Here is a 54885-nt window from a genome sequence, read left to right as displayed (position 1 = left end):
GGCGCGTTGAAACTCGCGGGCTCGGTGAATGTCTCGGTGTTGTCTGGCACGCACATGATCCTATTGCTCACTGCTGAAAGATTTGTGCAGTGGCACGCGCTTGGTAGGCAACTTCGTCGAGGTCGTCGCCGCCTGCCGTGACATGGCCCACCTTGCGGCCGGGCCGCGAGGCCTTGCCATAGTTGTGCACTTTCACGAGCGGATGCTGCGCCAGGCCCGCCCCATAACGGTCAGTCAGCGAGCCTGACGCGGGCCCACCGAAGATGTTCACCATGACCGTCCACGGGTCCCTGGCACCGGTCGCACCGAGCGGCAGGTCAAGCACCGCCCGCAGGTGCTGCTCGAACTGGCTCGTCGTGGAGCCATCAATCGACCAGTGACCGCTGTTGTGCGGGCGCATCGCCAATTCGTTGATGAGGAGGCGCTCATCCGTTGTTTGAAACAGCTCTACAGCGAGCACCCCGGTGACGCCGATGCCCTCGGCCACGGCCACCGCGATGTCGGTGGCCACGTCGGCAATCCGGCCCGCGGACTGGGGGGCCGGCGCGATGACCTCGGCGCAGACGCCGTCGCGTTGCACGGTCTCCACGACCGGCCAGACCGCGATTTCTCCTCCCGGGCGGCGGGCAACCACCTGGGCCAGCTCACGGCTGAAGTGCACGAGCTCTTCGACCAGCAGGGCGCCGCCGTTGCCGTCTTCGGCGAGCGCCTGAAACCAGTCATCGACGTCGTTTTCGTGGCTGACCACGCGCACGCCCTTGCCGTCGTAGCCGCCGCGGGCGGTCTTGACGACGGCGCGGCCGCCGTGGTTGGAGAGAAATTCGGCGAGCCCGGCGACGTCAACGATGCGCGCCCAATCCGGCACCGGAAGCCCCAGCTCGGCGAGCTTTTCGCGCATCAGTAGTTTGTCCTGCGCGTAGAGCAGTGCGTCGGGGCCTGGGTGCACCGTGACGCCCGCTCGCACGAGTTCGCGCAGAATCTCCTGAGGCACGTGTTCGTGGTCGAAGGTGATCACATCGACCGTCTTCGCGAAGGCGAGAACCGTGGCCAGGTCGCGGTAGTCACCGACGCTCACGGCAGCGAGCTCGGCGGACATACCATCCGCTTCGGCGAGAACTTTCAGCTCGATGCCGAGGTTTACGGCCGCGGGAATCATCATGCGGGCCAGCTGGCCCGCTCCAATCACGCCGACGGTCAAAGCCATCTGTTCACCATTTTCTCTGCAAGCGTTCAGCTAAACGCATGTCAAACTCAGCCCGTAAATTTCAGCACGCCGTAGACTTCGAGACTTGAGCGCTTTTCAGCCCAGTTTACCGAACGTCGGACGGACGCATGACGATCACTCTGAAGCAGCGCCTGCTCAGCTTTCTGAGTCAGGGTCTCAAGTTCGGTGCCGTCGGTGCGCTGGGCTTCGTGGTGGACTTCACGGTGTTCAACCTGCTTCTCACCACCGTGCTGGACTCCACCGAGGTACACGCCGGCCCTATCTACGCCAAGGTCATTTCAACGGTGCTGGCCATTCTGGTGAATTGGCTCGGCAACCGGTACTGGACCTTCAGCGAGAACCGCCAAAATCACACGGCCCGGGAGGGCCTGGAGTTTCTCGCGGTGAGCCTCGTGGGCATGGGCATTGGCATCGCCTGCCTGTGGTTCAGCCACTACGTGCTCGGCTACACCAGCCTTCTTGCCGACAACATCTCGGGTAACGTCGTCGGACTGCTGCTCGGGGCGATGTTTCGTTTCACGCTCTACCGCTACTGGGTGTTTGCACCGAGCCGGAGCGGGGCGCCGGCATCCGCTGGTATCGGTTCTGTCAGCACGCGCACCGGGGCTATTCGGTTAGCGGCGGCCCCAGAACGCTGACTCGTCGGCGTGGGCTGACTGCTCCTGCCGCCGGGATCCCATGACGGTGCTCGCCTTTTCCATGAGGTCGTGCAGCGCGCTCTGCACGAGGTCGACGTTGGGAACGTCTTTCAAGACCAGCGGATGCTCCAGCCCCGAATTGATCAGCACCGTACCCGAACGAAAACCGGCCTGCACCCAGTTCTGTCGCACACTCACGTCGTAGCCGCGGCTGTGCAGCAGCTCCTGGCGGGTGCGCACGAAGAATCCGTAGCGAAAGATGATGCGGCGGGTGGTGATCGTGTAGCGCTTGGTGAGCCAGGCGCCAAGCGGCAGCAGCCAGCCGAGTGCGGCGAGCGCGATGGAGCCGCCGAGCACAAGGGCGTCCTGCCACGGCTGCGCCATGTTGCCGAAGAAGTAGCCGGTGCCACCGGCCAGGACGAACAGGAGCAGTGTCGGCCAGACCAGCACGCGGGCGTGGGGGCGCAGGCGAGCCACAACCTTTTCAGGCCGGCTCTCGCGGGCATAGCCGGAGGATTCGGTCTCGTTGGTCTCGCCCTGCGTTTTCTTCTTCATTACCTCTATTAATACCTCAGGTGGGTGACATCGCCGGCGGCGACAGACCGTTCCTCGCCATCGACCTGGTTGACGACGGTCAGCCGGCCGTCAGCGTCAATGCCGGTGGCGGTGCCGACCAGGTCGGTGCCGCCGGGCAGTTCCACACGCACATCGCTGCCGAGCGTGCCGCAGAGCGCAGAGACGGCGGCGTGCAGGCCGCTCGCCTGCGCGTCACCGTGTGCTTTCACGAAGGCGTCATAGAGCGTGACGAGCTCGTGCAGGTAGGCGGCGAGCACCTGGTCGGGGTCGGGCGTTGTGCGGGTGACCAGCAGCAGCGAGGTGGATGTGAGGGTAGGCAGATCGTGTTCGTCGAAGGAGAGGTTGAGACCGGCGCCAATGATGATGCCCTTCGTATCGGGCAAGAGCTCGCACAGGATGCCGCACACCTTATAGCCGTCGATCAGTACGTCGTTTGGCCACTTCAGGGTTGTATCGTGGCGGGGCTCCTCGGCTTCCTTGACCCCTTCGACCGGCTTCATGCTCGCCTCGACGACTGTTTTCACGGCGCGGGTCATGGCGGCGCCGGCCAGCAGGGGGAACCAGCCGAGGGCGTGCGGCGGCACCTCCGGGCGCACGAGCACGGAGATGGCCAGAGCCTTGCCGGTCGGGGCCAACCAGACGCGGCCGAGCCGGCCACGCCCCTGGGTCTGGTTGTCGGTGACGATGACCGAGAGATTGGGCCAGGCTGCGGCATCCGCTGTGGCAAGTTCTTTGAGCATATCGTTGGTCGAGGTGGCCTCGGAACGATACTCGAACCGGCTCACCTCGGTGCGGCTGAGCGAAAACTCCATGGTGGCGACCCTCTCGTCGGCATAACTCCTGCAATTCTGTCGAATATGGCCTCAAAACACCTATTTCGAGGTGTTTCTGACCAAATTGCAGGATTTATGAGCCGGGCCGAAAGGTTTTGACCGGCCAATGAACCCCCGAAGGGGGAAACGTGCAGGGTTGCGGGCCAAAGTTGTAGAACATCGTCAACGGGGAGCGTGCGGGGGGTGCCGGTAGAGTGAAAAGGTGACTGATAAGACGCCCGCCGCGGCACCCGACCTGTATACGACGGCGGGAAAACTCGCCGACCTCAAGCTGCGTTATCACGAAGCCGTGACGGCCAGCGGGGCGACCGCCATCGAAAAGCAGCACGCCAAGGGCAAGATGACCGCCCGCGAGCGCGTCGACCTGCTGCTCGACCAGGGCTCTTTCGTGGAGCTCGACGAGTTTGTGCGGCACCGCACCGTGGCTTTCGGCATGGAGAAGAAGCGGCCGTACGGCGACGCTGTCGTCACCGGAACCGGCACCATCCACGGCCGACAGGTGGCCGTCTACTCGCAGGACTTCACTATCTTCGGCGGCTCACTCGGTGAGGTCGCCGGCGAGAAGATCATCAAGGTGATGGACCTCGCCCTGAAGACCGGCGTGCCGATCATCGGCATTCTCGACTCCGGCGGAGCACGCATTCAGGAGGGCGTCGTGGCCCTCGGCAAGTACGGCGAGATCTTTCGCCGCAACACGGCCGCGTCCGGTGTCATTCCGCAGATCTCGATCATCTGCGGTCCGGCCGCCGGCGGCGCGGTCTACTCCCCCGCTCTGACCGACTTTGTGATCATGGTCGACAAGACCAGCCAGATGTTCGTCACCGGCCCCGACGTCATCAAGACCGTCACCGGCGAAGACGTCGGCATGGAAGAGCTCGGCGGAGCCCTCACCCACAACAAAATCTCGGGTGTCTCGCACTACCTCGCCAGCGATGAACCCGACGCGCTCGACTTTGCTCGTGCGCTGCTGAGCTACCTGCCAGACAACAATCTGGCCGAGCTGCCGGTGTTCGACAGCGAGGTGGAGCTTGAAACAACGGATGCCGACCGTCGCCTCAACACGATCATCCCCGATTCGCCCAACCAGCCCTACGACGTGAAGACCGTCATCGAGCACATCGTGGACAACGGCGACTTTCTCGAAACGCAGCCGCTGTACGCGCCGAACATCGTCGTGGGGTTCGCCCGGGTCGAGGGCCGCTCCATCGGAATTGTCGCCAACCAGCCCAACGCCATGGCCGGCACCCTGAACATCGAGGCCGGCGAAAAGGCTTCACGCTTCGTGCGGTTCTGCGATGCGTTCTCCATCCCCATCCTCACCCTCGTCGACGTGCCCGGCTTTCTGCCGGGTACCGACCAGGAATGGACCGGCATCATCCGCCGCGGCGCGAAACTGCTGTACGCCTACGCCGAGGCCACCGTGCCGCTGGTCACAGTGATCCTGCGCAAGGCCTACGGCGGCGCGTACATCGTGATGGGATCCAAGCAGCTCGGCGCCGACACCAACCTGGCCTGGCCGACCGCGGAAATCGCTGTCATGGGCGGCCAGGGCGCCGTGAACATTCTCTACCGCGCCGAAATCAAGGCGGCCGAAGAAGCCGGCGAAGACGTCGCAGCGGTGCGCACCCGCCTGGCCAACGAGTACACCTACAACGTGGCGAGCCCGTTTCTCGCGGCGGAACGCGGCGAGCTCGACGGCATCATCGAGCCGGCAGCTACTCGGGTTTCGGTCATCAAGGCGTTGCGCGCTCTTCGCACCAAGCGGGCGACCCTGCCCGCCAAGAAGCACGGAAACATTCCGCTGTAATGCCTGTTTCCAAGCCTTCAGAGTTCGACCCGTCGGAGCTGGTTTTCGTGACCACGCCGGTGAGTGATGTCGAGGTGTCGGCGGTGACCGCCATCATCCGGGGTCTGTTGCGGGAAGAGTCCGACGAACGCCGGGCTGCGCCGGAACGCGGTCAGAGTGCCTGGCAGCAAAACCAGCGCCCCATGCGGGTGCCGGTGCACCCCGGCGCCAACCGCTGGCGCGGCTTCACCGGCTAGCTCCCCGCTTTCGCCATGCATGTACGGGGCCCGGGCCCCGTCCATGTGAGACCTGTCCACCTACCGGTACGTCTGTCCCCCTAAATGCCGACTGTGCAGACGAGTTTGGTAGTGCAGACTGAAGGTGCTCGGTGATGCTCCTTGAGTTTCACCACCAATCATTCGCTGACTAGGGTAAGCGAGCGAATGTGTTGGGGGCGAGAACGGATGGCATTCGGGTTGTCGTCCTTTCTCGAATAGTCGCTAGGGGATCAGCTTCGGCTGATCCCCTTTCGCGTTCGTCCCGGCACGCACCGCTAAGCGCACGCACCGCCGGGCACACGCACCGCTAAGCGGAGGTTCGGGGCTCGACCTTTCGGGGAATTTCTATCCACAGGTCCACTTCTTCTTCACCGGACGAGTCCGGTCCGAGAGCGCTTACGGCCGGGTCAGGGCTACTCAGGCCCACCACGGTAACCGCGATGGTCGCGTAGTCGGCCGATGTTCGAGCAATAATCCGGTCGGCCTTGGTGCGGCTGATGGCAGTCGCGAGGGTGTTGAGCACGATCTCCAGGGCGGATCCGTTGAGATCGTCTATCCCGCCTTCATCGAGCAGGGTGACGCTCGCGCCGCGTCGACGGGCGGCCATGACCTGTTCGCGCACGGCGTGGTTCAGCAGACGTCGGCCACGGATTTCGTCGCGAATTGCGGCTTCGAGCAGTCGGCACTCCTGGCGGTCGGCCTCGCTGAGGTCGCCATCGCTCTCGCTGATGCGCCGCAGCATGGGCATGGCCAGACGCATGGTCTGGGTCAGCCGCACCTGGCGCTCGTAGAGGTGGGCCTCCTGAGCGGCGTGCCATCCGCTCGCTTCCCGCTCAGCCCTTCCATACTGGCGGGCATCCCGGTTCGCTTTCACGAGTGCTCTCGTCAGCAGCGCGGCCGCGACCACCCAGACCACGCTGCCGATGACGCCCATGTGCCCCAGCTCGCCGACGCCCGCCCAGACGATCGTGTGCAACACGAGCGTGCCGACACCCAGCAGGGCCAGCTGCGGGCGCTTGCGGGCAGCAGTGATCGTCATGAGGGTGCCGATCGCAGCCACGTACCAGGTGGCATAGCCGAGCTTGGCGGAGGATCCGTCGAGCTGGCTGCCCACGATCAGCGGAATCGCCACCGCGACGCCCACGTTGAACAGTGCCAGCGGCAGCGCCATGCGCATGGGGCTGCTAATCCAGAGGCTCGCGATCGTCGCCACGACATACAGGCCCATGGCCGCCACAATCGGCGCTACGGACGCCGGCTGGTCGAGCGAATATACGCCGAGCAATACATGATAGCCCGAGAAGAAAGCGGCCACGATGAGAGCCAGGGTGCGAGAAACGACCACGACGCCGGGCATCACCGGGGACCCGCGCCTCGCCTGGACGGCGCGCCCGCCTCGGCCGATTGGTCACCGCTGGCATCGTTTGGCTCGTCGGGACGCGGCCAGGTGAGGGTGATGGTCGTACCGTGGCCCAGGCTCGTGCGCAGAACGGCCACGCCGCCCGCGGTGGCCACCCGGTCATGGATCGACACGCGCAGGCCCAGACGGGCGCTGGCAACGCTGGAAACGTCGAAACCGCGGCCGGTGTCGCTGATGCAGATGACGCATCCGCTCTGGTCGTCACCGCCCACCGTGACGCTGCGCGATTGTGCGGGGCCCGCGTGCTGCACGCTGTTGACCATGGCCTGCACGCTGGCCGAGTAGAGAGCCTCCGCGGCGTGCTCGGGAAGGGTGAGGCCGGCCACGCACAGCTCGGTCACGGTGAACTGTCCGGCCGCCGTCGCGGCGGAGCGAAGGCGCGCCGTCAGCTGGCTGACGGTGACCGCGGCATCATCGAGGTTTCGCTCTCCGCTGGCCGCCTGCAAGCGGATGATGGCACTGCGGGCCATCGCAGCGGCAAGCTCGGCCCCCTTGGCATTGCGCACGCCAGCCGCGGAGAGCAGTGTCGCGAGCACGCTGTCGTGCACGATGGAGTCGACCTCGACGCGTTCAACCTCGGTCGCGTGATGCCGCACCGCTACGGCGTATTTGGCGAGCGCGTTGGACTGGGCAGTATCGACGCGCGTGGTGGCCTGGCGCAGCACATAAATGATGATGAGTACCGTTCCGCCGAGCAGCATGGCGTAGAAGGTATCGAGCATGGCGAGCAGGTTCTCGGCTTCGCCGCCGGAGGGCAGCACCCGCAAGAGCCCAAAGGCGACCGGGGTTACAACGGTGTACACGACGGCCCATCCCAAGGGCAGGGCAATTGCCGCGCACGAGGTGGCGACTCCACAGAGATACCAGAGCCAGGGCTTGCTCTCGAGTACCATCGCGGGATCGAGCATGAGCAACGGCCACACAAAAAGGGCGGCAAGATACACGGCCGACACCGCGCCCGCCGAGGTACGGATGCCCTGCCGCAGCAGCGTCGCAGTGACGAAGATCACAATCACCAGTGCCAGGACGATCGCAATCGGCACTGCTGCCGAAGCTTTACGGCTGTCGAGTTGCTCGAGCATGACCGGCAGGGTCTGCAGGGCGAAGATCACGGCGACGGCGGCCACCGAACGCGACAGCACGATTTCGATCTGGGCGTGGCTGAGCGGGTTGCGCGGCTGTCGCGCGCGGCCAAATAGGCTTCCATCGGCTTGGAATCCGTCGTCACCGCCCGCGGTGAACGGCTCGGTTGTCGCGGAGACCAAATCACCCTGATTGTTGTGGTCGCCCTGGCGGGCGGCCCGTTTAGACACCGCGGTCGGCTTCAGTGACGTCGAGCCCTGGCAGGATTCCGTCTTCGACGGCGCGACGCAGCAGGTCGACCTTGGTCGGAGCGGGACGCCCGACCTCGACGTACTTCACCCGAATGCGGTCGAGGTATTCGCGGGCGGTGGAGTGTGCAATCCCCAGCTGCATGGCGACCATCTTGAGCGGCAGTCCCGAAGCGTACAGGTGGAGCACGTCGCGTTCGCGGCGACCGAGCTGCGCCTTGGCGAAGTCGCGGTCGGCGTCGATGGCGGTGGCCCACTCGAGGTTGTTGAGCACATCACCTCGGGCAACGGATGCAACGGCCGCCATGACGGTGGTGGTCGGGGACGACTTGGGAATGACTCCGGCAGCGCCGGCAGCGAGGGCTTCGCGCACCGAAGCGACCCGGTCGGCGATGCTGTGGACGAGCACAGCGGAGCCGGTGCTCGCCGCCAGGTGCACGTTGTCGGTGACGAGCGACCCGTCGCCGAGCGAGAGGTCGAGCACGATCACGTCGCAGGTGCGGCCGGCGAGGCCGTCGACGAGCGCCTGAGCGGTGGCTGCCGCGAACAAGACTTCGTAGCCGGCGTTCTCGCAGGCGGCCTGCAAGCCCAGTCGCACCGACTCATGATCGTCGACAATCCCGACCCGAACGGTGGCATCAGTAGGGATGGATGGTGCGGGATCAGTAGCTGCGTGGCTCACGGTAGGGCTGCCTTCGGGTTGTCTGGTCTCAACGATAGCTATTTGCAGAGTAGTGCGACGGCTTCGACGTGGTGGGTATTGGGAAATAGGTCGAAAGCACGCAGCTTCTTCAGGTCATAACCCTGCTTTTGAAACAGCGCCACGTCACGGGCCAGAGCCACGGGATCACAGGCCACATAGACGATTTGTTGCGGTGCGAGGGCGACCAGCTGGTCAACGACGGCCTTGCCGGCGCCGGAGCGCGGCGGGTCGAGCACCACCGTCGCGGCGGTGAGACGGGCCCGTTCGGCGGCATCTGCTTCGCGCAGCAGTCGCTGCAGAAAACGGTCGACACGGTCGGCTTCGGCAGTCGCGCCGGCCCATTCCTTGAGGTTGCGAGCGGCGAAAGCGACCGCTTCAGGGTCGCTCTCCACCGAGGTGATGCGGGTCGTCGGACCGAATTCATCGCCGACGGCCGCGGCGAGCAGACCGACGCCGCCGTACAGGTCGAGGTTGGACGCGCGCGGGTCGAAAATGCTCGGATCGATGATGTCCTGCACCGCGTGGTACAGGGTGTCGGCGGCCATCGAGTGCACCTGCCAGAAGCCCGAGCGGTCCAGCTCGAACTCACGGTCGGCGACGATCTCGTGAATCAGACCGTGCGGCACCCGCTTGGGCTTGCCATTGATATCTTTGGCCGAGACGAGCACCTGCACGTCGCCCTTGCTCGGCGCAACCAGGTCGATTTTCGCCGCGTTGTGAAACAGGGTGTCGAGCGGGGCGCGAAGTTCGAGCTCGTGCTCGGCGAGCGGCAGGTCATCGACCGGAATGACCCGGTGGCTGCGGGCTGCGTACGGACCGATGGTTCCGTCGGCTGCCACGTGCAGGCTCACCCTGGTGCGCCATCCGGTGCCGTCCATCGCGTCGCCGGGGCTGGCTTTCGCACTGACTGCAACCGGCTCGACGACAACGTCAGTATCGAGGCCAGCCATGCGCTGCAACGCATCGGCGAGCACCTGGCGCTTGAGTTCGCGTTGAAAACCGAGCTCGATGTGGCCGAATTCGGCGCCGCCGGCGCGGTCTTCGGGGGCGCGATCAACGGATGCCGCACTCCAGATGTGCGGCTGACGTTCAGGGGCTTCGTCGAGCACGGTGACCGTTTCGGCGCGCCAGAAGCTCTTATGGTTGGCCTCGGTGAGGCGGGCGCGCACCCGTTCACCGGGGAGGGTGTCGCTGACGAAAATCACGCGACCCTCGTGGCGGGCGATGAAGATTCCGCCGTGGGCGACGTTCGTGATGTTCAGTTCAAGCTCGTCGCCGACGCTCGCCGAGGATGTCGGCTCAAAGGCCTGGGGCTGGTGACTCGTGTTGCTCATCTAATGATGATCCCACACGCCCTCGCCGGCTGCCCCTTCCGGCCTGCTTGAATGGATGCTCACCCTCTCGTTGATAGGACCGCATGCGCCTCTACCTGGCTTCCACGTCTCCGGCTCGCCTCGCCCTGTTGCGCGCGGCCGGCATCGAACCCGTCCTGATCAACCCCGACGTCGATGAGGCTCGGGTCGTCGCCGAGACCGAGGCTGCGGTGGGCTCGGCTCTGGAGCCGCGGGTACTCGTGGAACTACTGGCGCGCGCGAAAGCGGAAACGGCGGTATCCGCTTCGCTGAAGGAACCGCTCACCGGGCTGCTGCTGGGCGGCGACTCCGTGTTCGTGCTGGACGGTGTCATCTACGGCAAGCCGCACACCGCGCAGGCCGCGCGAGAACGTTGGGAGCGCCAACGCGGGCGAACGGGAACGCTGTATTCAGGACACTGGCTGATCGAGGTCGCCGACGGCGTCCCTGGCCGGGCGATCGGCGCGGTCGCTGAGGCCGAGGTGACCTTTGCCGACGATCTCGACGATGCCGAACTCGCTGCCTATATCGCCACCGGGGAGCCTTTGTTCGTGGCAGGCGCGTTCACCATCGACAGCCTTGGCGCTCCCTTTATAACGAGCATCGTCGGTGATCCGTCGACCGTAGTGGGGCTGTCGCTTCCCACGCTGCGACGGCTGGTGCGCGCTCTGGGGCACGAGTGGCCGACCCTGTGGAATCGCCCCGGAGCGCTGTAATTGTAGGCATCCACAAGAATCTGCCGGGTCTTTTTGTGGGACAGAACCAAAAGGGATGTGACGGCGGGCAATAGGCTAAGTGATTGTGTCACTCATAACGAAGGTCCTCATCGCCAACCGAGGCGAGATCGCCGTTCGGGTCATCCGTGCCGCGAAAGACAGTGGAATTCTCTCTGTCGCCGTCTACGCCGACCAGGATCGCGACTCCCTGCACGCCCGCCTGGCCGATGAGGCGTACGGTCTCGACGGCACCACCAGCGCGGAAACGTACCTGGTCATCGACAAGATTCTCTCGATCGCCAGGCGAAGCGGCGCCGACGCCGTGCACCCCGGCTATGGCTTTCTGGCCGAGAACGCCGACTTTGCCCGCGCTGTGATCGGCGCCGGCCTGACCTGGATCGGGCCGTCGCCCGAAGCCATCGAGCAGCTCGGCGACAAGGTCTCGGCCCGCAAAATTGCCGAAAAGGTCAACGCCCCCATGGCGCCCGGCACGCTCAATCCCTGCAGCGACGCCGCCGAGGTGCTCGCCTTCGTTGACGTGCACGGCCTGCCCGTAGCGATCAAAGCCGCCTTCGGTGGTGGCGGACGCGGCCTCAAGGTGGCCCGCACCCGCGACGAGGTCGCCGAAATGTTTGATTCGGCCACGCGGGAGGCCATCACAGCTTTCGGTCGCGGCGAATGCTTTGTCGAGAAGTACCTCGATTCCCCCCGCCACGTCGAGACCCAGTGCCTCGCTGACATGCACGGCAACGTCGTCGTCGTGTCGACCCGCGACTGCTCACTGCAACGCCGGCACCAGAAACTCGTCGAAGAAGCGCCAGCGCCGTTTCTCACCGACGCGCAGCGCGACGAAATGTACCGCGCCTCCAAAGCCATACTCAAGGAGGTCGGCTACCTCGGCGCCGGCACCTGCGAGTTTCTCATCGGCCAGGACGGAACGGTGTCGTTCCTCGAGGTCAACACACGACTGCAGGTTGAACACACGGTCTCCGAAGAGGTCACCGGCATTGACCTGGTGCGTGAGCAGTTTCGCCTGGCCGAGGGTGGCGAGCTCACCTATGGTGACCCCGTCGCATCCGCTCACTCGTTTGAGTTTCGTATCAACGGAGAGGATGCCGGCCGCGGCTTTCTGCCAGCGCCCGGCCCGGTCCACGTGTTCAAACCTGCTGGCGGTCCCGGCGTGCGCGTCGACACCGGCGTGCAGTCTGGTGACGTGATCAGCGGATCATTCGACTCACTCCTGGCCAAGCTCATTGTGACCGGCGCGACCCGCGAAGAAGCCCTCGACCGTTCGCGCCGGGCCCTCGACGAGTTCGAAGTGGCCGGACTGCCCACCGTGCTGCCCTTTCACCGCAAGGTTGTGCGTGATCCTGCCTTCGCGCCGACCGACGGCAAACCATTCACCGTCTTCACCCGCTGGATCGAGACCGAGTTCGACAACGACATCGAACCGTGGAGCGGCAGCATGGAAGACGCCGTCGGCCAGCAGAAACGCCACAGCATCGTTGTTGAGGTAGAAGGGCGGCGCATCGAGGTCACCCTACCCACCCGGCTGTTACCCGGCGGCGCAAGCGCCCGCTCGGTCGGCCCGGCCCCGAAGCGTCGCGGCGGCCTGCACTCCGTCGACACCGCCACCGGAGACGCCGTCAAGGCGCCGATGCAGGCGACCATCATCAAGCTGCTCGTCGCCGAAGGCGACCACGTCGTCAAGGGCGACCTGCTGCTCGTCCTCGAGGCCATGAAGATGGAGCAACCCCTCACCGCCCACCGCGACGGCATCGTGGGCAGCGTCGCCGCTGTCGTCGGCGAAACGGTCTCCTCCGGGTCGGTTCTGCTGACCGTCTCAGACGCCGCCTAGCTTTCGCACCGGCTGCTCGTTTCTCGGGGTGGGCCGTGGACACCGGGTCATCCGCTCCTCGCTCAACCATTGCGATGGTGCGGGGCCCGGCGCGAAAAGCGTGCGCAGAACCCCGCGACAACGCAAAACTCACAACCCCGCCTACGAAAGCACACGGCCCTTCTCGAAAACTAACCGATGAAATCCAGAGCTAGAGGACGACGTGCATGGCGCGCGCGGCATCCGTTAAGGAGCCGGTGAGCGAGGGATAGACGGGGAAGGTGCGGGCTACCTCGTCGACGGTGAGTCGGTGTTCGACGGCGAGGGCGAGCGGAAAGATGAGTTCGCTGGCCTTGGGCGCCACGATGACGCCGCCGATGACCGTGCCGCTGCCGGTGCGGGCGAACAGCTTCACGAAGCCATCCTTGATTCCCATCATCTTGGCCCGTGGGTTTTGCGAGAGCGGCAGCTTGTAAATCTCGCCCTGGGCGAGTCCGTCTTCGATCTGTTTCTGGGTGTAGCCGACGGTGGCAATTTCGGGCTGGGTGAAGATGTTTGCGGCCACGTTGCGAATCTCGATCGGGTTGACGGTATCCCCCATGGCGTGGAACACCGCGGTGCGGCCCATCATCGACGCAACGGATGCCAGCGGAATCTCGGTCGTGCAGTCGCCGGCCGCGTAGATGTTCGGAATCGAGGTGCGTGCCACCCGGTTGACCTGGATATGTCCGGAGTCGGTAACCTGCACGCCGGCCTGCTCGAGGCCAATGTTAGCGGTGTTTGGAATGGAGCCGACGGCTATAAGGCAGTGGCTGCCCTCGACCGTGCGTCCGTCTTCGAGCACCGCTACGACGCCGGTCTTGGTGCGCTCGACCGAGGAGGCCCTCGACTTGGAGAGCACGATCATGCCGTTGCGCTTGAAGACGTTCTCGATAACGTTGGCAGCGTCAGCGTCTTCACCGGGCAAAACCTGATCCCGGCTGGAGATGAGAGTGACTTTCGCGCCGAGGGCGCGGTAGGCCGAGGCAAACTCGGCGCCGGTGACGCCGGAGCCGACCACGATGAGGTGTTCGGGAATGGCCTTGAGGTTGTAGAGCTGGGTCCAGGTGAGGATGCGCTCACCGTCTGGCAGCGCTGATGACAGCACGCGCGGGCTGGCGCCCACGGAGACGACGAGGGTGTCGGCGTCGATGCGATCGAAGTCGGTGGCGGTCGAGTCGCCGGAGGTGGCGACGATGATGCCGGTGGTGCCATCGAGGCGGCCGTGGCCCTGCACGTAGCGCACACCGGCGCGTATAAGAGTAGCCTTCATGTCTTCGGACTGCTGGCGGGCAAGGGCGAGCAGTCGTTTGTTCACGGCGGCCAGGTTGATAGCCACCTCGGGGCGCAGGGGCTTACCGGTTTCACCGCGCACGAAGAACTGCACGCCGAGGTCGGTCGCCTCGCCGATCGAGTTCGAGGCCTCGGCCGTGGCAATGAGGGACTTGGAGGGAACAACATCCGTTATGACGGCGGAACCGCCGACACCGACGCTTTCGATGAGGGTGACATCGGCACCCTGCTGTGCTCCGGCGATGGCCGCTTCGTATCCGCCGGGCCCACCGCCTAATACTGCAATGCGCTGCTTGCGTTCGAACTCATAGGCCATGTACTCCATTCTCTCAAGGCGCGCAGTCCCCGCCAAACCGGTTCATCGCCCGCGCGGCCGCTTGTCGCCCAAAAACAGCTAAATCGAGCCGAATGGCCATCTTGGTGCCCGTTCAGCGCGCCGATGAGCAGAATTCGCTCAGAATCTCCGTGCCCACGGCGGGGGTTCTAGAGTAGTGAAATGTTCACGAACGAGATCAACCCGTTAGACCTGCCCGAAACAGATCCGTTTGAGGCAGCACGGTCGGCCGCCGCGGAGATCGCCGGCATCACGGGTGTTCCCCGGCACGACATCGCTCTAACGCTCGGCAGCGGCTGGGCCAGGGCCGCCGATCTGATCGGCGAGACCACCCACACCGTGGCCGCCGCCGACATCACCGGGTTCAGCGCCCCCGCCCTCGCCGGCCATGCCGGCACCCTGCGCTCCATCCTGCTTCCCGGCGGCAAGCGCGCGCTCGTGATCGGCGCGCGCACGCACTACTACGAGGGCCACGGCGTACGCCGGGTCGTCCACAGCGTACGCACGGCGGCGGCGACCGGAGCAACGACGATGATCCTGACCAACGGGGCCGGCGGAATCCGTGAATCATGGACGCCGGGCACCCCGGTGCTCATCAGCGACCACATCAACCTCACCGGTGATTCTCCGGTCGAGGGCGCGAACTTCGTCGACTTGACCGACCTGTACTCGACTCGGCTGCGCGATCTTGCGCGCAGCATCGACCCAACGCTCGACGAGGGCGTGTACTGCCAGTTTCGCGGGCCCCATTACGAGACACCCGCCGAAGTACAGATGGCCAAGGTGATCGGCGGCCAGATGGTGGGGATGTCGACCGCGCTCGAGGCCATCGCGGCCCGGCAAGCCGGAATGGAAGTGCTTGGCTTCTCCCTCATCACCAACCTCGCCGCCGGCATTCAGAAGACCCCGCTCAGCCATAGCGAAGTCATCGAGGCCGGCGCACTGGCCGAACCGGTGATCAGCGCCCTGCTCGCTCGGATCGTAGCCGCGCTGTGACCGGCCCCGACACGGCTCATCCCGATAACAACGACGAGCGGCCGACCGAGCGCACGGGCGGTCGCCATTCCGGCCCACCCGCAAATCCCGCGCCGCAGGTCCCGCCGCCAGCCACCCCGGATGCCGCGCCCGCCCCCGACGCAGACACGGCGGACGAGATTCACACTCCGACCCGCGCCCTGCCGATCATGCACACCCCGGGCGACGCCTCCGAACCCACTGTCGCCATTTCGACGATCACGAACACCAGCGACGATGCCGGCTTCGAACCGACCGTTGCCATTTCGACGATCACGTCCGACGGCCCGTCAAGCGAGGACGTCGACGATCTCGCGACTGCGCCCGTCGTACACGAGAAACCGGAAACTTCGACCGATCGCACCACGGCTTTGCTGCAGGCAGCTCGGGCCTGGCTGAATCAGGATCCCGACCCGGAAACGCAGGCGCAACTTCGCGTTTTGATCAACGCCGTCGACGACGGCGATACCGCGGCCCTGTCCAATCTGCACTCGCGGTTCGACACCCGGCTCGCATTCGGCACGGCCGGGCTGCGCGGCGAGATCTCCGCCGGGCCGAACCGCATGAACCGCGTGCTGGTCTCGCAGGCTGCGGCGGGCCTTGCGACCTACCTGCGCCGGCATGCTGCCGCCGGCGTCACACCGTCGGTGGTGATCGGCTACGACGGACGCAAGAACTCACAGGTCTTCGCGACCGACACGGCGGCGATCATGGCGGGAGCCGGGGTGCGCGCCATCCTCTTGCCGCGTCTGCTCCCGACACCCGTGCTTGCCTTCGCGGTCCGGCACCTGGACGCGAGCTGCGGCGTGATGGTCACTGCCTCGCATAATCCTCCAAACGACAACGGCTACAAGGTGTACCTGGGCGGCGCGAACCATGGCGCGCAGATCGTCTCCCCCGACGACAAGGCCATCTCGACCGAGATTCTGCGCGTTGCTGCCGACGAACACGTTCTGCACCTGCCGCGCGGCAGCTATGAAACCGCCGAGGAAGACGTCGTGCACGCCTACATCGCGGCGACGGCTGGCATCGCCCACACGCCCCGCGCGCAGGTGAACGCGGTGTACACGGCGATGCACGGCGTGGGTTGGGACACCACCCGTCGGGTGTTGGAGAAGGCCGGATTCGACCTGCCGACCCTCGTCGACGCGCAGATCGCGCCGGACGCTGCTTTTCCGACCGTCGCTTTTCCGAATCCGGAAGAACCCGGGGCGCTGGACCTGGCCTACGAGAGCGCCCGCGAGGTGGGCGCTGAGCTCATCATCGCCAACGATCCGGATGCCGACCGCCTCGCCGTGGCCATTCCGGACCTGTCCAGTGCGAGTGGGTACCGCCGACTCAGCGGCAACGAGGTCGGCGCGATTCTCGGCTGGCGGGCGGCCGCCATGGCTCCGGCGAGCGATCCCGACGCTCTACCCCCCGTCGAGGCCGGCACCCTGGCCTGCTCGATCGTGTCGTCGCCGGCGCTGCATGCCGTCGCGGATGCCTACGGCCTGCGCTTCACAGAAACCCTCACCGGCTTCAAATGGGTGTCCCGAGTGCCCAACCTGGTTTACGGGTTCGAAGAGGCGCTCGGCTATCTGGTCAACCCGGGTACCGTGCGCGATAAGGATGGCATCTCGGCCGCAGTGGCGCTGCTCTCGCTGGTGAGCGACCTCAAGTCGGAGGGAACGACCCTCGCCGGCTATCTCGACCTGTTCAGCGAGAAGTTCGGACACTTCGCCTCCGGGCAGATCTCCGTGCGGGTTTCTGAACTCTCGACGATCGCCCTGGTAATGACGCGCCTGAGGGAATCCCCGCCCACCCACGTCGGACGCATTCGCGTCGACGAAATCGATGACTTTCGGTGGGGGCTCGGCGAACTGCCGCCGAGCGATGTGTTGCGCATCCGCTTGACCGACGGATCACGCGTGATGGTGCGCCCGAGCGGTACCGAGCCGAAGCTCAAGGTGTACATCGACACTCGTTGCACGGTCGGCACACTGGTGGAGCGTCGTTCCGCCGCGCAGGCCGCCCTCGACGAGCTCGACCGGGGCATGCGCACACTGATCGCCTAGGTTTGCTGGCCGTCCGGCTAGGTGCTGCCCGTCCCCTTCGCCGAGTCGTGAGTTTCGTTTGCCGAGCCGTGAGTTTACGGTCATTTTTCGGGAAAAAAGCGTCAAGACTCACGGCTCGGCAACTGCGAAGACCGCAAACTCACGGGTCGAGCGGATGCCGCGGCTCGGCTAGCTCTCGCGAGTGGGCGCATCCACTCGCAGAGTTGGAGCTGATCGCGCTGGCGAGGCATCAGGTTGAGTCGCTGACGGGGTTCAGTCGACCACAGGGGCACAACCGCTCGCTTGGGCCCACCCTTCAACCATGGGCCCCGGTTATAAACCGGGCCCACGGACGGGGCCCGGGCCCCGTCCCCGCCCGCGGCAGCGGCAGCGGTGGAGCTGGCCCTGGCGCAGCTAGCCGAGCAGGGAGACCGCCCGGGCAATGACCAGGGCCAGCAGTACGAAGCCTCCGAACGATTCGAGCGCCATGAGGCCCTTAGCGCGCAGCGAGAGCGGCATCGCATCGGTCGGGCTGAACGCCATGGAGTTGGACAGCGAAAAGTACAGGTAGTCGAAGTACGACGCAACCCAGCCGATGCGCAGCGATGAGCGGGCCGCGACCTCCTCAATGGCGTCGTGGTCTTCGTCTTGCGGAAAGCGAAAGTCGGCCGGGGGAAAGTCCGCGCGGTCGGCGTGCCGCCTTGAGACCGGGCCGCCGCGGTCGAGTTCCCAGTAGACCAGGGCGAACGCGATGACGTTGGTCACCCACACTTGCAGGGCAGCGAGCAGCAGGGTTGGGCCGTCATTTTTGCCGCCCGAGGTGAGCTGAATCACGAGCTGCACGAGCGCGACCTCGTTGGCCACGACCAGCAGGAACGCTTGGCCGGTGGCGATAGATCTCGACCAGCGGGTCTCGCGGTGCAACCGGTGCGGGTTTAGAGCGATGAGGGGGATCAGCATGGCGAGTCCGACGGCGACGACCGTGTAGCGCAGGCCGGGCAGAAACGTACTCGGCAGCGTGGCGTACAGCGTGAGCGCAATGAGCAGCCCGAGTACGGCCGGCCAGCGATGTTCGGCCCTCGCGCCCTGCTTCACGCTGTCGCTCATGCCGCCGAGCATAGGCCCGTTGTGCTCGGGTCGGCGCCGCGCAGGTGGGTGACCACTCGCACTTCGGAAGGTGTGGCATCTGTTTGGCCGGCCCAGCTGAGGAACGTGGGCCCAGGCCGCGGGCGGGCTCGGAACCCAGGCCGCGGGCAGGGTCGGAACTTAGATCGCGGGCGGGCTAGGACCCCAGCGCGATGTCGAGCTTGACTACCAGTTCGTCGACATCGAAGTAGTTGTTGATGACGATGACGTCGGCGTTGGTTTTACCGATCGCGTTGACAAGCTCAGACGACGTCAGAATGACCTGGGCGTCGGCCGCGGCGGCGCGCACGCCGGCGACATCCGTAGCCTGCACACTCGCATCGATGTCGAGGCGTTGGAGCGCGCGCTCGGCATTGACTTTGAGAATGGCCGAGGTGCCGAGGCCTATACCGCACATCACGACGATCTTCATGAGGCAGTCCTTTCGAACACGCTCTGCACGAACTCGGCGGTGGTCGCGCCGGCGAGGGCCGGAATCACCGTCGGATCGTTGAACACGTTGGCGAGCTCGGCGACGAAGTGCAGGTGGTCGTCGGCACCGGTAACGGCCAGGCCGACGATCACGCTGACCGGGTCATTGTGAGGGTGCCCGAAGGTGACCGGCTCGGCGAGGGTGACGACGCAGAGTCCGTCGGTGAGAACATCCGCTCCCGGGCGGGCATGCGCGAGCGCCAGGCCGGGCGCGATCACGATGTAGGCGCCGAATTCGCGTATCACCTCGATCATGCGCTCGGTATAAGCGGATGTGGCGGCGCCGGAACGCACGAGGGCGTCACCGGCCGCCGTGATGGCGGCCGGCCAGTCGTCGGCGTGCGCGCCGATCGTGATGGCGTCGAGCGGGAGGTGCGGCAGTGGCATGATTTCTTTCGGTTCTGCGGGGTGGTGCGTGGTGCGCTGGCGCTCTGGGCCGGCCGACGTCAGGCGTCGCCGAAGCCGGCTTCGATGGCCTCGACCAGCTCTTCGCGGTCTTCGAGCGGCAGGAACGCCGCGTGGGCTGCGTTGAGCTGGAAGATCTCCAGGTCGTCGAGGTCGTAGCCGAAGGCGTCGGAGAGCAGGGCGAGCTCCTGGCTCAGGGTGGTGTCGCTCATCAGGCGGTTGTCGGTGTTGACGGTGACCTTGAAGCCAAGCTGGTAGAGCAGATCGAACGGGTGGTCGAAGAGTTCCTCACCCCAGGCGGCGACCGCTCCGGTCTGCAGGTTCGACGAGGGGCTCAGTTCGAGCGTGATCTCGCGGTCGCGCACCCACTGGGCCACTGGGCCGAGGGTGACGAAGGTGTTGTCGTCGTCCTGGCGTTCGATGGTGACGTCTTCGGCGAGTCGCACGCCGTGGCCGAGGCGCAACGCTCGGCCATCGAACAGTGCGCCGCGAATGCTGTCGAGGCCGTCGGCCTCGCCTGCGTGCACGGTGACCGGCATGAATTCGCGAGCCAGCAAATCGAAGGCTGCGCGGTGGTTGCCGGCCGGGAAGCCGGCTTCCGCGCCGGCGATGTCGAAGCCGACGACGCCGTCGAAGCGATAGCGCACGGCGAGTTCGGCGATTTCGAGGCCGCGGTTTGCGTGGCGCATGGCGGTGATGAGCTGGCCGATGCGGATGCTGCGGCCCGACTCTTCGACGTTCTCAATGCCGGCTTCGATGCCGTCCTGCACGGCTTCGACGACCTCGTTGAGGGTGAGGCCGCGGGCCAGGTGCTGCTCGGGAGCCCAGCGAATCTCACCGTAGATGACGCCGTCGTCGGCGAGATCCTCGACAAATTCGCGGGCGACCCGACTGAGGCCCTCGCGGGTCTGCATGACAGCGGTCGTAACGTCGAAGGTTTTGAGATATTCCACGAGCGAACCCGCATTGGACTGGTCGGAGAACCATTCACCGAGCGCTTCGGCATCCGTTGTGGGAAGCACGAATCCGATCGAGTCGGCCAGTTCGATGATGGACTGCGGGCGCAAGCCGCCGTCGAGGTGGTCGTGCAGCGAAACCTTGGGCAGGGTGTTGATGCTCGTGCCGCCGCCGGGCATGAGGAATTCCTCGATCACAGTCATACGAACAAGCTCCTCGATACGGGGGCGGCTGTGAACTACAACCGCGCGCCCAGCTTATCGGAGCGGCTCTGGGCGGACCATGAGAAATGCGGCCAGCGGATGCCGCCCCTCCGTCAAGCCCGGCCCCGTAACCACGAGTGGCACGCGTGGATCTACCCTGAACTGTGCCCACCAAAATCATTCTCGACTGCGACCCCGGCCACGACGACGCGATCGCGCTGTTGCTCGCCCACGGCAACCCGAACATCGACCTTGTCGCCGTGACCACCGTGGTGGGCAACCAGACCCTCGCCAAGGTCACCCGCAAAGCCCTCTCCGTCGCCCGGGTAGCCGGCATCACCGGGGTTCCGTTCGCAGCAGGATGCCCGCGACCGCTGGTGCGGCAGATCGAGACGGCGCCGTCGATCCACGGCGAAACGGGCCTCGACGGCCCGGTGCTGCCCGAACCGACGCTCCAGCTCGATGGTCGGCACGCGGTCGACCTCATCATCGACACGATCATGGCGCACGAGCCGGGTGAGATCACGCTCGTGCCGACCGGCGCCCTGACCAATATCGCCCTCGCCGTCCGCAAGGAGCCGCGCATCGTCGAGCGGGTCAGGCAGGTCGTGCTGATGGGCGGCGGCTATCACGTGGGCAACTGGTCAGCCACGGCGGAGTTCAACATCGTCATCGATCCCGAAGCCGCCCATATCGTCTTCAACGAGAAGTGGCCCCTGACCATGATCGGCCTGGATCTGACCCACCAGGCCCTCGCCACCCCCGACATCGCCCGGCGCATCGCAGCCGTCGGCACCGCCCCCGCCCGGTTCGTCGGCGAGCTGCTCACGTTCTTCGCCAAAACCTATAAGGATGCCCAGGGTTTCGACTATCCGCCGGTGCACGACCCGTGCGCGGTCGCCTATGTGATCGATCCGAGCGTGATCACCGTGCGCAAGGCTCCCCTCGATGTGGAGCTGGCCGGCACCCTCACCCTCGGCATGACCGTCGCCGACTTTCGCGCGCCGGCCCCGGCAGACTGCAGTACGCAGGTGGCCGTCGACCTCGACCACGAGAAGTTCTGGGCGCTCATCGTCGATGCCCTCGAGCGCATCGGTGACCCGCCGCAGCACTAGGCCGCCTGACCGCGCAGCCGTGAATCCGCCGCAGGCCCCCGGCCGTCGCGTGACTTCCACCCTCCAAACGGGGTTGGATGGAGCTCTACGACAAACGGGAGACCCATGACCACGCGCGCCAAACACCTCCCCGACATCCAGGTTCCCGACCTGCACGGCAAGCTTGCCGTCGTCACCGGCGCCAACAGCGGCCTCGGATTCGGCCTCACCGGCCGCCTCGCCCGCGCGGGCGCCGAGGTCATCCTTGCCGTGCGCAACGAAGACAAGGGTGCCGCAGCCGTGAGACGCATTCGTGAGCAGGCCCCGGAGGCGAGCGCCAACATCCGTCATCTCGATCTGGCCTCGCTGTCGAGCATCGCCGGATTCGGTGAGGAGCTCACGAAGGAAGGGCGCCCGATCGATATTCTGCTCAACAACGCCGGCCTCATGATGCCGCCGGTGCGCGACGAGACCGAAGACGGCTTCGAGCTGCAATTCGGCACCAACCACCTCGGCCATTTCGCGCTCACCGCCCACCTGCTGCCGCTGCTGCGCGCCGCCACAACGAGCCGGGTCGTGAGCCTCTCAAGCCTGATCGCCCGCACCGGACGCCTCGATTTCGACGACCTGCAGGGCTTGCGCTACCGGCCGCACCGCGCTTACGCGCTCTCCAAGCTCGCCACGCTCATGTTCGCGCGCGAACTCAACCGGCGCAGCGTCGTCGGCGGCTGGGGCCTGCGCAGCATCGCCGCTCACCCGGGCGCAACCGTCACCAACCTGCAGATCACCGGCCCCACCCACAAGGGAGCTTCGGCCCGGGTCTTCCTCGCCGTCAACGAGGCCAGCCACCACATCGGCTGGATCTGGCAGCAGATCGACCAGGGCATCCTGCCGGCGCTCTACGCGGCGACGAGCCCGGCAGCGGCCGGCGGCGGCTACTACGGGCCCGGTGGATTCGGCGAACTCACCGGCGCCCCCGCTCCCGCCAGGCTGCCCCCGCGCTCGCTCGACGAAGCTGATGCCCGCCGTCTCTGGTCGCTGTCCGAGGAACTCACCGGCGCCACCTTCCCAGCCGTGTAGTTCAGCTGTCGATGACTTTCACGAGCACCCGGGCCAGACGCTTCCGAATGATGTGGTCGTTGGCCTCGACGCGGTGCATGGTGACGTGCCGCATCCGCTCGATAACGGTCATGCTGCCGTGCGCGATGAACGCGTCAAACGCTCCGTAGATCACGTCGACCGGCACCGTGAGGCTCGCGATGTCGCTCACCACTGTCTGCGATTCGATACAGTGCTCCATCGATTTGATGAAGGGTGTCCAGGTCTTCTCGGTGAGTTCGAAGATGCCCTTGGGCAGCAGGCGCGACATGATCGCGGCGTTGGCCAGCGTGAATTCCTTGTTGGCGCGCAGAAAATCATAGGCGCGCAGGTACGCACTGACCCGGGCCTTGACCCGCGGATCGCCGATGTCACGCGGCGAGACGTAGACCGGCGGCCCCACGAGCACCATGCGCGACACCGAGCCGCGACCGGTTAGACGCCGCCGGAATGTCGCGACACGGCCGTGTCGCTCCATCGCCGCGTAGCGCGTACTGATCAGGCTGCCGAGCGAGTGGCCGACGAGTACGAACGGCTCGCGTAGCTTCAACGAGCGGATGGTCGCGGCCAGGGCCCCGACGTGATCCTCCAGCCGGTACTCACACCCCTCCGGTGCGGGGGATTGCCCGAACCCCAGGATGTCGACGGCGATCACCCGGTGATTCGGGGTTAACAGCGGGATCACCTCGTAGAACGTGACCGAGGACGACGCGATGCCGTGCACGAGGATCACGACCGGGCCGGTCCCGGCATCCGTTGCCACGTGCAACAGCGGCGGGCGACGCCGACGCGTCCTGCGCATCCGCTTCGCCCACCAAGTCATGCGCTAATTATCGTTGCGCAGGGTGGCCTTGAAGTCGTTCTTGGCCGCGGTGGCATTGCGCTCGGCTTCGGCGTGCTTGACCTCACCCTCAGCCTTCTTCACCTTGGCGTCGGCCTTCGCCTCGTCGGCCTTGTCTTCGATGCGGTCCTTGGCGTCATCCACCGCGCGGCCGATCTTCTTGCCCGTGGCGTCGAGTGCATCCTTGGCGTCGTCTACGAATCCCATGTCGTCCTCCTGGTCATTACGAGTCGAGCTGTTCCGCCGACCCCATGACCTTACTTCGGGGAGGCAGGCATCGAGTCCCAATTGTAATCCGACTCCCAGACTGCCTCCAGCGCGCGACGCCGACACGCTCGTACAGTGAAGCATGAGACGAACCTGGGGTGTGATCGCGGTGCTCATGACGGCCGCAATGTTGGCGGGGTGCACGGCGAACAGCGGTTCTGTGAGCACCGATTCGTCCGGCAGCGTGTCGGGCGGGGTCGTCCCGGCCGAGGACGCCCGCGACATCACCGGAACCACGAGCGATCTGAACACCGCCAATCGCGACGTCATCACCACCGGGTCTCTCTCGATCACCGCGACCGACCCGGTCAAAGCGAGCGAATCGGCCGTAACCATCACCGAACAGGCCGGCGGCCGGATCGACAGCCGCAGCGAAAACCCGGCGACCGATATCCAGCCGGCGAGCGCGAACCTGACCCTGCGCATCCCGTCCGACGAACTCGACCGCACGCTGACCGAGCTGAAGAAGCTCGGCCGGCTCAACTTCGTCTCACTCACCGCAAAGGACGTCACCCAGCAGAGCCAGGACCTCGACGCCCGTATCACCGCCCTGACCACCTCGGTCGACCGGCTCCTCGCGCTGATGGTCTCCGCCACCACCACGACAGACCTGATCAGCATCGAAAGCGCCCTGTCGAGCCGGCAGGGTGAGCTGGAAAGCCTGCAGTCCCAGCGCGACTTCCTCGCTGACCAGATCGACTACTCGACCGTGCAACTGGAGCTGGTTGCGGAGGGCACCGTCGCCGCGGGCGGGCCCGATACTTTCTGGACCGGCGTCATCGCCGGTTGGACTGCCCTCGTCACAGCCCTCGGCGGCCTGTTAATCGGCCTTGGAGTGGCCCTGCCGTGGCTCATCGTGCTAGCGATTTTCACAGCAATTGTGTTGCTTATCGTGCGGTTGTTCGCACGCCGGCGCAAGCCTGCATAGGCTTGTCTATGTGACCGAGTTTCTCCCTGTTCTCGCCCTGCCCGAAACGCCTCCGGCAGTGCCCGTTTCCGTGCCCTCAAGCGACCCAAATGAGCCGCTGCTTTCCGACCAAATCCTGGCCGGCATCCGCTCGCGGGCTGCCGGTTATGACCAGGCCAACACGTTTTTTACCGACGACCTCGAGGACCTCGTCGCCGCCGGCTATCTGCGTGCCCTCGTGCCGACCCGGTTCGGCGGACTCGGCCGCACCCTGGCGCAGACCGCGCGCGAGCAGACCCGGCTCGCCGCACACGCCCCGGCCACCGCTCTCGGGGTGAACATGCACCTGATCTGGACGGGAGTAGCTGCGAGCCTCTACGCCCAGGGCGATCACTCGCTCGATTTTCTGCTCGAGGAGGCCGGCCGCGGCGAAATCTTCGCCTTCGGCGTGAGCGAACCCGGCAACGACCTCGTTCTGTTCGGCTCGACAACGGATGCCCTCCCCCAGGCAGATGGCGGCTATCGGTTCACCGGCACCAAGGTTTTCACCTCACTCTCCCCGGTCTGGACCCGGCTCGGCACCCTGGGCCTTGATTCTTCAGCCTCGGACGACCCTCGGATCGTCTGGGCGTTTATCGATCGAGCGGATGCCGGCATCCGCTCAAAAGACGACTGGAATACCCTCGGCATGCGCGCCAGCCAAAGCCAGAGCACCGTGCTGGAGGGTGCCCTGGCCCGCCCTGACCGGGTCGTGCGCAAGCTGCCGGTCGGCCCGAACGGCGACCCGCTCGTCGCCGGCATTTTCGCTAACTTTGAGATTCTGCTCAGTGCGGTGTACACCGGTATCGGCCAGCGCGCGCTTGAACTCGCAGTTGCTGGCGCGCAGCGACGTACATCGCGGAGGAACGACGGGCGCACACACGCGCAGGATCCGGTGGCACGCTGGCGGGTGGGCGACCTCGTCATTGCGATGGACGGCATCTACCCGCAGATCGACGCCCTCGCTCGCGCGGTCGACGAGCAAACCTGGCAGGTCGGTCCGGCCTGGTTCGCCCAGCTGTCCGGGCTCAAGTATCGGGCCACCCAGAACGCCAAGTTTGTCGTCGATACCGCCGTGCAGGTCGCGGGCGGCTCCGCCTTCAACGCAAGCTCCGAACTCGCGCGGCTCTACCGCGACGTGCTCGCGGGCTTCTTCCACCCCTCCGACGCGGACTCCGCGCACGCGACCGCCGCAGCATCCGCCCTCGGCCCAATCGATCCGGGACCCCTCGATGTGCGCACCTCATGAGTTTTAGCAAAACCACCGCCATCTCGCTCGACCACGCCGGCTACACCCGGGCAGTGCTCGACCTCACCATGCGTCTGGCCGAGGTCATCTTCACCGCCGGTGCCGGTGCCGAAGATGCGACCGCCGCCATGATCGCGCTCACCAGGGCCTACGGGCTCAAGGGTACTGACGCCAATATCACGCACACGACCATCACGCTCACGCAGGAAGATGCGTTGACGCACGAGTCGATCATTCGCAGCCGCAACGTCAAGTACCGCACGCTCGACTACTCCAAGCTCACCGCCACGTCGGAACTGATCGCGGACATCATCGAGAAGCCGATCGAACTGGCCGAGGCGCGGAAGATTCTCGCGACCATCGTCAGCTCCAAGCCGCAGGTGCCCAAGCAGTGGCGGCGCATCGGCTGGAGCCTGGTCGGCGCGGGCGCCGCCGTGCTCATCGGCGCCGGACCCACCGTGATCATCGCCGCGTTCGTGGCCACCTGGATCATCGACTGGATCACCTCGGTGCTGGACCACCGCCAGGTCCCGCTGTTCTATCAGACCGTCGTCGGCGGCGCGATCGGCCCGATCGTCGCCGCGATCGTCGGGCTCATCGACCCCACAGCGAACCCCTCGCTCGTGGTCGTCGCGACCATCATCATGCTCCTCGCCGGCGTGACCACGTTCGGCGCCGTGCATGACACACTGTCGGGGTTCTACCTCACCGGCACCGCCCGAATGGTGGAGGCCCTGCTCATCACGGCTGGTCTGGTCACCGGGGTGTCCGGCTCCGCGCTCTTCCTGGCCCGGTTCGGGCTGCTGCTCGAAATCGATTCAAACCCGATCGTGACGCTCGGCGTTCTGCCGGTGCTGCTCGTGGCAGCGATCGTGATCGTGATCGGGTTTGCGCTGGCCGTGCAGGTGCCGTGGCGCGCGGTCTGGGTGGTCTGCGTGCTCGGTGCCCTCGCCGAATTTCTGTTCGTCGCGGCCCTGGCCGCGGGGTTTGGAATGGTCTGGGCCTCGGCGGCGAGCGCTCTCGGCGTCGGGCTGCTGGCCGCCGTCACCGCCCGCTTCGTGCGCACCCCGCCGCTGGTCATCATGGTGACGGCTCTGGTGCCGCTGGTGCCTGGACTCACCCTGTTTCGCGGGCTGCTCATGCTGTCAGAAGGCGACATCAACGGGCTGCTGTCCCTGCTCACTGCCGCGGGTATCGCCATGGCCTTGGCGGCCGGCGCCCTACTGTCGCAGTACATCGTGCAAATCGTGTGGGGCCCGGCCCGCCGGCTGCAGCGCCGCTTCGTCGGGCCGCTCATGGCCCTGCCGGTGCGGCTCGGCCGGGACTCCACCAAGCGCATCTAGCGCGCTGCGGCATCCGCTTTCAGAGCGGATGCCGCGACGCCACCGATCAGTTGGGAACGTCGGCCTCGCCGTAGGCTTCGGCGACGTCTTCCTCGACGAAGCGATATGGGATGGGCTCATCGGTCTCACGTCCGCGCTTGTAGGTGCGCGTGATCGTTTCGGTATCTTCGACCGCCTCGAGCACGATCACGTCCTGGTATTCACCGTCGATGTATTCCAGCTCCACCTCGGTTCCGGCGGCGATCGGGTTGGGTCCAAAGAGTACTGCCCGGTAGGTGGCGCTATGGCTCATGACGGTGACCTTTCAACGAGATAAGGGTTCAGTAGAGCGTCAGCATACGACACACCGGCAGTGGGTGCACAGGTCTCCTGCCCAGTTGACCGGTCCGAAGGCGACGGTCGGCGGCCAGAGATGACGTTTGCGGCAAATCCGCGTATTCTCAAGTTGACGGGGCCCCACGGCTCGGCGCGAAGGAGTACACAATGGCTGATAAATCACCGAAAAAGGATGCGACCAAGAAGGTTGCCGACAAGTCCCTCAAGGAAAAGAGGGCCGACAAGAAGGCGAAGTCTGAAGAGACCGCTTCTCGGGCCCGCAAGAGCTAGGTTCCAACCAGCGTACGGGGTGCCGCCACGATCGTGGTGGCACCCTCTTTCTTTTTCATCAGCATCCGCTCAAGAAGGAACAGTCATGACCCTGCCTACCGAAGACACCCGCGTACTGTACCCGAGCGGCGCCGTCGACACGCAGGCGACCGTGGTGCATTCCGAGCCGCTGGGCGACGGACGCTTTGCCGTGCTGCTCGACGCGACCTGCGTGCATCCGGTCGATGCGGGCTGGCCCGACCAGGGTCCCGATCTGGCCCTGCTGCACCACGGCGCGGCCTTCTGGCCGGTCGACGACTGCATCGTGGGAGCCACCGACGGATCGGCACTCTACATCGGCGCCGACATTCCGGTGGCTAAGGGAACGCCCGGCTGGGCCTTCGTCGTGGTACACGTGGTCGACGCGGCCGGATTGAACACCGGCGACACCGTCACCGTTGAGGTCGACGAGGGCCTGCGCGATTCCACGAGCGCCGGACACACCAGCTGCCACCTGGCCTCCCTCGCCCTCAACGCCGCCCTCGCTGACCGCTGGAAGAAGGAAGTGCGCCCCGATGCGCTCGGCACCCCCGACTTCGACGGGCTCGCCATCGACGAATCCCTCATCGGTCAGAACGCTTCCGTCGACACGTACCGGCTTGGCAAGTCGCTGCGCAAGAAGGGATTCTCGATTGACGGCCTCAATGAAGCGCTTGCCTCGATCGAAGCGACCGTCAACGCGACCCTCGCCGGGTGGATCAAAACGGATGCCGCGGTACGCATCGACCGCGACGGCGATCTGTTGACCGATCGCCGCTATTGGGTTTGCGAGCTGCCCGGCGCGAGCGTGCGCATCCCGTGCGGCGGAACCCACGTCACCTCGTTCGGCACGCTCGGCGAAGTGACCGTGACGCTCACCCTGCATGATTTGGATGGCACCGACGTGCTCACCATGAACACCTCTGCCACGCGCTAGCTTCGCGCATTGGGGGCAATCTGCGGGGCTATTCGCGCCTCAGAAGCAGCACTATGCACGGTGTTAGGGCGAGAGATTGCGCAATTCCTCTCATTGGCGCACAATTCAGGGGTACCAGGTCAGAGAGGACCCGCCATGAGCACCGTCATTGACAGCCCGCAAATCGGCAGCACCGCAGCGGATGCGGCCAACCCCGAGTTCTTCACCGGTTCCACGACCGACTTCTTCTCTTACGAAGACCTGCTCACACCCGAGGAGCGCCAGCTCGTGGCCCAGGCCCGCGCGGTGTTCGAACGCGACGTGCGCCCGGTCGTAGCGGAGCACTGGAACAACGCGACCTTCCCGTTCGAAATCGTCCCCGCGCTAACGGCCTTGAACCTGGTTGAACTCTGCGCGCGCGGCAACAATTTTCTGCTGCACGGGTTCATGACCCTTGAACTTTCACGAGTGGATGCCTCGATTTCCACGTTCGTCGGGGTGCACAGCGGCTTGTTCGCAGCGGCCATCGCCCAGTTAGGCACCGATGACCAGCGCGAACGGTACCTGGACGACGCCATCTCCCTGCGCAAGATCGGTGCATTCGCGCTCACCGAACCGGAGCACGGCTCCGACGTTTCCCGCAATATGGAAACGACCGCGACCCGCTCCGGCGACTCGTGGACGCTGAACGGCGTCAAACGCTGGATCGGCAGCGGAACCTTCGCCGCCAACGTCCTGGTCTGGGCGCGGGACACCGCCGACGACCAGATCAAGGGTTTCATCGTCAGCGCGGCCCTGGACGGGTTCACGGCCGAAAAGATCGAGAACAAGATCGCGTTGCGCATCGTGCAGAACGCCACGATCACCCTGGAGAACGTCGTGGTCGCTGAACGTGACCGCCTGCCCGGAGCCACCAGCTTTCGCGACACCAACCGACTGCTCACCAATTCCCGAGTCTGGGTCGGCTGGCAGACCGTGGGGCTGCAGTTCGCTGCCTACGACTGTGCTTTACGCTATGCCCTCGACCGCCAGCAGTTCGGCAAGCCGATCGCTTCGTTCCAGCTGGTGCAGGAAAAGCTCGTGCGCATGCTGGAAAACGCGACGACCTCCCTCGGTACGATGGTGCGCATCGCCCAGCTGCAACAGACTGGCACGCTGCGGCCCGAGCACGCGGCCATGGCCAAGGCCTCCGCCAGCACCCGCATGCGGGAATCCGTGGCGCTTGGTCGCTCGGTGCTCGGCGGCAACGGTATCTCCACCTCCTGGGGCATGGCCCGCATCTTCGCCGACGCCGAGGCGCTCTACACCTACGAGGGTAGCTACGAAATCAATACCCTCGTCGTCGGCCGTGCCATCACGGGCATCTCCGCGTTCCAGTAGCGTTGGTCGTCCGCCATCTGCTCACCGAGCCGTGAGTTTTCGGTCGTTGCCTTCATCGAGCCGTGACTTTCGCACGTGGCTTTTCGGGCTGATACTCACGGGTCGGCAAGTGATACTCACGGGTCGGCAAGTGATACTCACGGGTCGGCGAGCGACGCGTAGCGCGTTGCGCCGAGGTGCGGGCCGCGGTATCCGCTCACGCAGTTTCGGGTTGCCTGTGGATAACACATATGCACGAGGGCGATTCCCGTCATGATCGCTGCATGCCCAGCACGCCTGAACGCGCAGCCCTGTCGTTTCGTCGATTGCGAACGAACCGAGAGCATCCGGCGTCCAGTCTCGAGCTGGCCAGGGCCTATTCCAAACGGATGCCGTCCACCCACGTCTTCAGTCACGCGACGGCGGCCATGATTCATGGGATCTGGCTACCTCGTCGTCTGGAATCGGATCGTCGGTTGCACATCTCGGTGCCAGCGGGCACGAGGGCACCGCAGATGGTGGGCATCATCGGACATGAGGGTGTGGCGGGCGGTATCACGCGGGTGCATGGCTTTCCCGTGACCAGCCTGTTGCAGACCTGAATCGACCTCGGCCCGATGCTGCCACGCGTTGAACTCGTTGCCGTGGCGGACTTTCTGTGCAGCGGCCGCAACCCATGGCACACGCCCGACGAACTTCGCGCCGTCGCGGCGCGCCTGATCGGGCGACGCGGATGCCGCGCCCTGCGCGAAGCTGCGGGTCTCACGCGGGTGGCGGTCGACTCGCCGCAGGAGACCAAGACACGTCTGTTCCTCGTGGATGCTGGGATGCCAGAACCGGTGGTCAACTTCGAGATCCGTGATTCAACCGGCGTCTTCGTAGCCCGGGTCGACCTGGCCTGGCCGCGTCTTCGAGTCTGCCTCGAGCACGAGGGTGATGGGCACCGCAGCGATCCGCGTCAGTTCCGCGTGGATATCACCCGCCGCGAACGCGTCGAAGACCAGGGCTGGCGCATGGTGCGCATCACCGACGACGACTTGAAAAACGGTGGCCTCGAACTTCTGCGTCGAGTGCGGGCAGCCCTGACCGAACGCGGCGCGCGCTGGTAGCCCGCGCGGCCGCATCCGCTCGCCGAGCCGTGAGTTTCGGTCCCCGTCGTTCGCCGAGCCGTGAGTCTCGAGCCATTTCTAGCGATTTTCGGGCCGAAACTCACGGGTCGGCAGGTGAAACTCACGGCTCGGCGAAGGCGGGGTGCGGGCAGCAGCGGGGTGCCAGCGAAACGGATGCTTTTACGCGCGCTCGAAGATCGCCGCGAGCCCCTGCCCACCGCCGATGCACATGGTTTCGAGCAGGTAGCGACCGTCGGTGCGCTGCAGGTGCCGGCTTGCGGTAGCGAGGATGCGGGCGCCGGTCGCGCCGACCGGATGGCCAAGGGAAATGCCGGAGCCGTTGACGTTGGTGCGGGCCCAATCTTGCGGGGTGAAGTTCCACTCCCGGCTGACGGCGAGTACCTGCGCGGCGAAGGCCTCGTTGAGCTCGATCAGGTCCATCTCAGCGAGGGTGAGGCCAGCACGGTCGAGCGCGAGCTTCGTCGCCGGTACCGGGCCGAGGCCCATGCGGGAGGGCTCGACGCCCGCCCGCGCCCAGGAGACAAGGCGCACAATCGGGGTCAGCCCGAGTTCGGCCGCGCGCTCCGGGGTGGTCACGATGCAGGCGGCGGCCGCGTCGTTCTGGCCGCTGGCGTTGCCGGCGGTGACGGTGGCGGCGGCATCCGCTTTGCCCATGATCGGGGTGAGGCCGGCCAACGCCTCGGGCGTGGTTTCGCGCGGGGTCTCGTCGACCGAGACGACGACGGGACCCTTGCGGCCGGGCACGGTAACCGGCACGATTTCCTCGAGGAAACGGCCGTCGGCGACGGCGGCGAGGGCACGGCGCTGGGACCGGGCGGCGAGCTCGTCTTGTTCGACCCGATCGAGGGAGTAGTCACGGCGCAGGTTCTCAGCGGTTTCGAGCATTCCGCCAGGCACCGGATAGTGGCGGCCGCCAGCAGTTTCGCGGCCACGGCCGAGCGCGTCGCGCAGCAGCACGCCAGCGGTTCCGGCCAGGCCCCAGCGGGAATCGACCGTGTACAGCGGGGCCTGGCTCATGACATCCACGCCGCCGGCGAGAGCCAGGTCGCTGACGCCGGTCTGCACCTGCATGGCCGCATCGAGGATGGCCTGCAGTCCACTGCCGCAGCGGCGGTCGACCTGCACGCCGCCGACGGTGACGGGGAGCCCCGCGTTGAGGGCGGCGACGCGAGCGACCGGCGCTGCCTCGGCCGAGGGGTAGGCCTGTCCGAAGATGACGTCGTCGACGAGGGCGCCGTCGAGCCCTGTGCGTTCGATCAGCGCGGCGATAACCGCCGCGGCAAGGTCGGCCGGCGCGACGGTTTTGAACGCGCCACCGAACCGACCGATCGGCGTGCGGAGCGGTTCGCAGATGACGACCTGGCGCAGCGCGGTCATTCGTTTGCCCCGATCAGCGTCGTGATGGTGGTCGGCGGCGAAGGAACGAGCAGCGTCGCTTCGGTGGCGGCCTGCACTTCGTCGACGGTTATGCCGGGCGCGACCTCGCGCAGCACGAGCCCGTCGGGAGTGACATCGATCACGGCAAGATCGGTGATGATACGGGTGACGACGGCCTTGCCGGTGAGCGGCAGATCGCAGACCTTCTTGATCTTGAAGTCGCCGGCCTTGGTAACGTGTTCCATCACGACGATAACGGTGTCGGCGCCGTGCACGAGGTCCATCGCGCCGCCCATGCCCTTGATCATCTTTCCGGGCACCGCCCAGTTGGCGATGTCGCCGACGACACTGACCTGCATGGCACCGAGCACGGCGACGTCGATCAGTCCGCCGCGGATCATGCCGAAACTCTGTGCCGAATCGAAGTACGCGGCGCCCGGATTGACGGTGACGGTCTCCTTGCCGGCGTTGATCAACTTGGGGTCGGCTTCGCCCTCCCAAGGGTAGGGTCCAACGCCGAGCACCCCGTTCTCGGAGTGCAGCACGACATGCACTCCCTCGGGCAGGAAATTCGGAATGAGCGTCGGCAGACCGATTCCCAAATTGACATACGAGTCGGGCGAGAGCTCCTGCGCGGCGCGGGCCGCCATCTCGTTGCGGGTGAGGGCCATCAGTTCGCTCCAACTTCTGTTGCCGGCCGCGGCCGCGTCGTGGTCTTCTCGATTGGCAGGTCGGCGGCGTCCACCGCGCCGAGCTGCACGATGCGGTTCACATAGATGCCGGCGAGGTGCACCTGATCGGGGTCGATCTGCCCGGGTTCGACCAGCTCGTCGACCTCGGCGATGGTGATTCGGCCGGCCATGCCGGCCACCGGGTTGAAGTTGCGGGCGGATTTTTCAAACACGAGGTTGCCGTGCCGGTCGCCCCTGACGGCGCGCACGAGGGCGTAATCGGTGACGATGGCCTCCTCGAGCACGTATTCTTTCTCGCTGCCGAGCGAGGAGAACCGGCGGGTTTCTTTTGGCGGGGATGACACCGTCACCTCGCCGCCCGGGCCGTAGCGCCAGGGCAGTCCGCCGTCGGCGACCATGGTGCCGACGCCGCTAGCGGTGAAGAACGCCGGAATTCCGGTGCCGCCAGCCCGCAGCCGCTCCGCTAGAGTACCTTGCGGGGTGAGCTCGACCTCGAGTTCCCCGCCGAGGTAGCGGCGCGCGAAGTCCTTGTTCTCGCCGATGTAGGAGGCGATGACGCGGCTGATTCGCCCTTCGCGGAGCAGTTCGCCGAGTCCCCAGCCGTCGACGCCGCAGTTGTTCGACGCAACCTGCAGGTTGGTGCTGCCAAGAGCGAGCAGGGCGCGAATGAGTACGATCGGCACGCCGACCAGTCCGAACCCGCCGACGGCGAGCGAGGCTCCGTCGGGGATATCGGCGACGGCGGCCGCGGCTGAGGGGTAGGTCTTGTCCATGGTGTTTGTCCTCTAGCTCGGCCGAATGGCGGTGTCGTGGAAAGTTTCAGAAGCCGCGTCGAGCCCGGAGAAGACTTCGCGGGCTACGGCGAACGCGGCATTGGCGGCCGGAACGCCCGCGTAGATGGCGGTATGGAGTATGGCTTCGCTGATCTCGGCCCGGCTCAGGCCGTTGGTCAGGGCGGCTCGCACGTGCATGGCGAGTTCGCCCTCGTGCCCGCCGGTGACGAGCGCGGCGATGGTGAGAAAACTGCGAGTGCGCCGGTCAAGGCCCGGTCGCGTCCAGATCTCACCCCAGGCGTAGCGGGTGATGAAATCTTGAAAGACAGCGGTTTCGGGGGTGATCGCGGCGGACGCCGCGTCAACGTGCTTATCGCCGAGGACCGCCCGGCGCACGAGCATGCCGTCGGCATAAGCGGATGCCGCGGTGCGGTCAGCCGAAAGCGCCGCCGGAGCCGCGGTCACGGCGGCCGCCGCCGCACCGGACCTGCCCGTTCCAGCGCCGGCCGAGGCGCCGGCCACCCACTCCCCCAGCAGCGTTCCGACCTCGGCCGGGCGTTCGAGCGACGGCAAGTGCGCGGCACCGGCGATCACTGTCGCAAAAGCTCCGGGGATGCGCGCTGCGAGCTCCTGCAACTGCGTGCTCGGCGTCACGGTATCGAACTCGCCCGAAACGCACAGCACCGGCGTGCGGATACCGCCGACGGCATCCGTTTGGTCGAAACGGGCGAGCGCCTCGCACGCCAACGCGTAGGACTCGTCGTCGACGTCGAGCAGTTGGTTGAGCGCCTGCGCTCCAGCTTTGGGGTCGCGGCCGAGAAAATCGGGGGCGAACCAACGTGCCGCGCTGCCCGCCACGAGCGAGGGAGTGCCGCTCGCCCGCACCCCGGCAGCGCGGTCGGTCCAGCCTTGCGTCGTGCCGATTTTCGCGCCCGAGCAGAACACCGCGATGCTGGCCAGGCGCCCGGGGTGGTTGACCGCGAGAGCGAGACCGATGGCGCCGCCGAGCGAGATTCCGGCGTAATGAAAGACACCGACCTTGATCGAGTCGACCAGACCGACGACGGCGTCGGCGATCTCCTCGATCGTGAATGCTGCAGAAGTCGTCGGGCTGAAACCGTGACCGGGCAGGTTGAAGCAGAGCACCCGGTGGCTGGCGGCCAGCAGAGGCACGACGCTCGCCCAGAGATCGGTAGTGGTACCGAGCGAGGGGCCGAGCACGATGAGCGGTGCGTTGGCGTCACCGTTTCGCGCCGGCTCGACGGTGCAGAGGATGACGGGCTGGCTCATGAGGTCCTCACGTCGCTGGTAGAGAGGGTGGCTTTTTCAACGGTATCGCCTGCCCCCAACACGGCCGACGCATCCGCTCGCTGGCGAAAGCTGCGCACAACGCGGTCGATGCCGGCCGCCGACTGGCCCGGCTGGCCCTCATAGTCGAAGGCCGCCCAAATCTGCGCACGCAGCGCATCGGAACAGCCCTCGGCGATCAGGATGCTCGCAAGCACCACCTGCAGCGGGCGGTTGGTGACGAAGGCTTCCTGCGAGGCACGTTCGACCAGCGCAAACGCGGTGGTCTTGCCGACGGTTTCCGCCAGAATTGTGGTGACCCGCTCGCTGAACACGAGTCCGTCGGTGAGGTCGAGGTTGGCCCGCATACGATCCGGATCGACGTCGAGGCGGGCGGCGAGCGACGCAGCGCCGGTCACAGCCGAAATCGTGAGCCGTTCGAGCACCCGCAGCGCCTGCCATTCGGCATGCCAGGCCCCGCTCGGACGCTGGTCTTCGGCCAGCATGCTGCCGTAGAGAGTGGATGCGAGACCCGGCGTCTGCAACGCCGCCGCCGTGATCAGCACGGCCGACACCGGGTTGCGTTTGTGCGGCATGGCGCTGGATCCGCCCTGGCCGGGAGCGAGACGTTCGCTGACCTCGGCGATTTCGGTACGGGAGAGCACCGAGACGTCGAGCGCGAAGGTGCCGGCGACGCCGGTCGCGGCGGCGAACACCGAGGCCAGCTCGGAGACGACGACACGGTTCGTGTGCCAGCTGAGGCGCGGCACGACCAGTCCCACGTGGTGGGCAAACCGATCGAGCACCAGGTGGAGCACCTCGGTGCTGGGGGCGTCGCTGCGCCGCGCCCGGGCGATCTCGGTGAGTACGGCGAGGTTGCCGACCGCTCCGCCGAGTTGAACCGGAAGGGTATCGCGAAAACCGTCCAGGCGGGAAACAATCAACAGTACGGCGTCGAGCCAGCTGGCTGCGACGAAGCCGAAGCTTGTCGGCGAGGCCTGCTGGCCCAGGGTGCGGCCGCTCATCACGGTGCCGCGGTGTTCGTCGGCGAGGTCGGCGAGGGTGGCGCCGAGGGAATCGAGCTGATAAATCAGCTCGCAGGTGACCCGGTGGGCCACGATCATGGCGGCCGTGTCGAGAATGTCCTGGCTGGTTGCTCCGACGTGAATGTGGTCAGAAGCTCCGACCCTGATCCTCTCGGCCGCGCGGCCCAGGTGCTTCACGAACGGAATCACCGGATTTCCGCCGCCGCGTGCCTCAAGCGCGATCGCGCCGAGGTCGAACTGGCTCGCATCGGCGAGCGCGTCGCAAACCTCGAGCATCCACTCGGGGGCTAGTCCCGCATCGACGAGCGCGCGGGTGAGCGCGAGCTCGGCGTCGACCATTGCCTGCAGCCAGGCCTGATCGCTGGTCAGCTCCGACTCGCGAGTACCCTGGCTCAGAGGGTTGAGCAGCCCGGCATCAAACGTGAAGTTAGACATCGAAATCCAGAAAAACGGTCTCGTTCTCACCCTGCACCCGAATATCGAAGCGATAGGACTCGGCTCCCCCGACGATTCCCTCCGACACGCAGATGAGCGTGTCGCGACGGTCGGTCGGCACGCTGCTGAGCACGGCGTCGCTCTGGTGCAGCGCGGAATCCTCGGCGAAATAGGCGCGGGTGAACAGGTGATGGGTCACTCCGCGCGCAAACACGGTCACCAGAATGTACGGCGCAGCGGCGCCGGCCGCACCGGGCTTGAGCGTTGTGAAGGTGTAGTGGCCGGCGATCGTGGTGGCGCAACGGCCGAACCCGGTGAAAGTGAAACCGTCACGGTCGAGGCTGCCACGGGAACGACTGAGCGCGCCGCTCTCGTCGGCCTGCCAGATCTCGAGCAGGGCGTCGAGAATTGGCTCGCCGGCGCCGTCAGTGACGGTGCCATGAAAGCGGATGGCGCGGGGATGGTACCCGGGAACCAATTCTGGCCCACCGGCATAGGGCAAGGCGTAGCCGTAGAACGGGCCGACGGTCTGCGACGGGGTTTGCAGTGCTCGCTTCTGCGGGGTGGGGGGCTGCACGACGGCAGCTACTTCGGCGAGGTCAGTCATGGGCTTCTTCGCTTTCCATCCAGGTGGATTCTCTCGGGATCAGTCCGGTGCGCACGAGGTCAGTCATGGGCTTCTTCGCTTTCCATCCAGATGGATTCTCTCGGGATCAGTCCGGTGCGCACGAGGTCAGTCATGGGCTTCTTCGCTTTCCATCCAGGTGGATTCTCTCGGGATCAGTCCGGTGCGCACGAGGTCAGTCATGGGCTTCTTCGCTTTCCATCCAGGTGGACTTGGGTCCGGTGAGCACGATGTCCCAGTTATAGCCAAGCGAGAACTCGGGCACGCTGAGGCTGTGGTCGTACATGCCAACCAGCCGGGCGCGGGCATCAGCATCGGCGATCGACTGGTAGATCGGGTCGAGGGCGAACAGCGGGTCACCGGGAAAATACATCTGCGTGATCAGGCGTTGCGTGAACGCCGTGCCGAACAGCGAGAAGTGGATGTGCGCGGGTCGCCACGCATTCATGTGGTTCTTCCACGGATAGGGGCCTGGCTTGATGGTGGTGAAGGAGTACTCGCCGTTCTCGCCGGTGATGGCACGCCCGACTCCGGTGAAGTTGGGATCGAGCGGTGCCGGATGCTGATCGCGTTTGTGCACGTAGCGTCCGCCGGCATTGGCCTGCCACAGTTCGATCAGCTGGTGGCGCACCGGGCGGCCCTCGCCGTCGAGCACGCGGCCACTCACTGTCATCCGCTCGCCGATCGGTTCGCCGGCGTGCTGAATGGTGAGGTCACTTTCGAGCACGTTGACATCCGTATGGCCGAAGGCGGGTGAGACCCGTTCCACCTCCTCCGGGTCGACGCGCACGAGTTCGTGGGTAGGGTGGCGCAGCAGGGAACTGCGGTACGGAGCGTAGTCGCGGCGAGGCTGCAGCTCGGGCGATCCGCCAGCGACGACGCGGGCGGCGGCATCCGCTTCGATCGTTTCAATCTCGGTAGTGATGGAATCCTGAGATTCTTGGCCGGGACCCCGGGTTGGGGCCGAAACGATGTCGTGGGGCACGGATTCTCCTAGCAACGGTGACAGGTGGTAATTCTGAGTGTGGTGGACGAGTCCCACCCCGCGGGCGCTACTTCCGCTCAGTGGAAGTTGAGTCCGGACTGCTCGCTGCCGGCCGGCGGGGACGCCAGGTCGGGACGATGCAGGTCGGTCATGGTGGCGATGATCATGTCGCCGACCAGGCGCCGGTAGTAGGAGTGCCGCTCGGGTTCGAGCAGATCACGGCCGAATAGGGTGCGAAACGTGTACCGATTGGACACTTGGAAAACACAGTAAGCGCTGATCATGACATGCACGTCAAGGGCGTCGATATCGGTGCGAAACTCTCCCGAAGCGACTCCACGGCGCAGCAGGTCCTCCAAGGTATCGATCGCGGTTGAGTTGAGATCGTGGATGACGGTCGACTTGCTGATGTGCTGGGCGCGATGGATGTTTTCGATGTTGACGAGTCGGATGAAATCGGGGTGGCTGGTGTGATGGTCGTAGGTGAACTCAGCCAGCGCGCGCAACCCGTCAATCGGTGACAACCCTGCGACATCGAGTTCGCGTTCGACGGTTCGAATGAGCGCGTAGGCCGTTTCCATGACCTGCAGGTACAGGCCTTCCTTCGATTCGAAGTAGTAGTAAATCATGCGCTTGGTTGTGCGCGTCAGGGCAGCGATACGGTCAACGCGAGCCCCGGCAAATCCACTCGCGGCGAATTCAGCGGTCGCGACTTCGAGGATCTCCCGCTTGGTGCGTTCGGGGTCACGGCGGTGTACGCCGTCCGCCACGATGATCGCGGTCATGGTGCTCCTCAGTGGCCTGGCTAAACCTTACGGCCGCCGCGGCCGCCAATTCCCCCACCATACGCGGGGTGCACCGCTACACAGTGACTCGTGTTTCCTGCGGAGCGCGCGCCTTACGCGTCAGCCCGAGTTGATTCATTGGCGTCCGAAAGGTTTCCTTGGCTGTCGCGACGGCAATCACATTGATGATGCAGATGATCGCGGTGATCACGGCCACAACGAACCAGGCGTTGGAACCATCACCGGCGACGGCGATCGCTATGGTGGGGGCGAAACCGGCGACCGCGAAGCCGATCTGGGTGCCGATAGCCATCCCGGACAGGCGCACGGCGGCCGGAAACATCTCGGCGTAAAACGCCGGCCAGACGGCGGAGGTGGCTGTGTACACGAAGCCAAACATGCCGATCCCCACGACAAAAATAAGGGGGTAATTAGCGATCGCAATGACATACAGGTAAGCAAACATTAGCGCGGCGCAGCCCAGTGAGCCGACGATGAAGACTGGCTTGCGACCTACCCGGTCAGAGAGCATCGCCCAGAGCGGAATCGTGCCAAGCGCGGCAACGTTGGCGAGAACGCCGACCCAGAGCATGGTGGTACGGTCGAGCCCCACGGTGTTCACGGCGAAGCTCAGCGCGTAGACGGTGAAGATAGTGCTGACCGATGCGATCAGGGCGGCCGCGATGACGCGCAGCACGCCGCGCCAGTGATCGCGGAACAGGACCCGCACGGGAACCTCGGCGACGGCACCCACAGCGACCTCCGCCGTGAAGACAGGGGTTTCGTCGAGTGTGCGGCGAATCAAAAAGGCGACGAGGATAACAATGGCGCTGATCCAGAAGGGGATGCGCCAACCCCAGCTGAGCAGCTGGGCTTCGGGAAGCAACGCCACGGGGATGAAGACGGCGGTAGCGAAGATCTGGCCGGCCTGGGTGCCGCTCAGTGTAAAACTCGTGAAGAACGCCCGGCGGTGGTCGGGGGCATGTTCCATCGACATGGAATTGGCACCGGCCTGCTCGCCGCCGGCCGAGAATCCCTGGGCGAGGCGCAGCACAACGAGCAGAATGGGTGCGGCAACACCGATTTGTTCGTAGCTCGGCAGGAAGCCGACAAGTACGGTCGATATGCCCATGAGCAGCACCGTGAACACGAGCACCTTCTTGCGGCCGACGGTGTCGCCGAGGTGCCCGAGCACGAGGGCGCCGATCGGGCGGGCAAGGTAACCGACGCCGAAGGTGGCCAGGGCGAGCAGGGTCCCCGCGAGCGGGTTGCTGTCAGGAAAAAAGATACGGCCGAAGACGAGCGCAGCTGCGGTGCCATAGATGAAGAAGTCGTAGTACTCGAGGGCGCTGCCAATCCACGCGGCCGCGGCCGCGCGGCGCGGGTTGGCTTTTGTCACGACGGCTGCGCTGCTTGGGGTTGATCCAGGGGTCATCATTGATCCTTTACTGCGTTGATTATGACTGCGGTTGGAACGAAAGGGGAGGTTAGTCGGTCGGTCTCCCCCGTTCCTCGGCACGCTGCGAGGCAAGCCGCACGGGAGCATTGGCCGCGCCGTAACCGTCATAATTCTGGGTGCGCTGCACAATCTCAAAGAACAACTGGCCGATCGGCATCGTATAGACGTGGAGAAAATCACCCCGGTCGTCGCGGTCGAAGAGAATCTCGAGCGAGCGCAGAGTCTCGACTAGCGGAGCACCGAGGTCGAGCCGGGCATCGAGGTCATCGTAATAGTTCTGCGGAATCGGCAGCAGACGGGCGCCCCTGGCCCGCAGCTCGGACACCGTCGCTACGAGATCGTCGGTGTGCAGGGCGATGTGGTTGAGATAGACCTCGGTCGCCTTTGGCTGCAGCGGTGTCACATTGAGGGCGAGACGCACGCCGCGGTCGGCGCTGACGAGACTGCGGCTGCGCACGAGTCCGGCTTCGCTTGCAAGGTCGAGGCCGTCGGACGCTGCGAGGCCGAGAACGCTCTGATAAAAGAGCACGGCCTCGTCGGCGCGCTGCCACGGCTGCACGAGCGCCACGTGGTCGACGTGGGTGATTCCGGTGGGAGGCAGGGTCGGCACCGTGGTCGGGACGTTCCCGCCCGTGCCGAATTCCGCGAGCCAGCTCGCGGTCTCGCCGTCGCGTTCGCTGAAGTACACCTCAGTGCCGTCGGGCGCCAGAATGCCGTCGAGAATGTCCTCGTCGATAGCGCGGTCGCGGGGCAGCAGATGGGAGCGCAGGGCGATGGCTCTGGCGGAGGCGCGCTGCACGTTGGAGACCTCAAACCCAAGGGCGGCGAGGCGGGGTCGCGTTCCCGTGAGGTCGTCATTGACTATGACGTGCACATCGGCCTGAGACCAGAGGTGGGCGTTCTTGCGCTGGTGCTTGCCATGGTGGGTGAAACCGAGCTGCGCCAGGACACTGACAACTCCCGTTCCGACCCCCGGTTGCACCTCGATGAAACTGAAACCGCGGGTGGCGTCGACGCGGGGCAGACCAGCCAGAATGTCGGGAGCGCGCAACCCATCGAGCGCGGAAGACTGCAGAGCAGCGAGCGGGAGTCGGGCCGCACGGGCGGCGTCTTCGAGCAGAACGAGTGAGCGGCGGGCGTCTCGAGCGGTGACCGCCGGGTCGCCCTGCCGAAACACGTCGTTGAAGACCTCCAGTGAAAGTGGTCCCCGGTAGCCGGTGTGCACGAGTCGGGCCACGAAGTCGGCGAGGTCCCAGCTGCCCTCGCCCGGGAACAAACGGTAGTGCCGGCTCCAGCTCAGCACGTCGAGATTCATGAGCGGGGCATCCGCCAACTGGCAGAAGAAGATCTTCTCGCCCGGGATGGTCGCGATCGCGTCGAGATCGCTCCCGCGCGACAGTATGTGGAAGCTGTCGAGGCAGACGCCAAGCGCATCGTGGTCGACCTGCTCGACCAGGCGCCAGGCATGGTCATAGGTGGAGACGAATTTTCCCCACGCGAGCGCTTCATAGGCGATACGCACACCGTTTTGCGATGCGAGGGCAGCCAGGCTGCCGAGCTGGTCGACGGCGGCGGAATCGTCGGAACAGGTGGCTGTGCCCACGTTGGAGCAGAGCAGCATGGTGTCAATGCCGAGACGGTTCATGAGCTCGAATTTGCGCTCAGCACGGCGGAGGTTGCGGCCGAGCAGCCCTGGTGCAACCCCTTCGAAGTCACGAAATGGTTGGTAGAGGTCGATCGAGAGGCCCAGGTCGGCGGAACGGGTCACGACCTCTTCGGGAGACATCCGGCTCGTGACGAGGTCGAGTTCGAACAACTCGTACCCGTCGAATCCGGCGTCGGCGATGGCGGTGAGCTTGTCACCGAGTGACCCGCTGATGCACACGGTCGCTATGGACGAGCGCATCAGGCCCGCCCCCGTGCGGCCACGACCGGCGCGCCGTCGTTACCGAGCATCTCTAGAAAGTGTGCGCGCATCCGAGTCGGGTCTGGTTCGGCACCGGTGATCAAGCGGATGCTGTCGGCGGCCTGGCCCACGGCCATCCGTCCCCCGTCAAGAACGTCGTGACCGATCGAGCGCGCGGTTCGCAGCAGCTCGGTATCGATCGGCCGGTAGACGATGTCGGCGACCCAGGCGGGTGCGGCAAGTGCGGTCACGTCGAAGGGAAGGCCCGGGTGTTCCTTCATGCCGGTTGGAGTCGCGTGCACGACACCGTCGGCGGTGGCGAGGTCGAGGGATAGGTCATCGAGGGTGCTCATGCAGACCTCCTGGTCGGGAAACAGCGGTGCGTAGGCGTTAACCAGGGCCCGGGCGCGGTCGGGCTGCACGTCGACGATCGTGAGCCGCTGCACGCCGAGGGCCAGGAGTGCATAGGCGGTGGCGGAGCCGGCGCCACCGGAACCGAACTGCACGATGCGGTCGCGCCGTGCATCCGGGAGACCGGCGAGCACGGCGGAGCGAAATCCGGTCCAGTCGGTGTTGTGACCGACAAACCGACCATCCTGGATGAGCACCAGATTCACGGCACCAATGTGCGCGGCGGCGGGGGTGAGCTCATCGAGGAAGGGGAAAACGAGTTGTTTGCACGGGTGTGTCACGTTCAGAGCCGCGAAGCCCAGGTCCCGGGCTTCCGAGAGCATCACGCCGACATCTTCCGGTGCCCGGCCCGATTCGAGCAGGTCGAGAATGCGGTAGTCGTAATCGAAGCCGAGGCGACCCCCCTCCCGCTCGTGCATTGGCGGAGTCAACGATGCGGTGATGCCCTCGCCGATCAGCCCGACCAGGTAGCTCGCCGTCTCGGTCACTCGACGCCCCCCGCATCGGGCGCCAAAGCAGCCGATATCCCCACCCGGGTCACGAGCCACTCAAGGGCGAAGACATAGCCCATGACGCCGGCCCCGACGATCACAGTTTCCGCGACGTCGGAGAGAAAGGAGTGGTGGCGGAACGGTTCGCGGGCGTGCACGTTAGTGAGATGAACCTCGACTGTCGGTAGGCCCACGGCCAAGATCGCGTCACGGATAGCGACCGAGGTATGGGTGAAACCCCCGGCATTGATGATGATTCCCACTGCCTGGTGGCGCACGGCGTGGATGGCGTCGATCAACTCACCCTCGTGGTTGCTCTGTACGAATGTGCTGTCCACGCCGAGTTGCTCGGCCGCGGCGGCAACGCGCTGTTCGAGTTCGTCAAGGGTAGCGGTGCCGTATGTGGCGGGCTCTCGGGAGCCGAGCAGGTTCAGGTTCGGGCCGTTCACCACGAGCACGAGAGGGCGTTCGGGTCGGTCGAAAATCATCATTGATTCAAATCCTTGATTGAAGATGCACTTTCAGTACGTACTAGTTAGTACATTGTGAAACCCGTGACGAGTCGTTGTCAAGGCATGGGCAGGATTTAGTCGTGATCCGACCAGGATCAAATCAGGTCGATGGCGCCCAGCGACGCTCGTCTAGAGCAGGAGGCCGGTGTACTGCTCGGCGAGCATGCGCGCAGCGAGTGGCGAATGAGTGACGTAGTCGAGCTGGCCGAGCTGGCTGCGGTAGTCGAAGGCGCCGGTCTGCAGGTCGCCCGGGCTGGTGTGCAACATCTCGGTCATCCAGCGGGAGAACTGCTGCACCCGCCACTGCCGGGCCAGCGCCGTCTCGCTGTAACTGCTGAGCAGGGTTTCGTCCTTCGCGTAGAAAGCGGTGAAGGCTGCGGCCAGCTGGGTGACATCGGAGATGGCCGAATTGAGGCCCTTCGCGCCGGTCGGCGGCACGATGTGGCCGGCGTCTCCGACCAGAAACAGGCTGCCGTAGGCGAGGCGGGAAGCGACGAAGCTGCGCATCGGGGTGATCGATTTGTCGGTGATCTGGCCTTCCTGCAGGGCCCAGCCGGGAGTGCCGAGCCGGGTGTGCAGCGCCTCCCAGATGCGGTCGTCCGACCAGTTCACAATATCGTCGGCCGGGTCGACCTGCAGGTACAGCCGGGAGACAACCGGCGAGCGCATCGAGAGCATCGCGAAGCCGTCCTCGTGCAGGGCGTAGATCAGCTCGTCGGATGACGGTGCGACGTCGGCGAGAATGCCGAGCCAGGCGTAGGGGTAGCTGCGGTCGAACAGGGTGATCTCTTCGGCGGGGATCGACGCACGGCAGATGCCATGGAAGCCGTCGGCGCCCACGACGAAGTCGGCGTTGATAGTGTGCTGCTCGCCGTCGTGCACGAACGTTACACTCGGGTTCTTGGAGGTCAGGCCATCGACGGCCACGTCGGAGGCTTCGTAGTAGATCGTCGACCCGGCGGCGGCGTGTGCACTGACGAGGTCTTTGACAACCTCCTGCTGGCCGTAGACGGTGACCGTGCGGCCGATCAGCTCGTTGAAGTTCACGTTGTGACGCTCCCCCGCATACTGCAGGAAGATTCCGTCGTGCTGCAGCCCCTCGGATGCGAGACGGTCACCCAGTCCTAGGCGGGTGAGGGTTTCGACCGATCCCTGTTCCAGGACGCCGGCTCGAATGCGGCCCACCACGTATTCCTGCGAGCGGTTTTCGATGACGATCGAATCGATGCCGACGCCCTGCAGCGCCCAGCTCAAAAGAAGGCCGGCTGGACCGGCGCCGATGATGGCGACGCGGGTGATTTCGTGGGGCACGGGTTCTCCTAGCAACGATGACAGGGTGATCCGACCAGTGTGCTGCGCTGCGCGCGGGTACGGTGCAGTGTTTCCACTCAGTGAAAGTGTCGACACTCCTTCACTGCTGAGCACGCCGGTATCCCAGCGCCCGACTGACCCCCTGCGCAGCCAGGCGCACGGCTTGCTCCTGCTCCGGGTCAACCGTGTCGGTGGTGCGGGTCACGATGGATACGGCCGCTACGACTTGGCCGGTACGGTCGCGAATGGGGGCGGCCAGAGAACTCGAGCCGGCGGTCATCTCCTCGGACATGCGGGCGATGCCCACCAAGCGAATCTCGGCGAGCCGCTTTCGCACTGCCTCTGGTTCGGTGACCGTGCGCGGCAGAAAGCGCTGCAGGCTCGTGGCGAGATATTCCTGCACCACATCGGTCGGTGCATAGGCCAACAGCACCAGCCCGACCCCGGTCGAGTGCAGCGGCAGGCGCGCACCGACCCGCGAAATCAGGCGCACTACATGATGGCCCGAGAGCTTCTCCAGATACAGCGCGTCGCGCCCGTCGAGAATGGCGAGGTGCACGTGTTCGCGCGTCGTCTCATAGAGGTCTTCGAGGTATGGCAGCGCGATGGTGCGCAGGTTGCGGGCGGTCGGGGTCTGCACGCCGAGTTCCCACAATTTCATGCCAAGCGAATACTGACCGTTCTCGTGCTTGCTCAGGCCGCCCCAGCTGACCCACTCGGCGACGAGCCGGTGCGTGGTCGACAGTGGCAGGCCAGCGCGTTGAGCGATGGCTGTCAGGGTCAGGGTGAGCGAGGTCGCTCCGGCAGGAGCCGCGAATGCGTCGAGAATGGCGAAGAGCCGGGCCGCGACGGATCGATCGTCGACGGCCACGGCGTCGCCGTTCGTTACTTTCTGTGCTGGTTTACCGCTCATTATCCGCCACGCTACCGGGATCAGCCGAGAACTTCCACTGGATGGAAGCGCCTGTTTCGATGGTGAAATCCATGGCTAGTCTCCAATCAGAGGCGATGAGTCCTTCTGACGCAGGCTGATAGCGCCCGAACACCCACAGCAGCACGATCTGCACCACCACACAATGGAGTGACCATGAAGAAAATGCTCGTGATCGGACTTGCCGCGGCATCCGTTCTCGCCCTCAGCGCCTGCTCGGCCGGCGCAGACACCTCTGCCCCCGCCGGGAGTGACGCCCTCACTCCCGTCACGGTGGGTGTCATCCCGATCGCCGATACCGCGCCCCTCTACCTGGGCCTGGACCAGGGCTTCTTCGAAGACGAAGGCCTCGACCTCACCATCGAGACCGCGACCGGCGGTGCCGCGATCGTGCCGGCCGTCGTCAGCGGCGACTACCAGTTCGGCTTCAGCAACCTGGTCTCGCTCATGGTCGCCAACGACAAGGGCCTGCCGCTCAAGGTCGTCAACTCGGCCGTCGCGTCGACCGGCGATGTCGATAGCGACTTCGGCGCTGTCATCGTCAAGGGCGACTCCCCCGTCGAAACGCTCGCCGACCTCGACGGCAAGACCGTCTCGGGCAACAGCCTGAACAACATTGTCGACACGGTCATGCGAGCCTCGATCGACCGCCTCGGCGGCGACTCCTCGTCGATCTCCTTCGTCGAAATTCCGTTCCCCGATGCCAGCGCAGCCGTAGAAAACGGTCAGGTCGACGCAGCCTTCGTCGTCGAACCGTTCGTCACCGCCGCCATCGAAAGCGGCCAGCGCGTCATCTCCTACGGCTACGCCGACTTCGACCTGAACCTCGACGTGGCCGCGTACTTCTCCTCTGCCGCGACGGTTGAGGGCGACACGGAACTCGTCCCCAAGTTTCAGGCCGCGATGAAGAAGTCGCTCGAATATGCAGAGGCCAACCCTGACGCCGTGCGCGCGATCATCGCGACCTACACCAAGACCCCGCCCGAGGTGCTCGCGAAAATCGTGCTCCCGAAGTTCCCGACCGAATTCAACGTGGACGCCGTCACCGCCCTCGGCGAAGCGGCCCTCAAGTACGGCGTGGTCGAGACCGCACCCGACGTGTCCACATTCCTGCCGTAACCGAAGCATCCGTTTGAATCGCACCGACCACGAGGAAGTGGCTTGCCAGAATGAGAAAACAACGTAGCGCTGCTGCCGGGCCGAAAGCGAAAGCTTTGGGCCTGGGCATCGGCGGAATTATCCTGTTCTTCCTGATCTGGGAAGCCGCTCCCCGCCTCGGCCTGGTCAGCGATCGCTACCTGCCGCCGGCCAGTGAGGTGCTCGCGCGCCTCGGGCAGTACCTCACCGAGGCCGCGTTCTGGAACGACGTCGCCGACACCATGATGAGCTGGGCTCTTGGCCTTGCCATCGCCACGGTCGCCGCGATTGTCGTTGGCCTCATCATCGGCTCCAGCCGGTTTCTCCGCCGCGCCACCCACACCACGATCGAGTTCCTGCGCCCGATCCCCTCAGTCGCCCTCATCCCGCTCGCCGTGCTGATCTTCGGCACCAGCATCGAGTCGACCCTGCTGCTCGTGGTCTATGCCTCCTTTTGGCAAGTGCTGCTGCAGTTGCTCTACGGCATTGCCGATGTGGATGCCGTCGCCAATGACACCGCCAAGAGTTACGGCCTCGGACGGCTCGCTCGGGTGCGCTACGTGATCTGGCCCACCGCCCTGCCCTACCTGATGACCGGGCTGCGCCTGGCCGCGGCCGTCGCCCTGATTCTGGCGATCACCGCCGAACTCATCATCGGCACCCCCGGCCTCGGCAAGCAGATCGCTCTCACCCAGGCGGGCGGCGCAATCTCGTCGATGTATGCCCTCGTGCTCGCGACCGGCATGATCGGCGTGCTCATCAACCTCGCCGCTCGCATCATTGAAAAACGTGTGCTGTCCTGGCATCCTTCCGTGAGAGGAGAGGTCGTCCTGTGAGTCCCCTCAAACGCATCGCCTACTTCGTCAGCCTGCCCATTCTGCTCATCATTGTCTGGTGGGCGCTCTCCTTCGGTTCTACGAACTTCTTCGTACCCAAGCCGATCGAACTTGCCCAGACCCTGTGGTCCACCTGGATCGGCGACCGTTTCTTCGATGACGTTCTGCCGAGCCTCGGCCGTCTCACGGTCGGCCTGTTCTTCGCCATCGCCCTCGGCATCGTGCTCGGCCTGCTCATCGGCTCCACCCGCTGGCTGCGCAACCTGCTCGAACCGCTGCTCGAATTCTTTCGCGCCATCCCGCCGCCCGTGCTCGTGCCGCTGCTCATGCTGCTCATCGGCATCAACGACGGTATGAAGGTCGCCGTCATCATCTCCGGCGCCATCTGGCCGGTGCTACTCAACACCGTCGAGGGCGTACGCGCCGTCGACTCGGTACTGAACGACAGCTGCCGCAGCTACGGCATTGCCGGTTTCGCACGCATCCGCTATTTCGTGCTCCCCGCGGTATCCCCGCAGATCATGGCCGGCGTGCGCCAGTCGCTGTCGATCGGCCTGATTCTGATGGTGATCAGCGAGATGTTTGCCTCCTCCTCTGGCCTGGGCTTCACCATCGTGCAGTTTCAACGCAACTTCGCCATCCCCGAAATGTGGAGCGGCATCGTCGTGCTCGGCCTGATCGGCCTCGGCCTGGCCCTCATCTTTCAATTCGTCGAACGACGGGTACTGCATTGGTACCACGGTCTGAAGGAGATCACTCATGACAGTTAGCGAGACCACCATGAACCAGCCCGTACAGCCCGTCCAGCCAATCCAGGCCGTGCCGATGCTCTCGGTGCGCGGCCTGCAGAAGATCTACAAGGTGCCCGGCGGCGATGTCGAGGCCGTGCGGGACCTCACATTCGACCTCGCCGAGGGTGAATTGGTCTGCCTCGTCGGCCCTTCCGGCTCGGGCAAGACCACCCTGCTCAAATGCATCTCCGGCCTGATGGAGCAGACCAGCGGCACAGTCGAACTGAACGGCAGCAAGGTCACAGGCCCGCCCAAATCGATGGCCGTCGTCTTTCAGGAATACGGCCGCAGCCTCTTTCCCTGGATGACCGTTCGCGCCAACGTGGAACTGCCCCTGAAGAACCAGAAGGTTCCCAAAGCCGAACGCGCCGCGCTCGTCGACGCCGCCCTCAAGTCGGTCGGGCTGGACCACGTGCCCAAGAGCTATCCCTGGCAGCTGTCGGGCGGCATGCAGCAGCGGGTGGCCATCGCCCGCGCCGTGGCTTACCGCCCCCAGGTGCTGCTGATGGATGAGCCGTTCGCGGCCGTCGATGCGCAGACCCGCGCCGACCTCGAAGACCTCATCCGCACCATCTGGAAGCAGCTCGGCGTGACCATTCTGTTCGTGACCCACGACATCGACGAGTCGGTCTACCTCGGCGAGCGCGTCATTGTGCTCTCGAGCTCCCCCACCGTCGTGCAGGAAGACCTCAAAATCGACCTGCCCGCCGAACGCGACCAGCTCAACACACGTGCCCTCCCGCGCTTCATGGAGCTACGCTCGCACGTTTACGCCGAGATCCAGCGCGCCAAGCTCGGCCCGGTCACCGAGCAGATCACCGCGCAGCGCAGGGCCGCCCAGTAGACGCGTGATATCGGGGCATTTCTGACGGGTGCGGCGGCTACCCGCGCGGGCGGGCCTGGGCGCGCATGACAGTGAGGAGTGCGTCCACGTGCGCGGTCTGTGGCTCGTTCCAAGTTGCCCAAGTGCGGATGGCGAGGTCAAAGCTCGGGTCGCGCTCGGCGCGCACCGGGGTCCAGACCCAATCGGGCAGATGGCGTGCTGCTGATGACTCAGTAAGCAGCACGGCGTCTACTTTAGACGTCACGGCAATGAGCCCGCTGTGCTCGCTGAACCGGCGGAACACCCACTGCATGGTGACGCCGGCCGTCGTCGCTGCGGCGCGCAGCCGAATCTCCTCCGCGGCGATCTCGCCGACGGCGTGCGCCATAACCGAGAGTCCGTCGAGTTCGGCGAGGCCTACCTCGGCCAGGCGCGCGAGCGGCGAATCTGCCTTCACGGCCACGCCGATCGCCTGCTTCATGAGCAGCATCGATCCGCCGGCCTCCGGAGCCTCCCTGTGGAGGAGCGCCACATCAACCAGCCGGCTCTGCAACATCTGCCACTGTTCGTCGGTCGTGGCCTCGTGCAGCGTCAACGCGATTGTCGGCACCTGCACGTCGACGGCCTGTAGCAGTCCCAGAAACCAGTCGTAGGGTAGCCCTTGGGGCACGCCGACGTGCAGCATCTCGCGATTCTGCGACGCCGTGCGCAGCACTTCGGGGATTCGATCGACCTGCGCGAACACGGTCTCGCAGTGCCGGTAAAGTCCGGCTCCAGCGGCGGTCACGGTGACGCCGCGAGGCGTGCGGTCGAACAGAATGTAACCGACCTCGCGCTCTAAATCTTTGATCTGACGGCTTAGCGCAGGCTGCGTGATGTTCAAGGCTATGGCGGCCTTGCTCACCGAACGCAATTGAGCAACCTTGGCGAAGTACTTTAGGTGGCGTAATTCCATACTCTCAGGGTATCGCCCTAGTGCTTTCTAGGCATTTTACCTATGACACCTCATCGGTCAGACTCGGGGGGACGGCAGCTTCCGTCACAACGAGGTGAACCTGAAAGTGCTGGTGTGTTCGTGGCCAATGTAAGCGAAACGCAATTCGACGTGGTCGTCATCGGCGGCGGCGCCGCAGGAATTGCCGCAGCCATTGGGGCGGCGCGCGCCGGGGCATCCGTTTGTCTGGTTGAGAAGTATGGATTTCTGGGCGGGGCCGCGACGAACAGCTCGGTGCTCGCCTTGTGCGGATTCTTCGACCAGAACAAAAACCAGGTCGTCGCTGGCGTGGGGCAACACGTACTTGACCAGCTACGCACCCGCGACATTTACCAGACCCAGACTGTGCCGGAGACGGGTAACACCATCGTGCTGCTCGACCTGGAAACCACGAAGAGCGTCTACGACGACCTCATTACCGCCGCCGGCGTGCGCCTGCTGCTGCACAGCCAGCTCATCTCAGCCACCGTGACCGACGGACGGATCACCGCCGTGGACGTTGTGCACCGCGGCGGCACCGAAACCATCATCGGTCGCGCCTTCGTGGATTGCAGCGGCGATGGCGCACTCATCGACGCGGCCGGTGCCGGCGCGATCGTGTCGGCTCCCGCCGAGCGCCAGGCCAGCACCCTCGTCATGCGGGTTGGCGCCGTGAGCGAAGACGCCGATCTCTCGATGGCCGGCATGGACCGGGCGGTGGATGCCTACCGGCCCCGCTCCGAGATGGCCCTGGTGCGCTCGACCGGTACAGCCGTGCGCATGCCGCTATCGCGGGAGGTGATGCTGCTCATCGCCGACCACCACGGCGACGTACTCGACGTGAACGACCTCACTGCCGCCGAAGTGCAATCGAGGCGCCTGAGCTGGCAGTACCTCGCCGCTTTTCAGCAGTCACTAGCCGGTTGGGAGAATAGCTTTCTCGCTTCGACCGGACCTCAGCTCGGCATTCGCGAGACCCGCCGACTGCGGGGCCGGCACGCGGTCAGCGCCGACGACGTGGCCGATGGACGTAAGAGCCCGGCCGACGCGATCGCCCGCGGGGGCTGGCCAATGGAGAATCATGTGGCGGTGGGCATCACCGAATACGGTGGCATTGCAGGTAAAGGCTGGTATCACGTCCCCTACGGCGCCATCTGCTCCGACACCACCGAGAACCTCTGGGCCGGCGGGCGGCTGGTCAGCAGTGACAACCGCGCCTACGCCTCGCTGCGTGTCATGGGTACCTCCTTCGCCACCGGGCACGCCTGCGGCGTCGCTGCCGCAGTTTACGCCGTGGCTCGCGCCCACGACTATGGCCGCATCCGTACGCTACTCAACGAACAGGGAGCACTCATCTGATGACTATTCGACGTATCGCCCTCACCGGGGCGGCCGGGTCGCTTGCTGCCGACATTATTCCGGGCCTGCTAGCCCGCGGCCACTCGATCGTGGGCATCGACCAACGCACGCCGGCCAACACGTTCGGCTGCGAGTTTGTCAACTGTAGGGTCAACGATCGCGCCGCGCTGATGGAGGCCATGCGCGGCTGCGACGTCGTGATCCATCTCGCGGGAATTCCGCTCGAGGCGGAGTGGGCAGCGATTATGCAGGCAAATATCGATGGCACTCAGGCCGTTCTCGACGTGGCGCAGCAGCTCGAAATGTTGCGGGTGGTGCTGGCCAGCAGCATCCACGCCGTCGGGTTTGTACCCGTTCCGACCGATGGCTCTCTGGTTGCAGATGACGTTCGGGTGCGCCCGAATACCTTCTACGGCGTCTCGAAAGCCGCGGTCGAAGCGCTCGGCAGCCTTTATCATGACCGGTTCGGGCTCGACGTGATCTGCCTGCGCATCGCTTCGCGCTTCGCCGAACCGACCGGCGAGCGCACACTGAGCACCTGGCTCTCCCCGGCCGACGCCGTGCGCCTGTTCGACGCTTGCCTGCAGACGGAGAAGCCCGGCTTTCGCACGGTGTGGGGTGTTTCGGCGAACACCCGGGGGTACCTCTCAGCCGAGGGCGGCGCTGCAATAGGCTTTGGTCCCAAGGACGATTCCGAACGTTTCGCCGAAAGGCTCTTTACCCGCAGCGACACCAACGCGTCGCTGCTAGCTTCCGACTGGGACCGCGCCTACATTGGCGGCGTTTTCAGCTCTCCCCTACCGCCTCGTTTCGGTGGCTGATCGTCATACCCGTATCTCTCGCACCACCGGGTTTCGAAAAAATAGATAGGAACTTCAATGACTGACACCCCCAGGCAGGGCACGGGCGACGATGCCTTTGTTGTGCGCCACCTCTCGAAGGTCTTCGGCGGGTCCGGACAGGTGCACGCGCTGAGCGACATCAACCTCAATCTGAAGAAGGGCTCGTTCACCTGCATTGTCGGGCCGAGCGGATGCGGCAAGTCGACTCTGCTGCGCATTCTGGGTGACCTCGAGACGGCCACCTCGGGCGAGGTACAGATCAACTTTGAGCAGACCCGGGTACCGCGCTCGGCGTTCGTGTTTCAGGAGCACGGCGTTTTTCCGTGGTTCAACGTGCTGGAAAATGTGACATTCGGCCAGAAGATGGCGTCCGTTTCGAAGAAGGAACGCGTTAGCGAAGCCCGCAATTGGATCGCCGAGGTCGGTCTGACCGGTTTCGAAGATGCCTTCCCTCACCAGCTCTCCGGCGGCATGCGCCAGCGCATCGCCATCGCCCGCGCCTTCGCAACCGGCTCGCCGTCGCTGCTGATGGACGAACCGCTCGGCGCGCTCGACGCGCAAACCCGCATCCTCATGCAGGAACAGCTCGTACGGCTCTGGGAGGTCGAGCGCAAGACCGTTGTGCTCGTCACCCACTCGATCGAGGAGGCGCTGCTGCTCGGCGATCAGATCGTTGTGATGTCGGCCCGCCCCGGCCGCGTCAAACAGATCATCGACGTGCCGTTCGGCCGCCCCCGCAGCGTCGAGATGGAAGCCAGCCCCGAGTTTGCCCACATGAAACAGGACATTTGGGAATCGCTACGCGATGAGGTTCAAGCCTCGATGAGCTTCAAGTGACGCAGACGCAGAGTGTCGCAGTGCGCGCCACCGAACTCGATCAGGCCATCGACCTGGAATTCAAGCGTGAACAGCGCCTGAAGGCCCGCGACCTAGGCCTGGCCATTCTCACTCCTATCGTGCTTCTCGCCCTGTGGGAACTCGCTGCTGCGGTCGGCGTACTCGATGCTCGTTTGTTCAGCCCGCCGAGTGCCATAGCGGAGCGCGGTGCCGAAATGCTAGCGGATGGCTCCCTCGCGGTGCACATCTGGGCGACGGTCGGTCGTCTCGCGGCCGGCTTCATCGCCGGCTCCATTCTCGGAGTCTTCGCCGGTCTCGTCATGGGCGTGGTGCGCCCGATCCGGGCGGCACTCAGCCCCACCTTCACCGCGTTGTACGCGCTACCGAAGATCGCGATTCTGCCGCTGCTGCTGCTCATCTTCGGTCTCACCGAAACTCCGAAGATTCTGGCCGTGGCTATCTCGGTGTTCTTCGTCGTACAGATCAACACCCTCGCCGGCATCATGCAAATCGACGCCCGCATTCTGGAAGCGGCCCGCGCCTATAAGGCCACCGGACCCAGACTGTTTCTGAATGTGCTGCTGCCCGCTGCTGCGCCAGCCATTATGACCGGGCTGCGCGTTGCCGCCGGCATGTCGGTGATCGTCGTGACCGCGGTGGAATTTGTGGCCTCGAACAACGGCCTGGGCTACCTCATTTGGAACTCATGGCAGCTGTTTCAGCCGGCCACGATGTTCGTCGGCCTGATCGTCGTCTCGGTGATCGGCGCGCTCGTCACCGGGCTCATCATTTTACTGGAAC

Annotated in this window: 56 protein-coding genes (1 of these 56 only partly in view); 25 read left to right on the top strand and 31 right to left on the bottom strand. The window is 65.3% G+C overall.

Annotated elements, in window-relative coordinates:
• Positions 1 to 67: 67 nt before the first annotated feature.
• A complete protein-coding gene (locus E3T51_RS14105) occupies positions 68 to 1204 on the bottom strand; it encodes a 5-(carboxyamino)imidazole ribonucleotide synthase (RefSeq protein WP_134530363.1) in 1137 nt (378 codons plus the stop codon).
• A 128-nt stretch (positions 1205 to 1332) separates the two neighbouring features.
• On the opposite strand from E3T51_RS14105, the gene E3T51_RS14100 reads away from it, so the two are divergent.
• Positions 1333 to 1863: a GtrA family protein gene (locus tag E3T51_RS14100; protein WP_134530362.1), complete on the top strand. Its 531-nt coding sequence runs from the start codon at positions 1333 to 1335 to the stop codon at positions 1861 to 1863.
• Here E3T51_RS14100 and E3T51_RS14095 read toward each other — a convergent pair.
• Both E3T51_RS14095 and E3T51_RS14090 read right to left on the bottom strand, forming a co-directional pair.
• Positions 1840 to 2418 carry a PH domain-containing protein gene (locus E3T51_RS14095; protein WP_241989335.1) on the bottom strand — a complete coding sequence of 193 codons (579 nt, stop codon included), beginning with the start codon at positions 2416 to 2418 and terminating at the stop codon, positions 1840 to 1842. The genes E3T51_RS14100 and E3T51_RS14095 overlap by 24 nt on opposite strands.
• An 8-nt stretch (positions 2419 to 2426) precedes the next feature.
• Positions 2427 to 3251 (bottom strand): biotin--[acetyl-CoA-carboxylase] ligase, encoded by an 825-nt coding sequence (locus E3T51_RS14090; RefSeq protein WP_134530361.1) that lies wholly within the window; start codon positions 3249 to 3251, stop codon positions 2427 to 2429.
• A gap of 223 nt (positions 3252 to 3474) precedes the next feature.
• On the opposite strand from E3T51_RS14090, the gene E3T51_RS14085 reads away from it, so the two are divergent.
• The gene (locus E3T51_RS14085) at positions 3475 to 5079 is read left to right on the top strand and encodes an acyl-CoA carboxylase subunit beta (RefSeq protein WP_134530360.1); all 1605 of its coding nucleotides are present in this window, start codon (positions 3475 to 3477) and stop codon (positions 5077 to 5079) included.
• Entirely contained in the window at positions 5079 to 5315 is a 237-nt protein-coding gene (locus tag E3T51_RS14080; RefSeq protein WP_134530359.1) for an acyl-CoA carboxylase subunit epsilon, read from the top strand. The genes E3T51_RS14085 and E3T51_RS14080 overlap by 1 nt, the downstream gene beginning before the upstream one ends.
• A 328-nt stretch (positions 5316 to 5643) precedes the next feature.
• Here the strand turns inward: E3T51_RS14080 and E3T51_RS14075 are convergent, their stop codons facing one another.
• The 4 genes from E3T51_RS14075 to E3T51_RS14060 are packed head-to-tail and all read right to left on the bottom strand — an operon-like array spanning position 5644 to position 10124.
• Positions 5644 to 6693, bottom strand: coding sequence for a hypothetical protein (locus E3T51_RS14075; RefSeq protein WP_134530358.1), 1050 nt, complete (start codon positions 6691 to 6693; stop codon positions 5644 to 5646).
• Complete coding sequence (locus tag E3T51_RS14070) at positions 6693 to 8069, bottom strand: sensor histidine kinase (protein ID WP_134530357.1); 1377 nt, start codon at positions 8067 to 8069, stop codon at positions 6693 to 6695. Before E3T51_RS14070 ends, E3T51_RS14075 begins: the two co-directional genes overlap by 1 nt.
• The gene (locus E3T51_RS14065) at positions 8062 to 8769 is read right to left on the bottom strand and encodes a response regulator transcription factor (protein WP_134530356.1); all 708 of its coding nucleotides are present in this window, start codon (positions 8767 to 8769) and stop codon (positions 8062 to 8064) included. The genes E3T51_RS14070 and E3T51_RS14065 overlap by 8 nt, the downstream gene beginning before the upstream one ends.
• A gap of 38 nt (positions 8770 to 8807) precedes the next feature.
• Positions 8808 to 10124, bottom strand: a complete 1317-nt coding sequence (locus E3T51_RS14060) for a class I SAM-dependent RNA methyltransferase (protein ID WP_134530355.1) — start codon at positions 10122 to 10124, stop codon at positions 8808 to 8810.
• 83 nt (positions 10125 to 10207) lie between these two features.
• Here E3T51_RS14060 and E3T51_RS14055 point away from each other — a divergent pair, with 83 nt between their 5' ends.
• Positions 10208 to 10858 (top strand): Maf family protein, encoded by a 651-nt coding sequence (locus E3T51_RS14055; protein WP_134530354.1) that lies wholly within the window; start codon positions 10208 to 10210, stop codon positions 10856 to 10858.
• Positions 10859 to 10943: 85 nt separating this feature from the next.
• Positions 10944 to 12716: an acetyl/propionyl/methylcrotonyl-CoA carboxylase subunit alpha gene (locus tag E3T51_RS14050; RefSeq protein WP_134530353.1), complete on the top strand. Its 1773-nt coding sequence runs from the start codon at positions 10944 to 10946 to the stop codon at positions 12714 to 12716.
• 190 nt (positions 12717 to 12906) lie between these two features.
• On the opposite strand, the gene E3T51_RS14045 is transcribed toward E3T51_RS14050, so the two are convergent.
• Positions 12907 to 14343, bottom strand: a complete 1437-nt coding sequence (locus E3T51_RS14045; protein ID WP_104192115.1) for an NAD(P)H-quinone dehydrogenase — start codon at positions 14341 to 14343, stop codon at positions 12907 to 12909.
• Positions 14344 to 14523: 180 nt separating this feature from the next.
• Between E3T51_RS14045 and E3T51_RS14040 the strand changes: the two genes are divergently transcribed.
• Together E3T51_RS14040 and E3T51_RS14035 are read left to right on the top strand one after the other, a co-directional pair.
• Entirely contained in the window at positions 14524 to 15357 is an 834-nt protein-coding gene (locus tag E3T51_RS14040; RefSeq protein ID WP_134530352.1) for a purine-nucleoside phosphorylase, read from the top strand.
• A complete protein-coding gene (locus E3T51_RS14035) occupies positions 15354 to 17432 on the top strand; it encodes a phospho-sugar mutase (RefSeq protein ID WP_241989334.1) in 2079 nt (692 codons plus the stop codon). The genes E3T51_RS14040 and E3T51_RS14035 overlap by 4 nt, the downstream gene beginning before the upstream one ends.
• A 393-nt stretch (positions 17433 to 17825) precedes the next feature.
• Here the strand turns inward: E3T51_RS14035 and E3T51_RS14030 are convergent, their stop codons facing one another.
• The 4 genes from E3T51_RS14030 to E3T51_RS14015 form a co-directional block, all read right to left on the bottom strand.
• The gene (locus tag E3T51_RS14030; protein WP_134530351.1) at positions 17826 to 18518 is read right to left on the bottom strand and encodes a DUF1345 domain-containing protein; all 693 of its coding nucleotides are present in this window, start codon (positions 18516 to 18518) and stop codon (positions 17826 to 17828) included.
• A gap of 175 nt (positions 18519 to 18693) precedes the next feature.
• Positions 18694 to 18969, bottom strand: a complete 276-nt coding sequence (locus tag E3T51_RS14025; RefSeq protein ID WP_104192112.1) for a PTS sugar transporter subunit IIB — start codon at positions 18967 to 18969, stop codon at positions 18694 to 18696.
• Positions 18966 to 19415 (bottom strand): PTS sugar transporter subunit IIA, encoded by a 450-nt coding sequence (locus E3T51_RS14020; protein WP_134530350.1) that lies wholly within the window; start codon positions 19413 to 19415, stop codon positions 18966 to 18968. The genes E3T51_RS14025 and E3T51_RS14020 overlap by 4 nt, the downstream gene beginning before the upstream one ends.
• A 59-nt stretch (positions 19416 to 19474) precedes the next feature.
• Complete coding sequence (locus E3T51_RS14015; protein WP_134530349.1) at positions 19475 to 20593, bottom strand: adenosine deaminase; 1119 nt, start codon at positions 20591 to 20593, stop codon at positions 19475 to 19477.
• 164 nt (positions 20594 to 20757) lie between these two features.
• On the opposite strand from E3T51_RS14015, the gene uriH reads away from it, so the two are divergent.
• A complete protein-coding gene (gene uriH / locus E3T51_RS14010) occupies positions 20758 to 21708 on the top strand; it encodes a uridine-preferring nucleoside hydrolase UriH (protein WP_134530348.1) in 951 nt (316 codons plus the stop codon).
• Between the two features lie 105 nt (positions 21709 to 21813).
• Entirely contained in the window at positions 21814 to 22767 is a 954-nt protein-coding gene (locus tag E3T51_RS14005) for an SDR family oxidoreductase (protein ID WP_134530347.1), read from the top strand.
• A 1-nt stretch (position 22768) separates the two neighbouring features.
• Here E3T51_RS14005 and E3T51_RS14000 read toward each other — a convergent pair whose 3' ends face one another.
• Both E3T51_RS14000 and E3T51_RS13995 read right to left on the bottom strand, forming a co-directional pair.
• A complete protein-coding gene (locus E3T51_RS14000; RefSeq protein ID WP_134530346.1) occupies positions 22769 to 23608 on the bottom strand; it encodes an alpha/beta fold hydrolase in 840 nt (279 codons plus the stop codon).
• Positions 23609 to 23611: 3 nt separating this feature from the next.
• On the bottom strand, positions 23612 to 23833 hold the full coding sequence (locus E3T51_RS13995) for a hypothetical protein (RefSeq protein WP_134530345.1): 222 nt from the start codon (positions 23831 to 23833) through the stop codon (positions 23612 to 23614).
• A 142-nt stretch (positions 23834 to 23975) separates the two neighbouring features.
• On the opposite strand from E3T51_RS13995, the gene E3T51_RS13990 reads away from it, so the two are divergent.
• The 3 genes from E3T51_RS13990 to E3T51_RS13980 all read left to right on the top strand — a co-directional run bounded on the left by E3T51_RS13990 (position 23976) and on the right by E3T51_RS13980 (position 27431).
• Positions 23976 to 24821 (top strand): DUF4349 domain-containing protein, encoded by an 846-nt coding sequence (locus E3T51_RS13990; protein WP_134530344.1) that lies wholly within the window; start codon positions 23976 to 23978, stop codon positions 24819 to 24821.
• A 70-nt stretch (positions 24822 to 24891) separates the two neighbouring features.
• Positions 24892 to 26088: an acyl-CoA dehydrogenase family protein gene (locus tag E3T51_RS13985; RefSeq protein ID WP_420898444.1), complete on the top strand. Its 1197-nt coding sequence runs from the start codon at positions 24892 to 24894 to the stop codon at positions 26086 to 26088.
• Positions 26085 to 27431: a threonine/serine exporter family protein gene (locus E3T51_RS13980; protein ID WP_134530343.1), complete on the top strand. Its 1347-nt coding sequence runs from the start codon at positions 26085 to 26087 to the stop codon at positions 27429 to 27431. The genes E3T51_RS13985 and E3T51_RS13980 overlap by 4 nt, the downstream gene beginning before the upstream one ends.
• A 46-nt stretch (positions 27432 to 27477) precedes the next feature.
• Here E3T51_RS13980 and E3T51_RS13975 read toward each other — a convergent pair whose 3' ends face one another.
• The gene (locus tag E3T51_RS13975) at positions 27478 to 27723 is read right to left on the bottom strand and encodes a hypothetical protein (RefSeq protein ID WP_134530342.1); all 246 of its coding nucleotides are present in this window, start codon (positions 27721 to 27723) and stop codon (positions 27478 to 27480) included.
• 191 nt (positions 27724 to 27914) lie between these two features.
• On the opposite strand from E3T51_RS13975, the gene E3T51_RS17350 reads away from it, so the two are divergent.
• From E3T51_RS17350 to E3T51_RS13955, 5 genes are all read left to right on the top strand, one after another.
• Positions 27915 to 28037 (top strand): hypothetical protein, encoded by a 123-nt coding sequence (locus E3T51_RS17350; protein ID WP_255408738.1) that lies wholly within the window; start codon positions 27915 to 27917, stop codon positions 28035 to 28037.
• 85 nt (positions 28038 to 28122) lie between these two features.
• Positions 28123 to 28992, top strand: a complete 870-nt coding sequence (locus E3T51_RS13970) for a metal-dependent hydrolase (RefSeq protein WP_134530341.1) — start codon at positions 28123 to 28125, stop codon at positions 28990 to 28992.
• 135 nt (positions 28993 to 29127) lie between these two features.
• Complete coding sequence (locus tag E3T51_RS13965; RefSeq protein WP_134530340.1) at positions 29128 to 30351, top strand: acyl-CoA dehydrogenase family protein; 1224 nt, start codon at positions 29128 to 29130, stop codon at positions 30349 to 30351.
• A gap of 263 nt (positions 30352 to 30614) precedes the next feature.
• Positions 30615 to 30932 carry a hypothetical protein gene (locus tag E3T51_RS13960; RefSeq protein ID WP_134530339.1) on the top strand — a complete coding sequence of 106 codons (318 nt, stop codon included), beginning with the start codon at positions 30615 to 30617 and terminating at the stop codon, positions 30930 to 30932.
• 15 nt (positions 30933 to 30947) lie between these two features.
• Complete coding sequence (locus tag E3T51_RS13955; protein ID WP_134530338.1) at positions 30948 to 31439, top strand: hypothetical protein; 492 nt, start codon at positions 30948 to 30950, stop codon at positions 31437 to 31439.
• A 180-nt stretch (positions 31440 to 31619) separates the two neighbouring features.
• On the opposite strand, the gene E3T51_RS13950 is transcribed toward E3T51_RS13955, so the two are convergent.
• The 15 genes from E3T51_RS13950 to E3T51_RS16820 all read right to left on the bottom strand — a co-directional run bounded on the left by E3T51_RS13950 (position 31620) and on the right by E3T51_RS16820 (position 46622).
• On the bottom strand, positions 31620 to 32837 hold the full coding sequence (locus tag E3T51_RS13950; protein WP_174844599.1) for an acetyl-CoA C-acetyltransferase: 1218 nt from the start codon (positions 32835 to 32837) through the stop codon (positions 31620 to 31622).
• The gene (locus E3T51_RS13945; protein ID WP_134530337.1) at positions 32834 to 33508 is read right to left on the bottom strand and encodes a 3-oxoacid CoA-transferase subunit B; all 675 of its coding nucleotides are present in this window, start codon (positions 33506 to 33508) and stop codon (positions 32834 to 32836) included. The genes E3T51_RS13950 and E3T51_RS13945 overlap by 4 nt, the downstream gene beginning before the upstream one ends.
• Positions 33508 to 34302: a CoA transferase subunit A gene (locus E3T51_RS13940; protein ID WP_104192097.1), complete on the bottom strand. Its 795-nt coding sequence runs from the start codon at positions 34300 to 34302 to the stop codon at positions 33508 to 33510. The genes E3T51_RS13945 and E3T51_RS13940 overlap by 1 nt, the downstream gene beginning before the upstream one ends.
• Before the next feature lie 12 nt (positions 34303 to 34314).
• Positions 34315 to 35592: a bifunctional 3-oxoadipate enol-lactonase/4-carboxymuconolactone decarboxylase PcaDC gene (gene pcaDC / locus E3T51_RS17430; RefSeq protein ID WP_134530336.1), complete on the bottom strand. Its 1278-nt coding sequence runs from the start codon at positions 35590 to 35592 to the stop codon at positions 34315 to 34317.
• Positions 35589 to 37070, bottom strand: a complete 1482-nt coding sequence (locus tag E3T51_RS13930) for a lyase family protein (RefSeq protein WP_134530335.1) — start codon at positions 37068 to 37070, stop codon at positions 35589 to 35591. The genes pcaDC and E3T51_RS13930 overlap by 4 nt, the downstream gene beginning before the upstream one ends.
• A complete protein-coding gene (gene pcaG / locus E3T51_RS13925) occupies positions 37063 to 37677 on the bottom strand; it encodes a protocatechuate 3,4-dioxygenase subunit alpha (protein WP_134530334.1) in 615 nt (204 codons plus the stop codon). The genes E3T51_RS13930 and pcaG overlap by 8 nt, the downstream gene beginning before the upstream one ends.
• A gap of 193 nt (positions 37678 to 37870) precedes the next feature.
• A complete protein-coding gene (pcaH, locus tag E3T51_RS13920) occupies positions 37871 to 38680 on the bottom strand; it encodes a protocatechuate 3,4-dioxygenase subunit beta (protein WP_241989333.1) in 810 nt (269 codons plus the stop codon).
• Positions 38681 to 38757: 77 nt separating this feature from the next.
• Positions 38758 to 39465 carry a TetR/AcrR family transcriptional regulator gene (locus E3T51_RS13915; protein WP_134530333.1) on the bottom strand — a complete coding sequence of 236 codons (708 nt, stop codon included), beginning with the start codon at positions 39463 to 39465 and terminating at the stop codon, positions 38758 to 38760.
• 76 nt (positions 39466 to 39541) lie between these two features.
• Entirely contained in the window at positions 39542 to 40900 is a 1359-nt protein-coding gene (locus E3T51_RS13910) for an MFS transporter (RefSeq protein WP_174844602.1), read from the bottom strand.
• A gap of 52 nt (positions 40901 to 40952) precedes the next feature.
• A complete protein-coding gene (locus E3T51_RS13905; protein WP_134530331.1) occupies positions 40953 to 42830 on the bottom strand; it encodes a bifunctional sugar phosphate isomerase/epimerase/4-hydroxyphenylpyruvate dioxygenase family protein in 1878 nt (625 codons plus the stop codon).
• Positions 42830 to 43729, bottom strand: a complete 900-nt coding sequence (locus E3T51_RS13900; RefSeq protein ID WP_134530330.1) for a shikimate dehydrogenase — start codon at positions 43727 to 43729, stop codon at positions 42830 to 42832. The genes E3T51_RS13905 and E3T51_RS13900 overlap by 1 nt, the downstream gene beginning before the upstream one ends.
• Complete coding sequence (gene aroQ, locus E3T51_RS13895) at positions 43726 to 44223, bottom strand: type II 3-dehydroquinate dehydratase (RefSeq protein WP_134530329.1); 498 nt, start codon at positions 44221 to 44223, stop codon at positions 43726 to 43728. The genes E3T51_RS13900 and aroQ overlap by 4 nt, the downstream gene beginning before the upstream one ends.
• A 150-nt stretch (positions 44224 to 44373) precedes the next feature.
• Positions 44374 to 45555, bottom strand: a complete 1182-nt coding sequence (locus E3T51_RS13890) for a 4-hydroxybenzoate 3-monooxygenase (protein ID WP_134530328.1) — start codon at positions 45553 to 45555, stop codon at positions 44374 to 44376.
• Between the two features lie 100 nt (positions 45556 to 45655).
• Entirely contained in the window at positions 45656 to 46468 is an 813-nt protein-coding gene (locus E3T51_RS13885; protein WP_134530327.1) for an IclR family transcriptional regulator, read from the bottom strand.
• Positions 46458 to 46622 (bottom strand): hypothetical protein, encoded by a 165-nt coding sequence (locus tag E3T51_RS16820; protein ID WP_166806487.1) that lies wholly within the window; start codon positions 46620 to 46622, stop codon positions 46458 to 46460. Before E3T51_RS16820 ends, E3T51_RS13885 begins: the two co-directional genes overlap by 11 nt.
• 20 nt (positions 46623 to 46642) lie before the next feature.
• On the opposite strand from E3T51_RS16820, the gene E3T51_RS13880 reads away from it, so the two are divergent.
• The 4 genes from E3T51_RS13880 to E3T51_RS13865 are packed head-to-tail and all read left to right on the top strand — an operon-like array spanning position 46643 to position 50094.
• Positions 46643 to 47605: an ABC transporter substrate-binding protein gene (locus E3T51_RS13880; protein ID WP_134530326.1), complete on the top strand. Its 963-nt coding sequence runs from the start codon at positions 46643 to 46645 to the stop codon at positions 47603 to 47605.
• A 50-nt stretch (positions 47606 to 47655) separates the two neighbouring features.
• Positions 47656 to 48459, top strand: a complete 804-nt coding sequence (locus tag E3T51_RS13875) for an ABC transporter permease (protein WP_134530325.1) — start codon at positions 47656 to 47658, stop codon at positions 48457 to 48459.
• A complete protein-coding gene (locus E3T51_RS13870; RefSeq protein WP_134530324.1) occupies positions 48456 to 49229 on the top strand; it encodes an ABC transporter permease in 774 nt (257 codons plus the stop codon). Before E3T51_RS13875 ends, E3T51_RS13870 begins: the two co-directional genes overlap by 4 nt.
• Positions 49230 to 49284: 55 nt before the next feature.
• Positions 49285 to 50094 (top strand): ABC transporter ATP-binding protein, encoded by an 810-nt coding sequence (locus E3T51_RS13865; RefSeq protein WP_134530461.1) that lies wholly within the window; start codon positions 49285 to 49287, stop codon positions 50092 to 50094.
• 37 nt (positions 50095 to 50131) lie between these two features.
• Here E3T51_RS13865 and E3T51_RS13860 read toward each other — a convergent pair whose 3' ends face one another.
• Positions 50132 to 51028 carry a LysR family transcriptional regulator gene (locus E3T51_RS13860; protein ID WP_134530323.1) on the bottom strand — a complete coding sequence of 299 codons (897 nt, stop codon included), beginning with the start codon at positions 51026 to 51028 and terminating at the stop codon, positions 50132 to 50134.
• Between the two features lie 120 nt (positions 51029 to 51148).
• On the opposite strand from E3T51_RS13860, the gene E3T51_RS13855 reads away from it, so the two are divergent.
• The 4 genes in view from E3T51_RS13855 to E3T51_RS13840 are tightly spaced (at most 57 nt apart) and all read left to right on the top strand, a layout consistent with a single transcriptional unit that may run on beyond the window.
• A complete protein-coding gene (locus E3T51_RS13855; protein ID WP_198417874.1) occupies positions 51149 to 52405 on the top strand; it encodes an FAD-dependent oxidoreductase in 1257 nt (418 codons plus the stop codon).
• Positions 52405 to 53226 (top strand): NAD-dependent epimerase/dehydratase family protein, encoded by an 822-nt coding sequence (locus E3T51_RS13850; protein WP_134530321.1) that lies wholly within the window; start codon positions 52405 to 52407, stop codon positions 53224 to 53226. Before E3T51_RS13855 ends, E3T51_RS13850 begins: the two co-directional genes overlap by 1 nt.
• Before the next feature lie 57 nt (positions 53227 to 53283).
• Entirely contained in the window at positions 53284 to 54084 is an 801-nt protein-coding gene (locus tag E3T51_RS13845; protein ID WP_134530320.1) for an ABC transporter ATP-binding protein, read from the top strand.
• A protein-coding gene (locus tag E3T51_RS13840) for an ABC transporter permease (RefSeq protein WP_134530319.1) crosses the window boundary here: on the top strand, positions 54081 to 54885 show its 5' portion. 59 nt of this gene lie beyond the right edge of the window; 805 of the gene's 864 nt are visible here — the first part of the coding sequence; its start codon is at positions 54081 to 54083; its stop codon lies beyond the right edge, outside the window. Before E3T51_RS13845 ends, E3T51_RS13840 begins: the two co-directional genes overlap by 4 nt.

It is taken from the genome of Cryobacterium serini (assembly GCF_004404025.1).
Classification (GTDB): domain Bacteria; phylum Actinomycetota; class Actinomycetes; order Actinomycetales; family Microbacteriaceae; genus Cryobacterium; species Cryobacterium serini.
The sequence above is the reverse complement of the archived record's forward strand: the minus strand, read 5'-3'. Positions and strand labels throughout refer to the sequence as shown.

Excerpts from the sequence above, each read along its gene's own strand:
- E3T51_RS14105 (WP_134530363.1), bottom strand. The coding sequence starts at position 1,204 with ATGGCTTTGACCGTCGGCGTGATTGGAGCGGGCCAGCTGGCCCGCATG.
- E3T51_RS14100 (WP_134530362.1), top strand. The coding sequence starts at position 1,333 with ATGACGATCACTCTGAAGCAGCGCCTGCTCAGCTTTCTGAGTCAGGGT.
- E3T51_RS14095 (WP_241989335.1), bottom strand. The coding sequence starts at position 2,418 with ATGAAGAAGAAAACGCAGGGCGAGACCAACGAGACCGAATCCTCCGGC.
- E3T51_RS14090 (WP_134530361.1), bottom strand. The coding sequence starts at position 3,251 with ATGGAGTTTTCGCTCAGCCGCACCGAGGTGAGCCGGTTCGAGTATCGT.
- E3T51_RS14080 (WP_134530359.1), top strand. The coding sequence starts at position 5,079 with ATGCCTGTTTCCAAGCCTTCAGAGTTCGACCCGTCGGAGCTGGTTTTC.
- E3T51_RS14075 (WP_134530358.1), bottom strand. The coding sequence starts at position 6,693 with ATGCCCGGCGTCGTGGTCGTTTCTCGCACCCTGGCTCTCATCGTGGCC.
- E3T51_RS14060 (WP_134530355.1), bottom strand. The coding sequence starts at position 10,124 with ATGAGCAACACGAGTCACCAGCCCCAGGCCTTTGAGCCGACATCCTCG.
- E3T51_RS14055 (WP_134530354.1), top strand. The coding sequence starts at position 10,208 with ATGCGCCTCTACCTGGCTTCCACGTCTCCGGCTCGCCTCGCCCTGTTG.
- E3T51_RS14045 (WP_104192115.1), bottom strand. The coding sequence starts at position 14,343 with ATGGCCTATGAGTTCGAACGCAAGCAGCGCATTGCAGTATTAGGCGGT.
- E3T51_RS14040 (WP_134530352.1), top strand. The coding sequence starts at position 14,524 with ATGTTCACGAACGAGATCAACCCGTTAGACCTGCCCGAAACAGATCCG.
- E3T51_RS14030 (WP_134530351.1), bottom strand. The coding sequence starts at position 18,518 with ATGAGCGACAGCGTGAAGCAGGGCGCGAGGGCCGAACATCGCTGGCCG.
- E3T51_RS14025 (WP_104192112.1), bottom strand. The coding sequence starts at position 18,969 with ATGAAGATCGTCGTGATGTGCGGTATAGGCCTCGGCACCTCGGCCATT.
- E3T51_RS14020 (WP_134530350.1), bottom strand. The coding sequence starts at position 19,415 with ATGCCACTGCCGCACCTCCCGCTCGACGCCATCACGATCGGCGCGCAC.
- E3T51_RS14015 (WP_134530349.1), bottom strand. The coding sequence starts at position 20,593 with ATGACTGTGATCGAGGAATTCCTCATGCCCGGCGGCGGCACGAGCATC.
- E3T51_RS14005 (WP_134530347.1), top strand. The coding sequence starts at position 21,814 with ATGACCACGCGCGCCAAACACCTCCCCGACATCCAGGTTCCCGACCTG.
- E3T51_RS14000 (WP_134530346.1), bottom strand. The coding sequence starts at position 23,608 with ATGACTTGGTGGGCGAAGCGGATGCGCAGGACGCGTCGGCGTCGCCCG.
- E3T51_RS13995 (WP_134530345.1), bottom strand. The coding sequence starts at position 23,833 with ATGGGATTCGTAGACGACGCCAAGGATGCACTCGACGCCACGGGCAAG.
- E3T51_RS13990 (WP_134530344.1), top strand. The coding sequence starts at position 23,976 with ATGAGACGAACCTGGGGTGTGATCGCGGTGCTCATGACGGCCGCAATG.
- E3T51_RS13980 (WP_134530343.1), top strand. The coding sequence starts at position 26,085 with ATGAGTTTTAGCAAAACCACCGCCATCTCGCTCGACCACGCCGGCTAC.
- E3T51_RS13975 (WP_134530342.1), bottom strand. The coding sequence starts at position 27,723 with ATGAGCCATAGCGCCACCTACCGGGCAGTACTCTTTGGACCCAACCCG.
- E3T51_RS17350 (WP_255408738.1), top strand. The coding sequence starts at position 27,915 with ATGGCTGATAAATCACCGAAAAAGGATGCGACCAAGAAGGTTGCCGAC.
- E3T51_RS13970 (WP_134530341.1), top strand. The coding sequence starts at position 28,123 with ATGACCCTGCCTACCGAAGACACCCGCGTACTGTACCCGAGCGGCGCC.
- E3T51_RS13965 (WP_134530340.1), top strand. The coding sequence starts at position 29,128 with ATGAGCACCGTCATTGACAGCCCGCAAATCGGCAGCACCGCAGCGGAT.
- E3T51_RS13960 (WP_134530339.1), top strand. The coding sequence starts at position 30,615 with ATGCCCAGCACGCCTGAACGCGCAGCCCTGTCGTTTCGTCGATTGCGA.
- E3T51_RS13955 (WP_134530338.1), top strand. The coding sequence starts at position 30,948 with ATGCTGCCACGCGTTGAACTCGTTGCCGTGGCGGACTTTCTGTGCAGC.
- E3T51_RS13950 (WP_174844599.1), bottom strand. The coding sequence starts at position 32,837 with ATGACCGCGCTGCGCCAGGTCGTCATCTGCGAACCGCTCCGCACGCCG.
- E3T51_RS13945 (WP_134530337.1), bottom strand. The coding sequence starts at position 33,508 with ATGGCCCTCACCCGCAACGAGATGGCGGCCCGCGCCGCGCAGGAGCTC.
- E3T51_RS13940 (WP_104192097.1), bottom strand. The coding sequence starts at position 34,302 with ATGGACAAGACCTACCCCTCAGCCGCGGCCGCCGTCGCCGATATCCCC.
- pcaDC (WP_134530336.1), bottom strand. The coding sequence starts at position 35,592 with ATGAGCCAGCCCGTCATCCTCTGCACCGTCGAGCCGGCGCGAAACGGT.
- E3T51_RS13930 (WP_134530335.1), bottom strand. The coding sequence starts at position 37,070 with ATGTCTAACTTCACGTTTGATGCCGGGCTGCTCAACCCTCTGAGCCAG.
- pcaG (WP_134530334.1), bottom strand. The coding sequence starts at position 37,677 with ATGACTGACCTCGCCGAAGTAGCTGCCGTCGTGCAGCCCCCCACCCCG.
- E3T51_RS13915 (WP_134530333.1), bottom strand. The coding sequence starts at position 39,465 with ATGACCGCGATCATCGTGGCGGACGGCGTACACCGCCGTGACCCCGAA.
- E3T51_RS13910 (WP_174844602.1), bottom strand. The coding sequence starts at position 40,900 with ATGACCCCTGGATCAACCCCAAGCAGCGCAGCCGTCGTGACAAAAGCC.
- E3T51_RS13905 (WP_134530331.1), bottom strand. The coding sequence starts at position 42,830 with ATGCGCTCGTCCATAGCGACCGTGTGCATCAGCGGGTCACTCGGTGAC.
- aroQ (WP_134530329.1), bottom strand. The coding sequence starts at position 44,223 with ATGATGATTTTCGACCGACCCGAACGCCCTCTCGTGCTCGTGGTGAAC.
- E3T51_RS13885 (WP_134530327.1), bottom strand. The coding sequence starts at position 46,468 with ATGAGCGGTAAACCAGCACAGAAAGTAACGAACGGCGACGCCGTGGCC.
- E3T51_RS13880 (WP_134530326.1), top strand. The coding sequence starts at position 46,643 with ATGAAGAAAATGCTCGTGATCGGACTTGCCGCGGCATCCGTTCTCGCC.
- E3T51_RS13875 (WP_134530325.1), top strand. The coding sequence starts at position 47,656 with ATGAGAAAACAACGTAGCGCTGCTGCCGGGCCGAAAGCGAAAGCTTTG.
- E3T51_RS13865 (WP_134530461.1), top strand. The coding sequence starts at position 49,285 with ATGCTCTCGGTGCGCGGCCTGCAGAAGATCTACAAGGTGCCCGGCGGC.
- E3T51_RS13860 (WP_134530323.1), bottom strand. The coding sequence starts at position 51,028 with ATGGAATTACGCCACCTAAAGTACTTCGCCAAGGTTGCTCAATTGCGT.
- E3T51_RS13850 (WP_134530321.1), top strand. The coding sequence starts at position 52,405 with ATGACTATTCGACGTATCGCCCTCACCGGGGCGGCCGGGTCGCTTGCT.
- E3T51_RS13845 (WP_134530320.1), top strand. The coding sequence starts at position 53,284 with ATGACTGACACCCCCAGGCAGGGCACGGGCGACGATGCCTTTGTTGTG.